General features: G+C 72.3%; 59 protein-coding genes (2 of these 59 cut by a window edge). 25 read left to right on the forward strand and 34 right to left on the reverse strand.

The window, feature by feature from the left end:
* A protein-coding gene (locus ACIA8R_RS29210; RefSeq protein WP_364088419.1) for a SpoIIE family protein phosphatase crosses the window boundary here: on the reverse strand, positions 1-7 show its beginning. It extends 1,241 nt beyond the left edge of the window; the window shows 7 of its 1,248 coding nt (coding positions 1-7); it begins with the start codon at positions 5-7; the stop codon falls past the left edge of the window.
* Positions 8-183: 176 nt separating this feature from the next.
* Between ACIA8R_RS29210 and ACIA8R_RS29215 the strand changes: the two genes are divergently transcribed.
* The 5 genes from ACIA8R_RS29215 to ACIA8R_RS29235 all read left to right on the forward strand — a co-directional run bounded on the left by ACIA8R_RS29215 (position 184) and on the right by ACIA8R_RS29235 (position 4,529).
* Positions 184-1,299 carry a M24 family metallopeptidase gene (locus ACIA8R_RS29215; RefSeq protein WP_397041371.1) on the forward strand — a complete coding sequence of 372 codons (1,116 nt, stop codon included), beginning with the start codon at positions 184-186 and terminating at the stop codon, positions 1,297-1,299.
* A gap of 5 nt (positions 1,300-1,304) precedes the next feature.
* A complete protein-coding gene (locus ACIA8R_RS29220) occupies positions 1,305-2,072 on the forward strand; it encodes a protein phosphatase 2C domain-containing protein (RefSeq protein ID WP_364088422.1) in 768 nt (255 codons plus the stop codon).
* A gap of 240 nt (positions 2,073-2,312) precedes the next feature.
* Positions 2,313-3,179 (forward strand): terpene synthase family protein, encoded by an 867-nt coding sequence (locus ACIA8R_RS29225; protein ID WP_397041372.1) that lies wholly within the window; start codon positions 2,313-2,315, stop codon positions 3,177-3,179.
* A 247-nt stretch (positions 3,180-3,426) separates the two neighbouring features.
* Positions 3,427-4,020: an ATP/GTP-binding protein gene (locus ACIA8R_RS29230; RefSeq protein ID WP_357704895.1), complete on the forward strand. Its 594-nt coding sequence runs from the start codon at positions 3,427-3,429 to the stop codon at positions 4,018-4,020.
* Between the two features lie 23 nt (positions 4,021-4,043).
* Positions 4,044-4,529, forward strand: coding sequence for an Lrp/AsnC family transcriptional regulator (locus ACIA8R_RS29235; protein WP_364088427.1), 486 nt, complete (start codon positions 4,044-4,046; stop codon positions 4,527-4,529).
* A gap of 13 nt (positions 4,530-4,542) precedes the next feature.
* Here the strand turns inward: ACIA8R_RS29235 and ACIA8R_RS29240 are convergent, their stop codons facing one another.
* Genes ACIA8R_RS29240 through ACIA8R_RS29265 form a run of 6 tightly spaced genes read right to left on the reverse strand, consistent with a single transcriptional unit; the run spans position 4,543 to position 11,223 of the window.
* Positions 4,543-5,517, reverse strand: a complete 975-nt coding sequence (locus tag ACIA8R_RS29240; RefSeq protein WP_397041373.1) for an N-acetylglucosamine kinase — start codon at positions 5,515-5,517, stop codon at positions 4,543-4,545.
* Positions 5,517-6,776 carry a 6-phospho-beta-glucosidase gene (locus ACIA8R_RS29245; protein ID WP_357704901.1) on the reverse strand — a complete coding sequence of 420 codons (1,260 nt, stop codon included), beginning with the start codon at positions 6,774-6,776 and terminating at the stop codon, positions 5,517-5,519. The genes ACIA8R_RS29240 and ACIA8R_RS29245 overlap by 1 nt, the downstream gene beginning before the upstream one ends.
* Positions 6,773-7,663 carry a carbohydrate ABC transporter permease gene (locus ACIA8R_RS29250; protein ID WP_357704903.1) on the reverse strand — a complete coding sequence of 297 codons (891 nt, stop codon included), beginning with the start codon at positions 7,661-7,663 and terminating at the stop codon, positions 6,773-6,775. Before ACIA8R_RS29250 ends, ACIA8R_RS29245 begins: the two co-directional genes overlap by 4 nt.
* Positions 7,660-8,628 carry a sugar ABC transporter permease gene (locus ACIA8R_RS29255; RefSeq protein WP_364088432.1) on the reverse strand — a complete coding sequence of 323 codons (969 nt, stop codon included), beginning with the start codon at positions 8,626-8,628 and terminating at the stop codon, positions 7,660-7,662. Before ACIA8R_RS29255 ends, ACIA8R_RS29250 begins: the two co-directional genes overlap by 4 nt.
* Positions 8,629-8,634: 6 nt before the next feature.
* Entirely contained in the window at positions 8,635-9,966 is a 1,332-nt protein-coding gene (locus ACIA8R_RS29260; RefSeq protein ID WP_397041374.1) for an ABC transporter substrate-binding protein, read from the reverse strand.
* Positions 9,967-10,026: 60 nt separating this feature from the next.
* Positions 10,027-11,223 (reverse strand): ROK family protein, encoded by a 1,197-nt coding sequence (locus tag ACIA8R_RS29265; RefSeq protein WP_397041375.1) that lies wholly within the window; start codon positions 11,221-11,223, stop codon positions 10,027-10,029.
* A gap of 341 nt (positions 11,224-11,564) precedes the next feature.
* Between ACIA8R_RS29265 and ACIA8R_RS29270 the strand changes: the two genes are divergently transcribed.
* From ACIA8R_RS29270 to ACIA8R_RS29285, 4 genes are all read left to right on the forward strand, one after another.
* Positions 11,565-13,730, forward strand: coding sequence for a HelD family protein (locus ACIA8R_RS29270; protein WP_397041376.1), 2,166 nt, complete (start codon positions 11,565-11,567; stop codon positions 13,728-13,730).
* A 528-nt stretch (positions 13,731-14,258) separates the two neighbouring features.
* Positions 14,259-16,073, forward strand: a complete 1,815-nt coding sequence (gene lnt / locus ACIA8R_RS29275; RefSeq protein WP_397041377.1) for an apolipoprotein N-acyltransferase — start codon at positions 14,259-14,261, stop codon at positions 16,071-16,073.
* Positions 16,070-16,816, forward strand: coding sequence for a polyprenol monophosphomannose synthase (locus tag ACIA8R_RS29280; RefSeq protein ID WP_357704917.1), 747 nt, complete (start codon positions 16,070-16,072; stop codon positions 16,814-16,816). Before lnt ends, ACIA8R_RS29280 begins: the two co-directional genes overlap by 4 nt.
* 84 nt (positions 16,817-16,900) lie before the next feature.
* Positions 16,901-17,383 (forward strand): FxsA family protein, encoded by a 483-nt coding sequence (locus ACIA8R_RS29285; RefSeq protein WP_357704919.1) that lies wholly within the window; start codon positions 16,901-16,903, stop codon positions 17,381-17,383.
* A 7-nt stretch (positions 17,384-17,390) separates the two neighbouring features.
* Here ACIA8R_RS29285 and ACIA8R_RS29290 read toward each other — a convergent pair whose 3' ends face one another.
* The 9 genes from ACIA8R_RS29290 to ACIA8R_RS29330 form a co-directional block, all read right to left on the reverse strand.
* Positions 17,391-18,404: a DUF2804 domain-containing protein gene (locus ACIA8R_RS29290; RefSeq protein ID WP_364088441.1), complete on the reverse strand. Its 1,014-nt coding sequence runs from the start codon at positions 18,402-18,404 to the stop codon at positions 17,391-17,393.
* 11 nt (positions 18,405-18,415) lie between these two features.
* Positions 18,416-19,819, reverse strand: a complete 1,404-nt coding sequence (locus tag ACIA8R_RS29295) for an NAD-dependent succinate-semialdehyde dehydrogenase (protein ID WP_364088446.1) — start codon at positions 19,817-19,819, stop codon at positions 18,416-18,418.
* Complete coding sequence (locus tag ACIA8R_RS29300; protein WP_125637421.1) at positions 19,812-20,477, reverse strand: GntR family transcriptional regulator; 666 nt, start codon at positions 20,475-20,477, stop codon at positions 19,812-19,814. The genes ACIA8R_RS29295 and ACIA8R_RS29300 overlap by 8 nt, the downstream gene beginning before the upstream one ends.
* Before the next feature lie 14 nt (positions 20,478-20,491).
* The gene (locus ACIA8R_RS29305) at positions 20,492-21,652 is read right to left on the reverse strand and encodes a mandelate racemase/muconate lactonizing enzyme family protein (protein ID WP_357704928.1); all 1,161 of its coding nucleotides are present in this window, start codon (positions 21,650-21,652) and stop codon (positions 20,492-20,494) included.
* Between the two features lie 7 nt (positions 21,653-21,659).
* On the reverse strand, positions 21,660-22,478 hold the full coding sequence (locus ACIA8R_RS29310) for a carbohydrate ABC transporter permease (protein WP_357704931.1): 819 nt from the start codon (positions 22,476-22,478) through the stop codon (positions 21,660-21,662).
* Positions 22,472-23,356, reverse strand: coding sequence for a sugar ABC transporter permease (locus ACIA8R_RS29315; protein WP_364088450.1), 885 nt, complete (start codon positions 23,354-23,356; stop codon positions 22,472-22,474). The genes ACIA8R_RS29310 and ACIA8R_RS29315 overlap by 7 nt, the downstream gene beginning before the upstream one ends.
* Positions 23,353-24,711, reverse strand: a complete 1,359-nt coding sequence (locus ACIA8R_RS29320; protein WP_364088452.1) for a sugar ABC transporter substrate-binding protein — start codon at positions 24,709-24,711, stop codon at positions 23,353-23,355. The genes ACIA8R_RS29315 and ACIA8R_RS29320 overlap by 4 nt, the downstream gene beginning before the upstream one ends.
* 30 nt (positions 24,712-24,741) lie before the next feature.
* Positions 24,742-25,866, reverse strand: a complete 1,125-nt coding sequence (locus ACIA8R_RS29325; RefSeq protein ID WP_397041378.1) for a zinc-binding dehydrogenase — start codon at positions 25,864-25,866, stop codon at positions 24,742-24,744.
* A 76-nt stretch (positions 25,867-25,942) separates the two neighbouring features.
* Positions 25,943-26,578: a TetR/AcrR family transcriptional regulator gene (locus ACIA8R_RS29330; RefSeq protein WP_364088803.1), complete on the reverse strand. Its 636-nt coding sequence runs from the start codon at positions 26,576-26,578 to the stop codon at positions 25,943-25,945.
* Positions 26,579-26,650: 72 nt separating this feature from the next.
* Here ACIA8R_RS29330 and ACIA8R_RS29335 point away from each other — a divergent pair, with 72 nt between their 5' ends.
* The 4 genes from ACIA8R_RS29335 to ACIA8R_RS29350 are packed head-to-tail and all read left to right on the forward strand — an operon-like array spanning position 26,651 to position 32,222.
* Positions 26,651-27,901, forward strand: coding sequence for an MFS transporter (locus ACIA8R_RS29335; protein WP_364088456.1), 1,251 nt, complete (start codon positions 26,651-26,653; stop codon positions 27,899-27,901).
* A gap of 37 nt (positions 27,902-27,938) precedes the next feature.
* Positions 27,939-29,549, forward strand: a complete 1,611-nt coding sequence (locus ACIA8R_RS29340; RefSeq protein WP_397041379.1) for a glycoside hydrolase family 13 protein — start codon at positions 27,939-27,941, stop codon at positions 29,547-29,549.
* Entirely contained in the window at positions 29,546-31,252 is a 1,707-nt protein-coding gene (locus tag ACIA8R_RS29345) for a glycoside hydrolase family 2 protein (RefSeq protein ID WP_397041380.1), read from the forward strand. The genes ACIA8R_RS29340 and ACIA8R_RS29345 overlap by 4 nt, the downstream gene beginning before the upstream one ends.
* Complete coding sequence (locus ACIA8R_RS29350) at positions 31,239-32,222, forward strand: DUF2804 domain-containing protein (RefSeq protein WP_397041381.1); 984 nt, start codon at positions 31,239-31,241, stop codon at positions 32,220-32,222. Before ACIA8R_RS29345 ends, ACIA8R_RS29350 begins: the two co-directional genes overlap by 14 nt.
* A 60-nt stretch (positions 32,223-32,282) precedes the next feature.
* Here ACIA8R_RS29350 and ACIA8R_RS29355 read toward each other — a convergent pair whose 3' ends face one another.
* From ACIA8R_RS29355 to ACIA8R_RS29365, 3 genes are all read right to left on the reverse strand, one after another.
* Positions 32,283-32,627, reverse strand: a complete 345-nt coding sequence (locus ACIA8R_RS29355; protein ID WP_043625492.1) for an RNA polymerase-binding protein RbpA — start codon at positions 32,625-32,627, stop codon at positions 32,283-32,285.
* Between the two features lie 153 nt (positions 32,628-32,780).
* Positions 32,781-33,395: a hypothetical protein gene (locus tag ACIA8R_RS29360; protein ID WP_397041382.1), complete on the reverse strand. Its 615-nt coding sequence runs from the start codon at positions 33,393-33,395 to the stop codon at positions 32,781-32,783.
* A 112-nt stretch (positions 33,396-33,507) separates the two neighbouring features.
* Positions 33,508-34,002, reverse strand: a complete 495-nt coding sequence (locus ACIA8R_RS29365) for a nuclear transport factor 2 family protein (protein WP_397041383.1) — start codon at positions 34,000-34,002, stop codon at positions 33,508-33,510.
* Positions 34,003-34,035: 33 nt separating this feature from the next.
* On the opposite strand from ACIA8R_RS29365, the gene ACIA8R_RS29370 reads away from it, so the two are divergent.
* Together ACIA8R_RS29370 and ACIA8R_RS29375 are read left to right on the forward strand one after the other, a co-directional pair.
* The gene (locus tag ACIA8R_RS29370; protein ID WP_357709670.1) at positions 34,036-34,515 is read left to right on the forward strand and encodes a helix-turn-helix domain-containing protein; all 480 of its coding nucleotides are present in this window, start codon (positions 34,036-34,038) and stop codon (positions 34,513-34,515) included.
* Between the two features lie 113 nt (positions 34,516-34,628).
* Positions 34,629-35,087: a hypothetical protein gene (locus ACIA8R_RS29375; protein WP_364088470.1), complete on the forward strand. Its 459-nt coding sequence runs from the start codon at positions 34,629-34,631 to the stop codon at positions 35,085-35,087.
* Between the two features lie 6 nt (positions 35,088-35,093).
* On the opposite strand, the gene ACIA8R_RS29380 is transcribed toward ACIA8R_RS29375, so the two are convergent.
* The 7 genes from ACIA8R_RS29380 to ACIA8R_RS29410 form a co-directional block, all read right to left on the reverse strand.
* The gene (locus ACIA8R_RS29380; RefSeq protein ID WP_397041384.1) at positions 35,094-36,527 is read right to left on the reverse strand and encodes an MFS transporter; all 1,434 of its coding nucleotides are present in this window, start codon (positions 36,525-36,527) and stop codon (positions 35,094-35,096) included.
* Between the two features lie 180 nt (positions 36,528-36,707).
* On the reverse strand, positions 36,708-37,547 hold the full coding sequence (locus tag ACIA8R_RS29385; protein ID WP_397041385.1) for a glycerophosphodiester phosphodiesterase: 840 nt from the start codon (positions 37,545-37,547) through the stop codon (positions 36,708-36,710).
* Positions 37,544-38,083 (reverse strand): TrmH family RNA methyltransferase, encoded by a 540-nt coding sequence (locus tag ACIA8R_RS29390; protein ID WP_357709681.1) that lies wholly within the window; start codon positions 38,081-38,083, stop codon positions 37,544-37,546. Before ACIA8R_RS29390 ends, ACIA8R_RS29385 begins: the two co-directional genes overlap by 4 nt.
* Entirely contained in the window at positions 38,080-38,670 is a 591-nt protein-coding gene (locus ACIA8R_RS29395) for a methyltransferase (RefSeq protein WP_364088477.1), read from the reverse strand. The genes ACIA8R_RS29390 and ACIA8R_RS29395 overlap by 4 nt, the downstream gene beginning before the upstream one ends.
* Positions 38,671-38,681: 11 nt before the next feature.
* A complete protein-coding gene (locus tag ACIA8R_RS29400; protein WP_397041386.1) occupies positions 38,682-39,629 on the reverse strand; it encodes a VWA domain-containing protein in 948 nt (315 codons plus the stop codon).
* Positions 39,626-40,558: a DUF58 domain-containing protein gene (locus tag ACIA8R_RS29405; RefSeq protein ID WP_357709690.1), complete on the reverse strand. Its 933-nt coding sequence runs from the start codon at positions 40,556-40,558 to the stop codon at positions 39,626-39,628. Before ACIA8R_RS29405 ends, ACIA8R_RS29400 begins: the two co-directional genes overlap by 4 nt.
* Positions 40,555-41,556, reverse strand: a complete 1,002-nt coding sequence (locus ACIA8R_RS29410; RefSeq protein WP_397041387.1) for an AAA family ATPase — start codon at positions 41,554-41,556, stop codon at positions 40,555-40,557. The genes ACIA8R_RS29405 and ACIA8R_RS29410 overlap by 4 nt, the downstream gene beginning before the upstream one ends.
* Positions 41,557-41,611: 55 nt before the next feature.
* On the opposite strand from ACIA8R_RS29410, the gene ACIA8R_RS29415 reads away from it, so the two are divergent.
* Positions 41,612-42,373, forward strand: coding sequence for a hypothetical protein (locus ACIA8R_RS29415; protein ID WP_364088482.1), 762 nt, complete (start codon positions 41,612-41,614; stop codon positions 42,371-42,373).
* A gap of 45 nt (positions 42,374-42,418) precedes the next feature.
* Entirely contained in the window at positions 42,419-43,297 is an 879-nt protein-coding gene (locus tag ACIA8R_RS29420; protein ID WP_397041388.1) for a DUF2268 domain-containing protein, read from the forward strand.
* On the opposite strand, the gene ACIA8R_RS29425 is transcribed toward ACIA8R_RS29420, so the two are convergent.
* The gene (locus ACIA8R_RS29425) at positions 43,267-43,905 is read right to left on the reverse strand and encodes a response regulator (RefSeq protein WP_397041389.1); all 639 of its coding nucleotides are present in this window, start codon (positions 43,903-43,905) and stop codon (positions 43,267-43,269) included. The genes ACIA8R_RS29420 and ACIA8R_RS29425 overlap by 31 nt on opposite strands.
* Before the next feature lie 117 nt (positions 43,906-44,022).
* A complete protein-coding gene (locus ACIA8R_RS29430; RefSeq protein WP_397041390.1) occupies positions 44,023-45,252 on the reverse strand; it encodes a sensor histidine kinase in 1,230 nt (409 codons plus the stop codon).
* 144 nt (positions 45,253-45,396) lie between these two features.
* On the opposite strand from ACIA8R_RS29430, the gene ACIA8R_RS29435 reads away from it, so the two are divergent.
* Together ACIA8R_RS29435 and ACIA8R_RS29440 are read left to right on the forward strand one after the other, a co-directional pair.
* A complete protein-coding gene (locus tag ACIA8R_RS29435) occupies positions 45,397-45,960 on the forward strand; it encodes an ATP-dependent Clp protease proteolytic subunit (RefSeq protein ID WP_357709708.1) in 564 nt (187 codons plus the stop codon).
* 2 nt (positions 45,961-45,962) lie between these two features.
* Positions 45,963-46,580 carry an ATP-dependent Clp protease proteolytic subunit gene (locus tag ACIA8R_RS29440; RefSeq protein ID WP_364088490.1) on the forward strand — a complete coding sequence of 206 codons (618 nt, stop codon included), beginning with the start codon at positions 45,963-45,965 and terminating at the stop codon, positions 46,578-46,580.
* A 163-nt stretch (positions 46,581-46,743) separates the two neighbouring features.
* Here the strand turns inward: ACIA8R_RS29440 and ACIA8R_RS29445 are convergent, their stop codons facing one another.
* Entirely contained in the window at positions 46,744-47,331 is a 588-nt protein-coding gene (locus tag ACIA8R_RS29445) for a TetR family transcriptional regulator (protein ID WP_364088492.1), read from the reverse strand.
* 78 nt (positions 47,332-47,409) lie between these two features.
* Here ACIA8R_RS29445 and ACIA8R_RS29450 point away from each other — a divergent pair, with 78 nt between their 5' ends.
* Both ACIA8R_RS29450 and ACIA8R_RS29455 read left to right on the forward strand, forming a co-directional pair.
* Entirely contained in the window at positions 47,410-48,447 is a 1,038-nt protein-coding gene (locus tag ACIA8R_RS29450) for an FAD-dependent monooxygenase (RefSeq protein WP_364088494.1), read from the forward strand.
* 177 nt (positions 48,448-48,624) lie between these two features.
* On the forward strand, positions 48,625-49,386 hold the full coding sequence (locus tag ACIA8R_RS29455; protein ID WP_364088496.1) for a TSUP family transporter: 762 nt from the start codon (positions 48,625-48,627) through the stop codon (positions 49,384-49,386).
* Between the two features lie 77 nt (positions 49,387-49,463).
* Here ACIA8R_RS29455 and ACIA8R_RS29460 read toward each other — a convergent pair whose 3' ends face one another.
* Together ACIA8R_RS29460 and ACIA8R_RS29465 are read right to left on the reverse strand one after the other, a co-directional pair.
* A complete protein-coding gene (locus ACIA8R_RS29460; RefSeq protein ID WP_364088498.1) occupies positions 49,464-50,597 on the reverse strand; it encodes an MFS transporter in 1,134 nt (377 codons plus the stop codon).
* The gene (locus tag ACIA8R_RS29465) at positions 50,594-51,346 is read right to left on the reverse strand and encodes a DeoR/GlpR family DNA-binding transcription regulator (protein ID WP_357709719.1); all 753 of its coding nucleotides are present in this window, start codon (positions 51,344-51,346) and stop codon (positions 50,594-50,596) included. The genes ACIA8R_RS29460 and ACIA8R_RS29465 overlap by 4 nt, the downstream gene beginning before the upstream one ends.
* A gap of 44 nt (positions 51,347-51,390) precedes the next feature.
* Here ACIA8R_RS29465 and ACIA8R_RS29470 point away from each other — a divergent pair, with 44 nt between their 5' ends.
* The 3 genes from ACIA8R_RS29470 to ACIA8R_RS29480 all read left to right on the forward strand — a co-directional run bounded on the left by ACIA8R_RS29470 (position 51,391) and on the right by ACIA8R_RS29480 (position 53,294).
* On the forward strand, positions 51,391-52,362 hold the full coding sequence (locus ACIA8R_RS29470) for a transcriptional regulator (RefSeq protein ID WP_357709721.1): 972 nt from the start codon (positions 51,391-51,393) through the stop codon (positions 52,360-52,362).
* Between the two features lie 67 nt (positions 52,363-52,429).
* Complete coding sequence (locus tag ACIA8R_RS29475; RefSeq protein WP_397041391.1) at positions 52,430-53,041, forward strand: LysE family translocator; 612 nt, start codon at positions 52,430-52,432, stop codon at positions 53,039-53,041.
* Between the two features lie 40 nt (positions 53,042-53,081).
* Positions 53,082-53,294 (forward strand): hypothetical protein, encoded by a 213-nt coding sequence (locus ACIA8R_RS29480; protein ID WP_352328267.1) that lies wholly within the window; start codon positions 53,082-53,084, stop codon positions 53,292-53,294.
* Here ACIA8R_RS29480 and ACIA8R_RS29485 read toward each other — a convergent pair whose 3' ends face one another.
* Entirely contained in the window at positions 53,295-53,720 is a 426-nt protein-coding gene (locus tag ACIA8R_RS29485; RefSeq protein WP_364088506.1) for an SRPBCC domain-containing protein, read from the reverse strand.
* Complete coding sequence (locus ACIA8R_RS29490; protein ID WP_364088806.1) at positions 53,717-54,052, reverse strand: metalloregulator ArsR/SmtB family transcription factor; 336 nt, start codon at positions 54,050-54,052, stop codon at positions 53,717-53,719. Before ACIA8R_RS29490 ends, ACIA8R_RS29485 begins: the two co-directional genes overlap by 4 nt.
* A gap of 65 nt (positions 54,053-54,117) precedes the next feature.
* Here ACIA8R_RS29490 and ACIA8R_RS29495 point away from each other — a divergent pair, with 65 nt between their 5' ends.
* On the forward strand, positions 54,118-54,459 hold the full coding sequence (locus tag ACIA8R_RS29495) for a VOC family protein (RefSeq protein ID WP_397041392.1): 342 nt from the start codon (positions 54,118-54,120) through the stop codon (positions 54,457-54,459).
* A 21-nt stretch (positions 54,460-54,480) separates the two neighbouring features.
* Here the strand turns inward: ACIA8R_RS29495 and ACIA8R_RS29500 are convergent, their stop codons facing one another.
* Positions 54,481-54,821 carry the 3' portion of a hypothetical protein gene (locus ACIA8R_RS29500; protein WP_397041393.1) on the reverse strand. The gene runs 538 nt beyond the window's last position, so only the last 341 of its 879 coding nucleotides appear in the window; its start codon lies off the right edge, out of view; it ends in the stop codon at positions 54,481-54,483.

Genomic DNA, 54,821 nt, shown 5'->3' on the forward strand with positions numbered 1-54,821 from the left:
CGACCATGGCCTCACTCTCAAAGTGCAGTGGAACTGGACAATTGACCCCACAATACGTGATCAACGTGCAACGGAGTGTAGCCATGGGCTCTCTTGTTGTGAGAAGTTTTCGCGGATTTTAGCCCTCGGCGGACAAGCGGCCTGCTGGAGTGAGGCCGCCGGCCGTCCGAGTAGATTTGGCTCGTGACGTCCTCAGACCTGTATCCCGTGTCCCGTCTTGCCGCCGCTCAGGAGGCCACCGCCAAGGCCGGTCTCGACGCCCTGCTGCTCACCCCCGGGCCCGACCTGCGCTATGTCAGCGGCTACGACGCCAAGCCGCTGGAGCGGCTGACCTGCCTCGTGGTGCCCGCCTCGGGGGAGGCGTACATGATGGTGCCCCGGCTGGAGCTGCCGGCCGCGCAGGCCTCGCCCGCCGCCCGGCTCGGGCTGGAGTTCGTGGCCTGGGACGAGACCGACGACCCCTACCGCATCGCCGCCTCCCGGCTGGGCCGGGTGGCCAAGGTGGGCCTGGCCGACCGCATGTGGGCGATGTCGTCGCTGCGCTTCCGCGAGGTGCTGCCGGAGGCCGAGCAGGTGCTGGCCGGCACGGTGCTGCGCGACCTGCGCATGCGCAAGTCCCCGGCCGAGGTGGCGGCCCTGCGCGCGGCGGGAGAGGCCATCGACGCGGTCCACCGGCAGGTGCCCGATCTGCTGCGCGCCGGCCGTACCGAGCGCGAGGTGGGCCGCGACATCGCCGAGGCGATCCTGGCCGCCGGCCACGCCACGGTCGACTTCGTCATCGTCGCCTCAGGGCCCAACGGCGCCAGCCCCCACCACGACGTGTCCGACCGGGTGATCCAGGCCGGCGAGCCGGTCGTGGTCGACATCGGCGGCCAGCTCCACAACGGCTACTGCTCCGACTCCACGCGCACCTACAGCGTGGGCGAGCCGCCCGCCGAGTTCGCCGCCTACTACGAGGTGCTGCGCCGGGCCCAGGACGCCGCCTGCGCCGCGGTGCGTCCGGGCGTGTCGTGCGAGTCGATCGACGCGGCGGCCCGCGACGTCATCGCCGAGGCGGGCTACGGCGACTACTTCATCCACCGCACCGGCCACGGCATCGGCATCGAGACGCACGAGGAGCCCTACATCGTCTCGGGCAACGACGAGCCGATGGAGGCCGGGTTCGCCTTCTCCGTCGAGCCCGGCATCTACCTGCCCGGCCGCCACGGCGCCCGGATCGAGGACATCGTCGTGTGCACCGAGACCGGCGGCGAGCGGCTGAACAACACGCCGCGCGAGCTGGTGATCGTCCAGCCGTAACGGTCGTGTTCACCGAGGTCAGGTACGCCACCCGGCCCGGGTCGGCGCACCCCAACGAGGACCTGGCGGTGGCCGGGCCCTCGTGGGCGGTCGTGCTCGACGGGGCCACGGCGGCGCCCGGGGCCGGCGGCGGGTGCGCCCACGACGTCGCGTGGCTGGTCGGGCGGCTCGGCGGGGCGCTGGCGGCCGGGCTGGCCGCCGACGGGCGCTCGTCGCTGGGCGAGATCCTGGCCGAGGCCATCTCCGTCACCATGGGCGCCCACTCCGGCACGTGCGACCTGGGCGACCCCGACTCGCCGTCCGCGACCGTGGCCATGCTGCGCTTCGGCGGGGGAGTGGTGGAGTACCTGGTGCTGGGTGACTCCCCGGTCGTCCTCGCGCGGGCCGGCGGCGGGGCCGAGGTCATCGGCGACGACCGGGTCGAGCGGCTTCCGGGCGGGCGGCCGTACTCGCCGGAGCTGGTGCGGCGCATGCGCAACGCCGAGGGCGGGTTCTGGGTGGCCTCCACCCGTCCCGAGGCCGCCGGGCAGGCGGTCAGCGGGGTCGTGGAGGCGTCTGGGCTGCTGGGGGCCGGGCTGTTCACCGACGGGGTGACCCGGCTCGTGGAGTGGTACGGGTGGAGCTGGGAGTCCGTGCTGGCCGAGCTGACCGGCGGGGGGCCGGGGGCGCTCATCGCGGCCGTGCGGGGGCTGGAGGTCGAGCGGGGAGCGGTGCGCGGCAAACGACACGACGACGCCACCGCCCTCTGGGCCGCCTTCCCGCCCACCCCCTGACTGCCCGCCCGTGACTGCCGGCCCCCCTGACCGCCTCCCACCTGTCTGCCGTGAGTTGGCGTCCCAGGAAGGGGGCGCGAGGGCAGGAGGGCGTTCGTGGGTATCGGTGGGGTGGGCGGGTGAGGGCGGGGACGCCTTGATCGGCCTTACGTGATCATGAAACAATTCTCCGGCAGGTGTATGCGTCCGGCCGTTGGGGGGCGTCGCCCATGAGCTGCGTACCGTGCGGGTGGCCCTAGGGTGCCCGGCGAGGAGCTGGACGAGGCGTTCAGGCTCGGCCGCACCTGCGCCCTGGCCGCCGAGTGCGGCAGGGATCTGCGGCGCTGCGCCCAGCTGTACGACGGCCTGTTCCCCGGCGCGGCCTTCGACGCCGAGTTCTACCAGGCCCTGACCCTGGCCACCGCCTTCAGCGCCCCCTGGGCCGGCGCGGGCGGGCTGAGGGCGGTCAACCGGAGCGCCCTGTGGGTGCTGGCCGTCGACCGCCTGGTGGACCATGCCGCCACCACCCGCGAGCAGGTCGACCGGCTGACGGGCGAGTGCCTGGCGGTCGCCGGCGGCGCGGTGCCGCGCTCGCCGGTCACCCGCTTCCTGGCCGACCTGCGTGACGAGCTGGCCACCGCCGAGGGGTTCGGCGTGGCCCAGGGGCTCTGGCGCGACCAGCTCGCCAGGACGCTGTCCGGGATGGCCAGGGCCTGGATGTGGCGGGACACGCGGGCGGTGCCCACGCTGGAGCGCTACCTCGACAACGCCGACAGCCGCGGCTCCTGCTTCGTGGACCTGTCCCACTGGATCTACACCGGCGACGGCTGGACCACGGGTCACCTGGACGAGCTGTGGGCGGTCAGCCGCCGGGTCCAGCGCTACCTGCACCTGCTCGGCGACCTCGCCTCCTACCGCAGGGACCTGAGCTGGGGGGACCTCAACGCGCTCGCGCTCGGGGTCGCCGGCGGCGAGGTCGCCGACGCGATGGCCGGCCTGGCCCGCGAGGCGAGCGGCCTGATCGAGACGCTGCGCGGATGCAGCCCGCGTACGGCCGCCTACCTGCGCCGACGGATCGGCTTCAATGCCGGCTTCACCGGTATTTCGGACTTCGACCCCGCTACCTAACGATCCCGTCGAATAAGCTGACAAGTCCCTTGACCGCCGCGCAAGGCGCAGGCGATTTATGGGACTAGCGGCGATAAATCGTGACATTTTGTTCCTTGTAAAAGTTTGTGCCTTGAGTGGAAAATGTGGCGTTGCTAGGGTGGCTCGATGCCAGGCACGTCGAACGGCCTTCACTACACGTCTTGACAGATGACACTGACCAAGCGCGAAGGCCGCACGTGCGCGGGACCTGTACGGGCGGTGCTGGATGGAATTCGGTCGCGTCGACCGTTGGCGGCTGCCGACCGCGATCAAGATCTTGATCGCCGGCGGATTCGGCGCGGGCAAGACCACCATGGTGGGCGCCGTCTCCGAGACCCGCCCGCTGCGCACGGAGGAGGCGCTCACCCACGTCGGCACGCACGTCGACGACCTGTCGGGCGTCGAGCGCAAGCTCACCACGACCGTCGCGATGGACTTCGGCCGCATCACCATCCGCGACGACTACATGCTCTACCTGTTCGGCACCCCGGGCCAGGAACGTTTCTGGTTCGTGTGGGACGAGCTGGCCATGGGCGCGCTGGGCGCCGTGGTGCTGGCCGACACCCGCCGCCTGGCCGACTGCTTCCCGGCGGTCGACTACTTCGAGAAGCGCGAGCAGCCGTTCATCATCGCGCTCAACTGCTTCGACGGCACCAGGCCCTTCACCGTCGGCGAGGTGCGCTCGGCCATCGGGCTGGAGCCGGACGTCCCCATCGTGCTGTGCGACGCCCGCAGGCGCGACTCCGGCCGCCAGGTGCTCATCACCCTGGTCGAGCACGCGATGAACCGAGGGGTCGCTCCCGTCGGGACCATGTCGTGACCATCACCGGCTACCTTTGACCGATGGAGGAGATCGACCGCCGGATCGTCACGCTGCTCGCCCACGACGGCCGCATGAGTTTCACCGACCTGGCCAGGGAGACCGGACTCTCCGTCTCCGCGGTCCACCAGCGCGTACGCCGCCTGGAGAAGCGCGGGGTCGTCCGCGGCTACGCCGCCGTCATCGACCACGACGCGATCGGGCTGTCGCTGACCGCGTTCGTCTCGATCAAGCCGATCGACCCCGCCGCGCCGGACGACGCCCCCGAGCGGCTGGCCCACCTGAGCGCCATCGAGGCCTGCCACAGCGTCGCCGGCGACGAGAGCTACATCCTCAAGGTGCGCGTGGCCTCCCCGGTGGCGCTGGAGGACCTGCTGCAGCAGATCCGCGCCTCGGCCAACGTCTCCACCCGCACCACCGTGGTCCTGAGCACGCCCTACGAGCACCGCGCCCCCGTCGTCGCCTCCGACGTCACCCCGGCCGAGCCCGACCAGAACGCCTCCGCCTGACCCGTCTGCCGCCTCAGCGGGTGACCGGGAGCTCGAAGTGGTCGCGCAGGCGTCTCAGCGCGAACTCCGGGGCGCCCAGGTGCTCCAGCCCCAGCAGCGCCGCCCCCGCCACCGGCGGCAGGTCCGCCACGACCAGCTCGGCCTGCGGCGCCCTGGCCGCGAACCCCGACTCCAGCAGCGGCGTCAGCAGCGGGTCCCGGGCCGTGAGCAGGCCGCCGCCGAGCACCACCTCGACCGGCGTCTCCAGCAGGCCGAGCCGTCGCAGGCACACCTCGGCCATCACGGTGACCTCCTCGGCCTGCCGTTCGACCAGCGACCGGGCGAGCGCGTCCCCGGCCGCGGCGAGGGCCAGCACGCCGGGGGCCAGCTCGTGCAGCCGTCCCTCGTCCACCCGTCCGAAGTGCAGGCCGAGCACCAGCTCCTCGACGGTCGCGGTGCCGAAGTGGGACGTGACCAGGTCCGTCAGGGCCGTCGGCGCGCCACGGCCGTCCTCGGCGCGCACGGCGTGCCACAGCGCGTCCTCGGCCACGCCCTGGCCGCCGCCCCAGTCGCCGCTGATGCGGCCGAGCGAGGGGAAGCGGGCGACCTGCCCGGTGGGGGAGACGCCGATCGCGTTGATGCCCGCGCCGCACACCACCGCCACCCCCCACGGGGCCGACGTGCCGGCCCGCAGCAGCGCGAAGGTGTCGTTGCGCACCACCACGTCGCCGAACCCGCGGGCGGTGAACTCGGCGGCCAGCGCCTCCTCCTCCACCGGGAAGTCGGCCCCGGCCAGGCAGGCCGAGACGTGGTCGAACGCCGTGACCGGCAGGCCGCAGCGGGCCGTCGCCTCGGCCACCACGTCCACGGCCGCCGCCACGCCCGCGCTCTGCGGCTCGAAGGGGCCCGCGCGGCCGGTCGCGACCACCTCGCCGTCGTCCGCGACCACCGCCACGTCGGTCTTGCTGTTGCCGCCGTCGACGGCCAGGATCAGGCGCGGGCGGGCCACTAGCCCACCGTCCAGGGCAGGTGCTCCCGGTTGGCCTCCAGCAGCAGGCCGGTCAGCTGCTCGGCGGCGTCGTCCTGGCCGATCAGCGGGTGCGCCAGCAGGGCGTCGCGCACGCGGTCGGCGCCGCCCCGGCGGGCCGCGTCCAGGGCCAGGGTCTCGTACGCCGACACGTGCGCGATCAGCCCCGCGTACAGGGGTTCGACGGGCGGCACCGGCAGCGGCGCGGCGCCGGACGCGGTGATCGCGGCGGGCACCTCGATGACCGCGTCGTCGTCCAGGAAGGGCAGGGTGCCCTGGTTGCGCACGTTGACGACCTGGGCGTCGCCCCGGTCGCCGAGCAGCGAGGCGATCAGCGCCACTGCCGACTCCGAGTAGAACGCGCCGCCCCGCTGGTCCAGCAGCTCCGGCTTGGTCACCACCGACGGGTCGCCGTACATCTCCAGCAGCCGCGTCTCCATCGCCGCCACCTCGGCCGCCCGCGACGGCTTGGCGCGCTGCTCGCGCACCACCGCGTCGTGGGCGTAGAAGTAGCGCAGGTAGTAGGACGGGATGACGCCCAGCCGCCGGATCAGCTCCACCCGCAGCCCGAGCGCCTCGGCGATCTCCTCGCCGGCCCGGTCGATGATCTCGGGCAGCACGTCCCGGCCGTCGAGATGGACCGAACGCTCCCAGCTCAGGTGGTTCAGCCCGACGTGGCCGAGCGAGAGGCGGCCGGGGTCGACGCCCAGTCCGGCGGCGAAGCGGCGCTGGAACCCGATGGCGACGTTGCACAGGCCGATGGCCCGGTGGCCGGCGTCCAGCAGCGCCCTGGTGACGATGCCGACCGGGTTGGTGAAGTCGATGATCCAGGCGTCGGGGGCCTCCCGGCGTACGGTCTCGGCCAGCTCCAGCACGACGGGGACCGTGCGCAGCGCCTTGGCCAGGCCGCCCGCGCCGGTCGTCTCCTGGCCCACGCAGCCGCACTCCAGCGGCAGCGTCTCGTCCACGTTCCTGGCCGCCTGCCCGCCCACCCGGAGCTGGAACAGCACGACCTGGGCCCCCGCGACCCCCTCGGCCACCGAGGAGGTGGCCAGCACGCGCGCCGGATGCCCGGCGTGCGCCAGCATGCGCCGCGACATCCCCGACACCAGCTCAAGACGGGACGGATCCGGATCGATGAGGGCGATCTCCGTCACAGGCAGCTCGTCACGCAGCCGCGCGAACCCGTCGATCAGCTCCGGCGTGTACGTTGAGCCGCCCCCGACCACGGCGAGTTTCAACCCTTCACTCCTGTCAAGGTCACGCCCTCGATGAACACTCTCTGGGCGAAGAAGAACACGATGATCACCGGCGCGGTCACCAGCAGGGTGGCGGCCATGGTGAGGTTCCACTGGACGCTGTGGAACGCCTTGAACGTGGCCAGGCCGAGCGAGAGCGTCCAGCCCTCCTGCTCGACGCCGGCGTACAGCAGCGGCCCGTAGTAGTCGTTCCAGCAGTAGAAGAACTGGAACAGGGCGACGGCGGCCACGGCCGGCCGGGCCATCGGCAGGATCACCCGGACCAGCGTCCTGAAGTCCGAGCACCCGTCCACCTTCGCCGCGTCGATGTACTCGCGCGGGATCGTGATCAGGAACTGGCGGAGCAGGAAGATCGAGAACGCGTCGCCGAACAACATCGGCAGGATCAGCGGCCACAGGCTGTCGGTCAGCCCCAGCCGGGCCCACACCAGGTAGATCGGCACCGCGATGACCTGCGGCGGCAGCATCATCGCGGTGATCACCAGGAGGAAGGCCGCCCGCCGCCCCCGGAAGCGGAAGCGGGCCAGGGCGTAGGCCACCGGGACGGAGGACAGCAGCGTGAACACCGTGCCGAGGCCGGCGTACAGCAGCGTGTTGATCCCCCAGCGCAGCAGCTTCGACTTCTCGAACACCACCACGAAGTTGTCGAAGTTCCACGTGCGCGGCCACAGGTCGCCGGTCAGCGCCTGCTCGTCGGTCATCAGCGCGGTCAGCGTCAGGAACACCACCGGCGCCAGGAACATCAGGGCCAGCACGATCGCCACCGCGTGCGTGGCGATCCACACCAGCGTGCGCCGCCGCCTGGCCCTGACCCCCTGCCGCCGCGCGGGCGCCGCGGGCGGGGCGGGGGCGGTCATGGTCGCGCTCATATCGCCTCCTCGGCCCGGCGGAACTGCCGCAGCAGGATCAACGTGAAGATCATGGACGTGGCGAACAGCAGCAGCGCCAGTACGCACGCGTAGCCCATCGTCCAGTCGCGGAAGCCGGACTGGAAGAGCCACTGCGGCAGGGTCAGCAGCGACTCGTCCGGGTAGCCGGGGGTGAAGGCCGAGCCGGGGGAGTCGGTCGCGCCCGAGGCCACCCGGGAGGCGATCATCGCCTGAGTGAAGTACTGCAGGGCGTAGATGACGTTGGTGACCAGGGCGAACATCAGCACCGGCGCGATCGTCGGCAGCGTCACGCTGCGGAACTGCCGCCAGGCCCCGGCGCCGTCGATGGCGGCGGCCTCGTACAGGTGCCTGGGGACGTCCAGCAGCGCCGCCATGAAGATCACGGCGAGCTGGCCGCAGCTCCACAGCGACAGCAGCGTCAGGCTCGGCTTGGACCAGGCCGGGTCGCCGAACCAGTCGGGGCCGTGGATCCCGAACAGGGCCAGGAACTTGTTCCACGGCCCGGTGGCCGGGTTCATCAGGAAGACGAACGTGATCGTCCCGGCCGCCAGCGGGACCAGCGACGGCAGGTAGAAGATCGTCCGCAGGACGCCGACTCCGGCCTTGAGCCTGACCACGAGCTGGGCCAGGGCCAGGGAGAACAGCACGGTGGCCGGCACCATGATCGCCACCAGCCACAGCGTGTTCTTCGCCGACATCGCCACCCGCGGGTCGTGCAGCAGGTACGCGTAGTTGTCCAGCCCGATGAACTCCGGCGTGCTGGTCATGTCGTAGCGGTAGAAGGAGAAGTACACCGTGGACAGCAGCGGATAGACGAAGAAGATGGACACTCCGGCGATCCACGGCGACAGCCACAGCAGGGCGCGCAGGCCCTCGCCGCGCCGCCACCTCGACGGCGCGGCGTGGGGGGCGGCATGGGGGGCGGCGTGGGGGGAGGAGACCATCGCCGATCAGCCCCCGGACAGCTTCAGCTTGTCGTCGATCTGCTTGTCCACGCCCTTGAGCCCGGCGTCCAGGTCGGTGACCGCGCCCTTCTCCCACTTGACGACGAAGGTCGCCAGCGCCTCCTGGTTGAAGACGCTGTTGACGCTCGGCGGCAGCGTCGAGGTCTTGGGGTGGGCGAAGACGTCGAGGAAGGTGGCGAAGTTCGCGTCCTTGGCCAGGTCGGGCGATTCCATCGCGGCCTTGGTCGTGGGCACGTTGCGCAGGGCGTTGGAGAGCGTCACCAGCGAGCTGGTGTCGGTGGTCAGGTACTTGACCAGCTCCCACGCCTGCTGGGGGTTCTTGGCGCCCTTGGGGACGCCGATGACGGTGCCGGCGGTGAAGCCGCTGCCGTACAGGTCGGGCTTGTCGTCGGCGACCGGCAGGGGAGCGGTGGCGTAGTCGAGCTTCTTGGCGTCGTTGGCGATCATGGCGTTGCGCCACTCGCCGTCCAGGACCATGGCGATCTTGCCCTTGTAGAACGGGTGGTCGGCGCTCCACTCGTCGCCCAGGCTCTTGCGGAACTTCTCCAGCTTGTCGTAGCCGTACCAGTCGATGAGGTCCTTCTGCCAGCGCAGCAGGGCCTTCCAGGCCGGGTCGGTGCCGATGGCCGAGGTGCCGTCGGCGTTGTACCAGGTGGCGCCGACCATGGGGGCCAGATGGCTGGGGCTGTTCTCGTAGTACTGCGTGCTGGGGACGAACCCGGCCACCTTGATGTCGCCGTTCGCGTCCCGGACGGTCAGCTTCTTGGCCAGGTCGGCCAGCTCGGTCAGCGTCCTGGGCGGCTGGTTGCCCTTCATCAGGGCCTTGTTGTAGTAGAGGCCGTACGCGTCGGCCAGCAGCGGCAGCGTGCACTGCCGGCCGCCGAAGCCCGTGTAGGAACGTGCCACCTCGGGCAGCACCGACAGGTCGATGCCGTCCTGCTTGATCACCGGGGTGAGGTCCTGGAACGATCCCGACCTGCACCATTGGGCGACGTTGTCCGTCGTGAACGAGGCCGCCACGTCCGGCGCGTTTCCGCCCCGGATGGCCTGCGTGATCTGGTCGTCCTGGACGCCCTTGGTGGCCTTGACGGTGATCTGCGGGAACTTGGCCTGGAACCCGGCGATGGCCTCCTCGAACGCCTTGACCTCGGCGTCGGTGGAGAATCCGTGCCAGAGCTGGATCGTGGCCGCAGGGAGGGCCGCGGAGGCCGAACCCGAGGGCCTGGGCTGGGAGCCGAGCGAGGGCCCGGCCTCCCTGCCGGCGGTGCAGGCGGTGAGCGCGAGGATCGCGACGGCCGCCAGGGGGACGAAGCGCACGGGGGGTGCCTCCTGCCGCTGGGGGGATCATGAAGTGAGGGTGGAACGGGAAGAGATGGCTCACGAAGGGACGGTCGAGCTGAAGACCTCGTCGCGCACGGTGTCCAGGGCCAGGTCGAGCGCGCCGGCCAGCACCGGGTTGCCCTCCACGTGCGACAGCCGCACGACCGGGCGCGGGATGGTCAGCGCGTGCAGCTCGTGCTCGACCAGCTCGCGCAGCGTCTCGCCGCCCGACAGCACGACGCCGCCGGTCAGCACGATCAGCCCGGGATCGATGACGGACGTGATGGCCGCCAGGCCCACCGCCAGGCGGGCGGCGATGTCACGCAGCCCCGCCTTGGCGTCGTCGGCCTTCTGCCCCGAGCCCTCCGCCACGCGGACCGCCTTGGCGATGGCCTGGCGGAAGTCGGTGCCGTGCACGCCGTAGGAGCGCAGCAGCCGCAGCACGGCCGGGCCGCCGGTCAGCGCCTGGTAGCCGTGGTTGGCGTAGCGGCCGGCCTCGCGGGCCGTCGGCGCGCCCGGCGTCGGCATGTAGCCGACCTCGCCCGCGCCGCCGGTCGCGCCCCTGTGCATGCGCCCGCCGAGCACGATGGCCGAGCCGATGCCCTCGTCGGCCCACAGCAGCACGAAGTTGGGGTGCCCGCGCGCCGCGCCGTGCGCCTGCTCGGCCAGGGCGACGAGGTTGACGTTGTTCTCCACGTCCACGGCCACGCCGAGACCCGCGCTGAGGGTGGGCACCAGGTCGTCGATCTGCCAGCCGGGCACGTCCTTGGCGGCGGCGTAGCCGAGCCGGCCGGTGGCCGGGTCGATCGCCGCCTGCACGCCGATCACGACCCTGCGCAGCTTGTCCGGCGGGTTCGCGCCGGCCAGCGCCGCACCCAGCCGGTCGACCAGCTCGCCGCCCGGCCGCCGGGGCGTCGGCAGCGTGTACGAGCCCACGACCGTGCCGGTGATGTCGGCGACGCGGGCCTCGATGCGGTCGGGGGTGACGTCGAGCGCGCCCACGTAGGCGGCCGCCGGGTTGATCCGGTAGACCTCGGCGGTACGGCCCGGCAGGCCCTCCCTGATGCCGTCCAGCACGACCAGCCCGGCCTCCTGCAGGCGCGACAGGAGCTGGGAGGCGGTGGGCTTGGACAGGCCCGTCAGGGCGCCCAGCTCCGGACGGGTCAGCGACCCGCGCTCAAGAAGCGCCCGCAGGGCCGCGCGGTCGTTGATCGCGCGCAGCAGGCTGGGCGTTCCCGGAACCGGACCGGTCATCAGGTGGACTCCTTCGTCGAAGTTAGGAAACTTTCCTAACTCCGGAACATAGGGAGTTCTCCCGTGCTGGTCAAGAGGGCGAAACCAAGCCGTGACCCGGGAAGGGGAAGGGAAGATGGGAGTGCCTCGACAGGCGTGCTAATGTCATCGTTTGTCGCAACAACAAGCAGAATGGCCCGGAGTGTCCCATTAACCACAATAATGGTCAGGCGGCAACTCGTCAAACGGAGCTCGCCAAGGAGCAGTCGTACGTCACCGGTCTCTACGACCGCCTCGACGAGCTGCGCGAGCGCACCCAGCGCCGGCTCAAGGAGGTGCTGGCCACGGGTGCCGTCGGCACGATGCAGAACAGATCCGAGCGCGACTCCTTCGCCGACATGTACGCCGGCCGCCTGGCCCGGCTCTGGGCGGTGGAGCGCGGCCTGGTTTTCGGCCGGCTCGACCACGTCGACGAGGGGCGCCTCTACATCGGCAAGCTCGGCCTCACCGACGACGAGCAGCGCCGCCTGCTCATCGACTGGCGGGCGCCGGTCGCGCAGCCGTTCTACCGCGCCACCCCCGCCGCGCCCATGGGCCTGACCAGACGCCGTCACCTGCAGACCAGGGAACGCAGCGTCATCGGCGTCGACGACGACCTGCTCGACCTCGACGCGCTCACCGACGACGACCGCGCCACCCTCAACGGCGAGGCCGCGCTGCTGGCCGCCCTCGACGAGCGCCGCACCGGCCGCATGCGCGACATCGTCGCCACCATCCAGGCCGAGCAGGACCGCGTCATCCGCGGCGACCTCAACGGCGTCCTGGTCGTGCAGGGCGGCCCCGGCACGGGCAAGACCGTGGTGGCCCTCCACCGGGCCGCCTACCTGCTCTACACCCACAGGGAGCGGCTGGAGCGCCGGGGCGTGCTCATCCTCGGCCCCAACCTCACCTTCCTGCGCTACATCGAGCAGGTCCTGCCCTCGCTCGGTGAGACAGACGTGCTGCTGTCCACTGTGGGGGAGCTGTACCCGGGCGTGACCGCCACCCGGCGCGACCGTCCGGAGGTGGCCGCGGTCAAGGGCGACGCGCGGATGGCCGGGGTGATCGAGCGCGCGGTGCGCGACCGGCAGAGGGTGCCGCGCAAGCCCATCGAGCTGACGGTGGGCCGGCTGACGCTCACCGTCGACCGCAACATGCTCGACGCCGCCAGGAACAAGGCCGTGCGCTCGCGCCGCCCGCACAACCAGGCGCGCGCGGTGTTCGTCAGATCGCTGCTGAACGCGCTGGCCAGGCAGCAGGCCCGCAAGATCGGCAAGGGGCTCGTCGACGACGACGAGCTGGCCGACCTGCGCGAGGAACTGCGCACCGAGCCGGTGGTCAAGGCGGCCCTGAACCGGCTGTGGCCGTACCTGACGCCCCAGCGGCTGCTGCTCGGCCTGTACGGGTCGCCCGACCGGCTGGAGGCGGCGGGGGGCGTCCTCAGCCCCGCGGAGAGGGCGTTGCTGCGCCGCGAGTCGGCCGAGTGGACCGACGCCGACGTCCCGCTCCTGGACGAGGCCGCCGAACTGCTCGGCGACATCGACGAGCATGTGCTCCGCGCCTCGGCGATGCAGGCCGAGGAGGAGCTGGCCGCGGCCCGCCAGGCCGAGGAGCACCAGCGCGAGGCCGAGCTGGCCTACGCCCGCGAGGTGCTGGAGCTGACCGGCCTGTCCGACGTCATGGAGGCCGAGCGCCTGGCCGAGCGCCAGCGCGGCGACGGCCCCTACCTCACCACCGCCGAACGCGCCGCCGCCGACCGCACCTGGGCCTACGGGCACGTGATCGTGGACGAGGCCCAGGAGCTGTCGCCGATGGCGTGGCGGGCGGTCATGCGGCGCTGCCCGACGCGGTCGATGACGATCGTCGGCGACATCGCCCAGACCGGCTCGGCGGCGGGGGCGCGGTCGTGGGCGCAGGTGCTGGACCCGTACGTGGCCGGGCGCTGGCGTCAGGAGCGGCTGACGGTCAACTACCGCACGCCCGTGGAGCTCATGGAGGTGGCCGCGCGGGTGCTGGCCACCATCGACCCTGCCCTGGAGGCGCCGGCGTCCGTGCGCGAGCTCGGCGCGCGGCCGTGGGCGGCGCCGCTGGCCGCGCTGGACGGGCTGGCCGGGGCGGAGGTCGAGCAGGGCGGCAAGGTCGCCGTGGTCGTGCCCGACGCGCTGCTGGACACCATCGGCGCGCGGCTGGTAGCGGCCGTGGACGGCGCCGCGGTGGTCACGCCCGGCGCCGGACGCGCCGCCGGTGCGGCCGCCCTGGACGCGCCCCTGGCGGTGATGGGCGTGGCCGACGCCAAGGGCCTGGAGTTCGACTCGGTGATCGTGGCCGAGCCGGACCTCATCGCCGCCCAGTCGCCACGCGGCCCGAGCGACCTGTACGTCGCTCTGACCCGGTCCACGCAGCGGCTGGGCGTCGTCCACGAAGGCCCGCTGTCGGAGGCTCTGTCGGGGCTGCCGGGCAGGCCCCCGACGTCGGCAAATGGGCTTTGACCCGCTTTAGGATGGCAGGCCGAACATGCCCCACCTGCGGAAACTTGATGTTCCCGCTGATCGGGACACGGTTGACATCTGAGGTGGAGTCGGTAGTTTGCTGCGCAGTCCAGCACGGGACTTGGCCGGTTGGCCGTCTCTGACATCGTCGGATCCTGCGTCCGTGACGGAGCGTGACTTCGTCCACACAGCCAGGTGCAGGGCCGTCGGTCCGTCGAGTCGGGGCACCCCGACCGGTTGGGGGGTTGGACCCGGGACGGGTCCGGGAGCCCAGTAGACAACGGAATTCCGCGCTCGCCGCCGACGAGACGGGTCCGGTCCGAAGGGTTTCCGGGCCCTCTTCCCGCTCTCGTGCGCTGGATCGCGGATCGCGCCGGGTGATCCCGTCCCGAACGGGATCACCCAGCCGGCCGCCCGACCGCCTGCGAGCGGCTGTTTTCGATCTCGGTGTGCGCCGCCGGCTTGAGCGCGGCCCCGGGGCGGTAGCGTTTTCGCAAGCAGGCGTGCGATTTTGCGAGGAGACCCGGCGTGGTTCAGGACAAGACGAGCCTTCCGCCCGTCCCCGGGCGCGAACCGGCTCCCGAGGCGAACGCCTCCGACACCGCTCCGGAAGACACCGCCCTGGACGACACCGCCCTGGACGACACCGCCCTGGACGACACCGCCCTGGACGACACCGCCCTGGACGACACCGCCCTGGACGACACCGCGCCGGAGAACACCGCGCCGGAGGGCGCCGCGCCGGAGGGCGCCGCGCCGGAGGGCGCCGCGCCGGAAGGGCCCGCTGACACCGGCCCCTCCGCGGACAAGGGCGTGCCCGCCAAGGGCGAGAGCCGGTGGGTCCTGGCCGCGCGGGTCGTGGCCGTGGTCGCCGGCGGGCTGCTGCTCTACACCGCCTTCCCGCCGCTCGACTGGTGGCTGTGCGCCCCCGTCGGCATCGGCCTGATCGTCGCCGCCCTCCACCGCGCCCGTCCCCGCCGGGCCGCGTGGCTGGGCTACCTGGGCGCCGCCGTGTTCCTGTTCCCCACCCTCGCCTGGGTGCGCACGATCGGCGACGACGTCTGGGTCATGCTGGTGGCCACCGAGAGCGTGTTCTACGCCGTGATGGCCGCCCTGGCGGCGCTGGTGTTCCGGCTGCGCCTGTGGCCGCTGTGGTTCGGCGCGCTGTGGGTGATGATGGAGTGGGCCCGCAGCCTGGTGCCCGTCGGCGGCTTCCCGTGGGCGCGGGTGGCCTTCAGCCAGGGCGAGTCCCTGTTCACCTCCTACGCCGCGCTGGGCGGCGCGCCGCTGGTGTCCTTCGCCGTCGCCCTGTGCGGCGCGCTGCTGGCCCACGCCGTCCTGGTGCGCCCCGAGGCCGCCCTGCGCAGGGCCGTCCCGGTGGCCCTGGCGCTGGCCGTGCCGCTGCTCACGCTCGTCCTGCCGAGGCCGGGCGACGAGGGGCGCTCGATCAACGTGGGCATCGTGCAGGGCAACGTCCCGGGGCGCGGCATGCACCCGCTCGGCGACGAGCCGGCCGTCGTCCTGCGCAACCACGCCGAGCAGACCAAGCGCCTGGCCGACGCCGTGCGCGCCGGCACCCTGCCCAGGCCCGACCTCGTCGTCCTGCCCGAGAACTCCACCGACATCGACCCCTACACCAGCGCCTTCGCCCGCCAGGTCATCGACGAGTCGGTCAGGTACGTCGGCGTCCCCACCCTGGTCGGCGCCGTCGTGGCCATCGGCGACGAGAACCGGGCCACGCGCAGCCTGGTGTGGGACCCGGTGACCGGTCCCGGCGCCTACTACGACAAGCAGCACCTGGTGCCGTTCGGGGAGTACACGCCGTTCAAGGAGATCGTGCTGGCGCTGTGGGAGCGGGCCAACCTGGTCGGCAGGCAGTCGGTCGCGGGCACGAAGCCGGGCGACCTGAAGCTCGGCCCGGTCACGATCGGCGCGGTCAACTGCTACGAGGTCGCCTACGACGACACCGTGCGCGGCACCGTGCGCGCCGGCGGCACCCCGCTGGTGGTGCAGACCAACAACGCCAGCTACGCGCTGTCCAACCTGCCGCCGCAGCAGCTCGCGATGTCCAAGCTGCGCGCCGTCGAGCACAACAGGGCCGTCGTGACCGCCGCCACGACTGGGATCTCCGCATATGTCACGCCTGACGGTAAAGTCTCCTGGCAGACCCGTGAACTTGTCCCCGACATGAACGTGGTCACGGTGCCCGTACGCACCCAGGAAACGATCGCCACAAAGGTGGGCGAGCTTCCTGAATGGGCATTGATGTTGATGGGAGCGGTGGCTGTCGGAGTCGCCGCACTGCGCGGCAGGCGAGGCGACCGAATGGGGAACGGCTCATGATGGAGACTCTCGGCCGGGTGCTCGTCGTCGTCCCGACCTACAACGAGCGCGACAACCTGCCCGCGATCGTCGAGCGCGTCCGCGCCGCCCTGCCGGACGCCCACGTGCTGGTGGCCGACGACAACAGCCCCGACGGCACCGGCGAGGTCGCCGACGGCCTGGCCGAGGCCGACGAGCACGTCCACGTGCTCCACCGGCCGGGCAAGCAGGGGCTGGGCGCGGCCTACATCGCCGGGTTCCGCTGGGGGCTGGGCGAGGGCTACGACGTGCTGGTCGAGATGGACGCCGACGGCTCCCACCAGCCCGAGGAGCTGCCCAAGCTGCTGCAGGCGCTGGCCGACGGCGCCGACCTGGCGATCGGCTCCCGCTACGTGCCCGGCGGCAAGGTGGTCAACTGGCCCCACCGGCGCGAGCTGCTGTCCAAGGGCGCCAACGTCTACACCCGCGTGATGCTCGGCCTGCCGGTGCGCGACGCCACCGCCGGATTCCGCGCCTACCGGGCCTCCACGCTGGAGAAGGTGGGCCTGTCCGGGGTCGAGTCGCAGGGCTACTGCTTCCAGGTCGACCTCACGCTCCGCACGTCCAGGCACGGGCTGCGGGTGGTGGAGGTGCCGATCACGTTCGTCGAGCGCACGGTCGGCAAGAGCAAGATGAACGGCAAGGTCATGTCCGAGGCGTTGTGGCGCATCGGCATGTGGGGCGTCACCGGCCTGCCCCGCCGCCTGCGCCGCACGCGCGGCTGACCGGCACCGGGATCCGCGTCCAGGAACGCGGGCGGCCCGCCGGACGTTGTTCCTGATGTACGTGTGCGCGGAATCGAGGAAACGATGCGGCTGCTGCTGTTCCTGGCCTTGCTGGGCGTCCCGGTGCTGGAGGTCTGGCTGCTGATCCAGGTCGGATCGATGATCGGCGGCTGGCCGACCGTGGGCCTGCTCGTCGCGGGCACCCTGCTGGGCGCCTGGCTGGTGCGCCGCGAGGGCCGCCGGGCCTGGCGGCGGCTGCAGGCGGCCCTGTCGGAGGGCCGGGTGCCCGACCGCGAGCTGGCCGACGGCGGCCTGGTGCTGGCCGGCGGCGTGCTGCTGATGATCCCGGGCTTCTTCACCGACCTCGTCGGCTTCGTCTTCGTGCTGCCGTTCACCCGGCCGCTGATGCGGCGGCTGTCGTCGTGGTTCTTCGACCGGCGGGTCAAGCGGATGGCGGCGGCCTCGCCGTACGCGAACCTGTTCCCGTCGTCGCCCGGCGTGGACCGGGCTCCGCAGGGCGGCAGGGTCGTGCACGGCGAGGTCATCCGCGACGACCAGGACGCCTGACCCTGCGCTACCAGCGCCGGTAGACCTCCTCGGCCCAGCCGTACAGGCCGTCGACCGTCACGCTCTCGCCGTCGTCGGCGACGACCGTGCCGCGGTAGTGGCCGAACGCCTGGGCCTCCTGGCTGCGCATGTAGAACGCGCGCCGCACGTCGGCCTCGCGCACGTGCTCGGGCACGAACTCCAGGTCGACGCGGTCGCCGACGATGTGCCAGGGCGCGCGCCAGTCGGAGGTGTCGTACCGCCAGACCAGCTCCTCGCTGATCTTGTGCAGGCGGCCGTCGAGGATGAGGCCGTTCTCCACGCTGCCGGTGCCGTCGGTCCACTTGCCGCCGATCTGCAGGGCGACGTCGCGGCCGCCGGGCCGTCCGGCGGCGGCGCCCCAGTTCCAGCGGATGTCGCCGGGCCAGCGCCCGCGCCCGAGGTCGAGCGTGGCGAGGGCGTCGGCGGGGTCGAACTCGTGGGTCACCCCGTTGACGCGGACGGTGCCCTCGGCGGGCCGGCCGACGTCCTTGACCGTGTACTGGAAGCGGCGACGGCTCCAGGGCACCACGACCGACAGGCTCTCGCGGCCCGGAACCCGCCGCACGAGCACGTCGGCGGTGATCTCGGCGGACTTCAGCCGCAGCCGGGTGCCGTCGGCGGTCTCGTCGACGCTGATGCGCACCGGCCCGGCGCCGATGCGCACGCTGCCCTCGCCGCCGCGCTCGGAGAAGGACACGCCCCTGGCCGGGACGAGCAGCCCCCGGCTGGAGACCTGTTCGCCGGTGCGCCGGTCGAGGAAGAACGCCGACTCGCCGGCCAGGTAGTCGAGGCTGCTGGCGCTGAAGGCGAACACGTGCCCGGGGCTGGTGACGCACCAGTAGTCCCAGCGCATGGTGCGGCCCCAGCCGCGGATGTTGGCGCGGTGGAGCGGGGTGCGGCTCCAGCCGACCGCGGCCGGGTTGAGCCGGCCGTCGGGCAGGCACAGGTCGACCCGGCGGGTGATCTCGCGCTCGGCGACCGCGCGCGGGCTCGTCTTCATCGTGCTCTCCGTCATCGTCCCAGCCCCACGCTGAGGTACTTGTACTCCAGGTAGTCGGCCACCCCGTGGTGGCCGCCCTCGCGTCCGTAGCCGCTGCTCTTGATGCCGCCGAAGGGCGCCTGCGGCGGCGCCAGCGGGCCGCCGTTCACGGTGACCATGCCGAACTGCAGCTCCTCGGCCACCCGCAGGGTCCTGGTCAGGTCGTTGGTCCACACGTACGCGGTCAGCCCGTACGGGGTGGCGTTGGCGCGTTCGACGACCTTGTCGCAGTCGTCGAACTCCAGCACCGGCGCGACCGGCCCGAACGTCTCCTCGCGGCAGACCAGCATGTCCTCGCTCACCCCGCCCAGCACGGTCGCCGGGTAGTACGTGCCCGCCCCCTCGGGACGGCTCCCGCCGGTCAGGACGGCCGCGCCGCGGGCGACGGCGTCCTCGACGTGCCTGGCGACCTTGGCCACGGCCGCCTCGTCGATGAGCGGGCCCAGCTCGGCCGCCCGCGCCTGGCGTACCAGCTCGGCGGTGAAGTCGGCGGCCAGCGAGGAGTGGACGAAGATGCGGTTGGGCGAGGTGCAGGCCTGCCCGGCGTTGAGGAACTTGCTGCGGGCCACCGCGCGGGCGGCGGCGACCGGGTCGGCGTCGGGGAAGACCAGCACGGGCGCGTGCCCGCCCAGCTCGACGCTGAGCCGCTTGACGTCGTGGGCGCTCTGCCTGATCAGCTCGCGGCCGACCTCGGTGGAGCCGGTGAAGGACACCTTGCGCACCCGCGGGTCGCCCATCACGGCCTGGCCGAACCCGGCCGGGCGGGACGTGGTGACCAGGTTGAACACGCCCGGCGGCAGCCCGGCCGCGACGAACGCCTCGGCCACCGCGATCGCCGAGAGCGGCGTCTGCTCGGCCGGCTTCAGCACGACCGTGCACCCGGCGGCCAGCGCCGGGCCGAGCTTGCGGGTGATCATCGAGACCGGGAAGTTCCACGGGGTGATGCCGGCCACCACGCCGACCGGCTCGGGCAGCAGCCAGATGCGGTTGCCCTCGTGCGCGCCGGGCACGGTCTCGCCGTACAGACGGCGGGTCTCCTCGGCGGCCCACAGCAGGTGGTCGGCGCCCGAGAGCACCTCGCCGGTCGCCTCGGCGAGCGGCTTGCCCTGCTCGGCCGTCATGATCGCGGCGATCTGATCGGCCCGCTCGGTCAGCTCGCGCGCGGCGGCCCGCATGAGGTCGGCGCGCTCGTGCGCGGGCATGGCCCGCCAGCCGGGCAGCGCGGCCGCGGCGGCGTCGATCGCCTGCGTGGCCAGCTCGGGACCGCAGTCGGCGACCTGCGCCAGCGGCTCGCCGGTGGCGGGCGAGCGGACGGTGAAGGTCTGGTCGGCCTCCTGCCATGCGGCTCCGACGAGAGCCTTGCGGATGTCAGCCATGTGTCTCCTGGATTCCTTCGATGAGCGCCTTCATGGCGGCCATCTCATGTGCGTGCTGCAGCTTGCCCGCCAGCGGGATGTCGCCCGCCACCAGGGCGTTCCTGATGGCGATGTGCTCGGCGTGCGACTTGGGCAGCCGCCAGGGCACCAGGCGGAAGCCGCGCTGGGCGGTCTCCGTACGGGACCACAGGCTCTGCAGCATGCGGTGGGTGAGCTTGCTGTGCTCGGTGTCGCACAGCAGGGAGTGGAAGCGCCGGTTGAGGCGGGCGAAGGCGGCGACGTCCTCGCGGGCGACGGCGGTCTCGCACTCGGCGAGCACCGCGTCGACCTCGGCCAGCCGCGCGCCCTCCAGCGGCACGCCGCCCAGCTCCAGCGCCAGCGCGGTGAGCGCGGCCCGGACGCTGTAGAGCTCGCGCACGTTGGCCACCGTGAGCTCGGCGACCACGGCGCCGACGTGCGGCCGCTCGACCAGCCAGTCCTCCGAGCACAGCTGCTTGATCGCCTCGCGGACGGGCGTCTCGCTGATGCCCACGGCCTCGGCCACCACCCGGGTGGTGATCTTCGTGCCGGGAGGCGCCTCGCCGCTCATGATCAGATGTTTGATGTGCTCCGCCGCCAGATCCGCCTTGGTGCGGAAGGGGGAACGCGATTCGGCCATGGTTGAGGAGCCCTTCAGACCCGCTGGACGGTGAGCGGCTCGATCGCCGCGTGGTCCAGCTCTACACCGATTCCGGGCCCCGTCGGAACGGCGACGAGACCGCGGGAGTCGGGCAGCAGCGGTTCGGTCAGCATGGCGTGGAACACCTCCGGGACGATCACCGGCGGATCGTAGGGGTACTCCAGCCAGTCGCAGTTCGGCAGGGAGGCGCAAAGCTGCAGGTTGCCCGCCACGCCCAGCCCGGTGGCCCAGGCGTGCGGGATGACCTTGCGCTGCCGGGCGGCTGCCATGGCGCCGAAGTCGCGCAGCGCGCCGATCTCCTCGCTCTCGTTCGCGTCGGGCTGAAAGATGTCGAAGCAACCATCCTCCAGCATGCGGACGAGCTGGCCGATGCCGCGGTTGTGCTCGCAGCCCGCGATCGGGATCGGCGAGGCCGCCGTCAGCTCGCACAGGGCGCGGTAGTCGTGCCGGGGCAGCGGCTCCTCCAGCCACGCCACACCGAGTCCGGCCAGTTCCCTGGCCGTGGTGAGGGCGCGCTCGAAGTCCCAGATCAGACGGGTGCCGTCGGGGGCGTAGCGCCACCGGGCGGCCGCCTGGTTGGCGTCCACCATGATCGCGACGTCGGGGCCGACCGCCTCGCGCACGGCGGCGACCTGCCGCACGTCCTCGGCGACGGTGGCCGCGTGCACCCGCAGCTTGATCCCCTGGAAGCCCCGCTCGACGGCGGCCAGGGCGTCCTCGGCCCGCTGGGCCGGGTCGCGGAGCTCGCCGAAGCTCGCGTACGCGCGGACAGCTCCCGAGTGTCCGCCCCAGAGCTTGTACAGCGGCTGCCCGCAGGCCTTGCCGACGGCGTCCCACACGGCGACGCCGACGACCCACGGCCGGGGGAAGACGTACTCGGCCACGTACCGCAGCCGGTTGGCGACGTGCGTGGTGTCGAAGGCGTCCAGGCCGACGAGCTGCGGGCGGATCCAGCCGTGGATCGCCTCCAGCAGCATCGGCCCGGTGCCGTGCCCCATGTCGCCGCCGGACACGCCGACGATGCCCTCGTCGGTCTCGACCTCGACGATGACCGCCGACATCGCCCGGTGCGCGCCCTCCGGAGCCCACGACGGCACGAACGGCCTGGGGTAGGGCAGTTCGATGACCCGCGCGCGGACGTCTGTGATCCTCATCGGCTCCTCACCCCTTGGTCGCGCCGTCCGCGAGACCCTTGATCAGGTACTTCTGCACCAGCAGCGCGAAGACCACCACGGGCAGCACGGTCAGCACGCCGACCGCGGCCAGCGGCCCCCACATCCCGCCCTTCTCGGTGTCGGCCGCGATCCCGGCGATGGCGACGGGGATGGTGACCGCCCGGTCGTTGGTGAGGATCAGCGCGAACAGCAGCTCCTCCCAGGCCAGGATGATGCAGAAGATCAACGTCGAGACCAGCCCGGTCAGGCTCGTCGGCACGATGATGCGGAAGAACGCGCCGAAGCGCGAGCAGCCGTCGATCATCGCCGCCTCCTCCAGCTCCTTGGGCAGCCCGCGGAAGAAGGCCCGCATCAGCCACACCACGTACGGCACCAGGAAGGTCACGTACGCCAGGATCACGGTGATGTACTGGTCGGTCAGCCCGAGCTTCCTGGCCACCAGGAACAGCGGCACCACCAGCGCGATCGGCGGCACCGCGCGGGAGGCCAGGATGAGGCCGCCCACCACGCCCGCGCCGCGCATCCGCAGCCGCGACAGCGCGTACCCGGCCATCGAGCCGGCGACCATGGAGATGGCCGAGGCGCCCGCCGCCACGATGACCGTGTTGATCATTCGGGGCAGGATGCGCGCCTGCTGGAAGTAGCTGACGTAGTTGTCGAGGGTGAACTCGCTCAGCCACCGCGGCGGCACCGTGAAGATGTCCCTGGGCAGCTTGAACGAGATCGAGACCATGTAGAGCACGGGGAACAGGAAGGCCAGCGTCACCAGGACGGCCCCGGTGACGGCCGCGTACCGTCTCACCATCGGTTCTCCAGACGCCGGGTCACACGGAACAGGACAAAGGTGATCAGCATGGTCAGGACCAGCACGATCGTCGCCATCGAGGAGGCCGAGCCGAACTCCAGGCTCCGGAACCCCTTCTCGTAGATGTAGAGGTTGATGACGTTGGTCGAGTTGCCCGGCCCGCCCCTGGTGGCCGCCAGCGCGATGTCGAACATCTTGACCGCGCCCAGCCAGCGCACCACGAACGCGGCGGCCATCACCGGCACCAGCAGCGGCAGCGTGATGCGCCGCAGGATCGCCCAGCGGCCGGCGCCGTCGGACCTGGCGGCCTCGTACACGTCGCCGGGCAGCGCCATGATCCCGGCCGAGGCGATGAGCACCACGAACGGCGTCCACCGCCAGGTGTCGATGACGATCAGGCTGACCATGGCCAGCGTCGGGTCGCCGATCCACTCCACCGGCCCGACGCCGACCAGGCCGAGGGTGTAGTTGACCACGCCCCACAGCGGGTCGAGCAACATCCGCCACACGCCGCCGGCGACCACCGGGGCCACCACCATCGGGATGAGGAACAGGGCGCGCAGCACGCCCCGCCCCCGCCAGGCGACGTTGAGCAGGAACGCGATGGCGAACCCGAGCACCATCTGCAGCGGCAGCGCGATCACCAGGTAGACCCCGGTGACCTTGAGCGAGTCCAGGAAGCCCGGATCGTGCAGCACGGCCTCGTAGTTGCGCCAGCCGACCCATCCGGACGGCTGGAAGGAGGCCAGGTCGAAGTCGGACACGCTGACCCAGGCCGTGTAGAGGATCGGGTAGAGCAGCATGCCCGCCAGTAGGAGCAGGGCGGGGGCGAGGAAGAGCCAGGCCGTGCCCGGCTCTCCCAGTCGGGCACGCCTCACTGGTTGTAGCCCTTGGACTTCAGCAGGTCGGTGATCTCCTTGGCGGCCTGGTCGATCGCCTGCTGCGCGGTGGCCTGACCGGACATGGCCCGGCTGGTCTGCAGCGCCAGGATCTGCTGCACGGCGTCGGACTCGGGCAGCCTGGGCCGCCACATCTCACCCTTGGAGACGACGTCGTAGCCGTCCTTGAGCGCCTTGTAGACCGGGCCGGCCCACTCCGCCGGCGGCGTGCCGTCGAGGCTGGAGTTGCGGGCGGGGAAGGTGCCGAACGCCTTGCCGGTGAACTGCTCGCCCTCCTTGGAGGTCACCCACTGCAGCCACGTCCAGGCGGCGGCCGGGTGCGTGGACTTCTTGGAGATGCCCGCCGTCCAGATGCCGCGGTGGGCGCCGGGCGCGGCCGACCCGGCGGGCAGGGTGGTGATGCCCACCTGCTCGGGGGTCAGGGTGGTGGTCTCCTTGTCCACGGCGGTGCCCTTGAAGACGCTGCCCCACATGAACATGGTGGCCGTCTTGCCCTGCCGGAAGGCCTCCAGCGGCTCGTTGAACTGGTACGTGCTGGCGCCGGGCGGGGCGTACTTGAGCAGGTCCACCTGCGTCTGCAGGGCCTTGACGCCGGCGGGGGTGCCGAAGGCGACCTTCGTCCCGTCGAGGATCTTGCCGCCGTCGGAGTTGAGCACGGTCTGCCACACCGTGGGGGTGAGCGGGTCCTTGGTGAAGTACGTGCCCACGGCCCAGGAGTCGGTCTTGCCGTCGCCGTCGGTGTCCTGGACGAGCTTGGGGGCGTCCTTGAAGTACTGCTCCCAGGTCGTCTGCGCGGTCGGCTCGGCCACCCCGGCCTTCTTGTACAGCGCCTTGTTGTAGAACATCAGCAGCAGGTTCGAGCGCACGGGCACGGCGTACTGCTTGCCCTCCCACTCCCCGGCGGCCAGCGGCGAGGCGTTGAAGTCGGCCCAGTCGTAGCCGGGATCGTTCCACTTGGCCAGCTCGGGGCCCTTGAGGTCGTACAGGGCGCCGGTCTTGGCGAGCTGCGGCAGCCAGGGGTCGTCGGCGAGCACCACGTCGTAGGTGGCGGTGGTGCCGGTCAGCTCCAGCATCGTCTTGGGGAGCTGGTCGTTGTAGGGCGCGCCGTCGACGGTGACCTTGATGTTGGGGTACTTCTTGGTGAACTCCGGCACGAGCTTGTCCTGCCACTGCTTGGCGAACGCGTCGTTGGCGATCACGCGGATCGACACCGGGGCCTGCGCCGTGCCGAGGCCGCCGCCGTCGGCCGCGACCTCCTCCGACGGCGAGCCGCAGGCGGCGACGCTGAGCGCGAGCACGGCCGCGGCCGTGACGAGCCGGGTGTTGTTCAACACTTGTGTCCTCCCGGAGGGGAATGGGGGATTTCAGGCGGAGGGGGCGACGGCGAGCTTGACGACGTCCCGGCCGTCCAGCGGGTGGCCCGAGCCCAGGGCTTCGAGCGCCTCGCGGAGCCGGCCGAGCGGCACGCGGTGGCTGACCACGCGCTCGAAGGGGCTGCCGCCGCGTTCCAGGATCGTCAGCGCCTGGTGGTAGCGGCGCTGCATGTCGGGGCCGGCGCCGTAGACGCCGGCGATCGTGAGGTCCCGCTTCAGCAGGTCGCTGTACGGGTTGAAGGGGACGGCGCCGCGGTCGGTGAAGTTGCCCAGCTCGGCCAGCACGCCGCCGTCGGCGACCAGGCCGAGCGCCTCGGTGAACGCCTCGGGCGAGCCCGCCGTGCCGATGACGGCGTCGGCGCCCTCGCGTCCCAGCGCGTCGAAGACCGCCCGGCGGCGCGCGGCGGGTTCCTCGCCGAGGCCGACGACGGCGTCCGCGCCGAGCAGCGCGGCCAGTTCCAGGCGGGCGCCGGGCGCGCCGACGGCGACCACCCTGGCCGCCCCGGCGGCGCGGGCGGCGACCACGGCCATCAGGCCGATCGCGCCGACGCCCTGGACCACGACGGTGGAGCCGATCCGGATCGCGGAACGTTCCACGCCGTGCAGGGCCACCGACAGCGGCTCCTGCAGCACGGCGACCTCGGCGGGCAGATCGGTCCGGTAGAACACCGTTCCCGCGTTGGAGGCGTACAGGTGGGTGGCGAAACCGCCGGTCAGGTACGGTGGCCGGTCGGCGGGGGAGGCGAACCCGTAGGACGGCCGCCGGTCCGGGCAGTTCCCCGGCCTGCGGCGCACCTGGCACTCGAAGCACCGGCCGCAGCTCAGCGACGGGAAGACGCCGACCCGGTCGCCGACGGCCACCGGCCGGCCGGCGTGGTCGGTCCCGACGCCGTCACCGAGCGCCGCCAGCCGGCCGACGATCTCGTGCCCGAGCAGCGCGGGGAACCGCACGCTGGCCAGCCGTCCCCGGTAGATGTGGGCGTCCGTGCCGCACATGCCGCACAGCTCCACCTCCAGGACGAACTGCCCCGGGCCGGGTTCCGGCAGGGCGTATTCGCGCACCTCCACCGCTCCCGCGACGTCGGTGACGATCGCCGCGCGTGCCGTCGCGTCCATGCACCGCCTCCTGCATTCTGCTTTCTATAGAATGTGGAAGACGGTAGTTCGTCCGGTTTTGAACGGTCAATCCTTGTTACCGGAATGTTTCTGAGGCCACGTCCACGAAGTAGGCCCGCAGCAGCGTGCGTCCCTGCTCGATCATGGCCGGATCGCCCTGCTGCGTCGCCGAGAACGTCAGGTACAGCACCGCCGCCGTGCACTGGATGGCCAGCCGCATCACCCGGTACGGATCGGGCAGCGGCGGCAGCCCCGCCTCCTCCAGCGCGAACTGGTAGAGCCGCTCGGCCAGCACGTCCCCGCTCTCCTGCACGCTCCCGGCGGGCAGGAACGACGCGCCGCCCGGCCGGGTGTCGGCGAAGTCGACCACGGTGAAGCCCGGCACGCTCCTGCGCATCGCCACCGTCTCGGCCAGCACCAGCTCGGCCGCCCGCGGCCAGGTCAGCGGCGGCTCCTCGGCGACCCGGGCGCGCAGCCGGGCCAGCAGGACCTCCAGGTTGCGCAGCGCCAGCTCGCGCAGCATGCCGGGCTTGCCGTCGAAGAACTGGTAGATGGTGCCGGCGGGTACCTTGGCGCTCCTGGCGACGTCGGAGATCGTGAGGGCGTCCAGGCCGACCTCGTCCAGCAGGCGGGCGCAGGCGTCGAGGATGCGTTCGACCCTGTCGATGCTGCGCCTTTGGACCGGCCGCCGCCGGATGCCCGGGTTCTCCACGGACAAGTCTTAACATAACGGCCTGTCATGTTCTAACGTGACATCCTCTCACGTTCCCCCGGGAGGACATGCATGGCCGAAATGCGCCTCGCGCCTGAGAAACGGGTCACCGCAGGCTGGATGTCCCTGCTGGCACTGGCCCAAATGGGGGTCATCATGGCGATGACCGTCGGAAACCAGATCCTGCTCCCCTCCCACGTGGCGCGCATCGACCCCCAGCACAAGGAGGCGTCCCTGGCGGTGGTGTTCGCCGTCGCCGCCGTGTGCACGATCGTGGCCAACCCGCTGTTCGGCGCCCTGTCCGACCGCACCCGCTCCCGGATGGGCCGGCGCCGCCCCTGGGTCGCGGGCGGCGCGCTGGTCTGCGCCGCGTCCCTGGTCTTCCTGTCCCGCCAGGACTCGCTGGCCGGGCTGGTCGTCGGCTGGGCGGTCGCCCAGCTCGCCTTCACCGCCGCGCTCGCCACCGCCATCGCCACCGTGCCCGACCTCGTGCCGATCCAGCAGCGGGGCAAGGCCTCGGCGCTGGCCGGCGTGGGCCAGCTCGCCGGGCCGCTGCTCGGCGGGGTCGTCGTCACCGTCGTGGCGACCGGCTCGCAGGCCGGGTTCGTGGCCATGGCGATCCTGATCCTGCTGCTGGTGCTGCCGTTCAGCCTGTTCACCAGGGAGCCCGCCACCGCGCCGGCCGACCTGCCCCCGTTCGACCTGCGCTCACTCCTGCGCGGCTTCCGCATCAGCCCGCGCAGGCATCCCGACTTCGCCTGGGCCTGGCTGAGCCGCTTCCTGATCACGCTCACCCTCGCCATGGCCATCGGCTACCTGCAGTACTACCTGCGCGACGGCGTCGGCTACGAGGCGCTTTTCCCCGGCTCCACCGTCGAGCAGGGCGTCGTGGTGCTGGTGGCGGTCTTCACGCTGAGCAGTGTCGTGCCCACGCTGCTGGCGGGCTGGCTGTCGGACCGGTCCGGCAACCGCCGGCCGGCCGTCTTCATCGGCGGCCTCACGATGGCCGCCTCCGGGCTCGTGCTGGCGTTCCTGACGAGCTGGCCTGCCGCGCTGGCCGCCAGCGTCCTGCTCGGCGCGGGCTACGGCATGTTCGCCGCCGTGGACCAGGCCATGGTCACCCAGCTCCTGCCCGCCGACGCCGACCGCGGCAAGGACCTGGGCATCGTCAGCCTGGCCAACTCCGCCTCCAGCACCCTCGGGCCGGTGATCGCCGCGCCCCTCGTCACCTCCGCGGGCGGCTACCCGCTCATGTACGCCGTCGCGGCGGCCTTCGCCGCGCTCGGCGCCTGCCTCATCTGGAGAATCCGCAGTGTCCGATAAATCCGCAGCAACCGACAACGCAGCATCTGAGAGGGCCGTGTCCGCCGCCTTCGACGGCGACGCCTGGTGGCGCGACGCCGTCGTCTACCAGATCTACCCCCGCAGCTTCGCCGACGCCGACGGCGACGGCCAGGGCGACCTGCCCGGCGCGCTGGCCCGCCTGGACCACCTGGCCGACCTGGGCGTGGACGCCGTCTGGCTGAGCCCGTTCTACCCCTCGCCGCTGGCCGACGGCGGCTACGACGTCGCCGACTACACCGACGTGGACCCCCGCTACGGCACCCTGGCCGACTTCGACGCCTACGTCGCCGCCGCCACGGCCAGGAACATCAAGGTCGTCGTCGACATCGTGCCCAACCACTGCTCCTCGGCCCACCCGCGCTTCCGGCAGGCGCTGGCGGCCGGCCCCGGCAGCCCCGAACGCGAGTGGTTCGTCTTCCGCGACGAGCCCAACAACTGGCAGTCCATGTTCGGCGGCCCCGCCTGGACCCAGGCGCCCGACGGCCAGTGGTACCTGCACCTGTTCGACTCCGCCCAGCCCGACTGGAACTGGCGGCACCCCGGCGTGACCGCCATGTTCGAGAACGTGCTGCGGTTCTGGCTGGACCGCGGCGTGTCCGGCTTCCGCATCGACGTGGCCGCCATGCTGTTCAAGCAGGACGGCCTGCCGGACGTCGTCCCCGGCAGCCAGGGCGCCCCGCTGGCGCCCGGACAGTCGGCGGTGCCGTACGAGCACCAGCCCGAGCTGCTGGAGCTGTACCGGTCCTGGCGCAAGATCCTGGCCTCCTACCCGGGCCCGCGCGGCACGGTGGCCGAGATCTGGTTCGGCGATCCCGCCCAGGCCCGGCCCTATCTCACCGGCGACGGCCTGGCCCAGCTGTTCAACTTCCGGCTGATGCCCCTGCCGTGGTCGGCCGGCGAGTTCCGCGCGGTCATCGAGGAGTCCCACCTGCTGGCCCGCGAGACGGGCGGCTCGATCCCCTGGGTGCTGGGCAACCACGACGTGCCGCGCATGGCGACCAGGTTCGGCATCGACCAGGAGCTGGTCCGCGCGCCCACCGCCGACGTGCTGCTCGGCAGGATCGCCGTCGACCGCGAGCTCGGCCTCAGGCGCGCCCGCGCCGCCGCGCTGCTGCTGCTCGCCCTGCCCGGCGGCGCCTACCTCTACCAGGGCGACGAGCTGGGCCTGCCCGAGTACCTGGACATCCCGGACGAGGCGCGGCAGGACCCGATGTTCGAGCGCACCGGCCGCGCCTTCATCGGCCGGGACGGCTGCCGCGTGCCGCTGCCCTGGTCGGGCACGTCCGCGCCGTACGGGTTCGGCACGGGCGGCACCTGGCTGCCCCAGCCGGCCGACTGGGCCCCCCTCACCGTCGCCGCCCAGCGGGACGACCCCGCCTCCACGCTCGCCCTCTACCGCAGCGCGATCGCCCTGCGCCGCGAGCACCCCGCGCTCGGCGACGGCGACCTGACCTGGCTCGACGCCCCGCCCGGCGTGCTGGCCCTCACCCGCGAGCCCGGCTTCACCCTCGTGGTCAACTTCGGCCCCGACGCGGTGCCGCTGCCCCCGCACCACGACGTCCTGCTGGCCAGCGGCCCCCTGGACGGCGGCACGCTGCCCGCCGACACGGCGGTGTGGCTCTCGTGACCGCCGACCCGATCCCGCTGCCGGAGTACCCGCGCCCCCAGCTCGTCCGCGACAGCTACGTCAACCTCAACGGCCGCTGGCGGTACGCGATCAACGACGGCTCGCGGCCGGAGACCCACGACGGCGACATCCTCGTGCCGTACTCGCCGGAGGCGCCGCTGTCGGGGGTGGGCCGGCAGCTGCGGCCGGGGGAGACGCTGTGGTACCGCCGCTCGTTCGAGGCGCCTCCCGGGCCCGCCGGCGGCCGGGTGATCCTGCATTTCGGCGCGGTGGACCAGACCTGCCGGGTGTGGGTCAACGACGTCGAGGTCGGCGGCCACAGCGGCGGCTACCTGCCCTTCTCCTTCGACGTCACCGACGCCCTGACCGAGGGCGCCAACACCCTCGACGTGGCCGTGCGGGACGACACCGACACCGGGTGGCAGTCGCGCGGCAAGCAGCGGCTGCGCCGCGGCGGCATCTGGTACACCGCCCAGTCGGGCATCTGGCAGACGGTCTGGGCCGAGCGCGTGCCCGCCCTGCACGTGGAACGGCTCACGCTGACGCCCGTGCTCGCCGAGGAGTGCGTCGAGGTGACCGTGCACGCCGCGAGCGGCGAGGCCGAGGTGGAGATCCTCGCCGGCGGGCAGGTGGCGGCGCGCGCCACCGTCCCGGCAGGGCGGCCGGTGCGCGTCCCGCTGCCCGGCGGCCGTCCGTGGAGCCCCGAGGACCCCTTCCTGTACGACGTGACCGTCTCGCTCGGCGACGACCGCGTCCGCGGCTACGTCGGCATGCGCTCCTTCTCCGTCGGCCCCGACGCCGAGGGCGTGCCCAGGCTGCTGCTGAACGGCCGGCCGTACTTCCACGCCGGCATCCTCGACCAGGGCTACTGGCCGGACGGCCTGTACACGCCGCCCTCGGACGAGGCCATGGTCGACGACATCGTCATGATGAAACGGCTCGGCTTCACCATGCTGCGCAAGCACATCAAGATCGAGCCGCTGCGCTGGTACCACCACTGCGACCGGCTCGGCATGCTCGTCTGGCAGGACCTGGTCAACGGCGGCGAGAGCTACCGGCCGCTGGTCGTCACCACCCCGGCGCTGCTGCCGCTGCGCCTGGACGACCGCCGCCACCACCGCTTCGGCCGGGCCGACGCCGAAGGTCGGGCCGCGTTCGAGGCCGAGCTGCGCGAGACCGTCGAGCACCTGCGCAACGTGGTGAGCCTGGCGGTCTGGGTGCCGTTCAACGAGGGCTGGGGCCAGTTCGACGCCGCCCGGATCGCCGCCGAGCTGGCCCGCCTCGACCCCACCCGCACGATCGACCACGCCAGCGGCTGGCACGACCAGCGCGCGGGCGACCTGCTCAGCCTGCACGTGTACTTCCGCCGCTTCCGCCCGCCCCGCCCGGACGGCCGCGTCCTGGTGCTGTCGGAGTACGGTGGCTACAGCCTGCCCGTCGAGGGGCACACCTGGGGCGAGAAGGAGTTCGGCTACCGGCGTCACCGCACGGCCGAGGAGCTGGGCGCGGCGTTCGTCCGGCTGCACGAGGAGCAGATCGTCCCGGCCATCGCCAAGGGCCTGAGCGCCACCGTCTACACCCAGCTCTCCGACGTCGAGGACGAGCTGAACGGCCTGCTCACCTACGACAGGGCCGAGCTCAAGCTGCCCGCCGACCTCGTCCGCTCCGTCACCAGGAGGCTCGCCTTCCATGACCACCCATGAACGGGAGATCACCGCTCCGACCGACCTGTGCCTGCCCGACGGGCGGCTGAACCCCGCCGCGGTCGGCTGGACCCGCACGCCGCTGCACCGGGCCGTCCTGCGCGGCTGGGGACGCCGTAAGCGCTGGGAGTACTGGGGCGTCGTCACCCCCTCCCACATCATCGGCCTGGTCGCCTCCTCGCTGGACTACGCCGGGGTGCACGGCCTCTACGTGCTCGACCGGGCCACCGGCGTGGAGTTCGCCAAGGACGTGGTGGTGCCGCTGGCCCGCGGCGCGGTCTTCCCCGACCGCAGCGGCGCCGGGACGGTGTCCGTGCGCGGCGCCGGGCTGGCGATCGACATCCGGCAGGACCCGGCAGGCACCGCGATCCGCGCCGCCGCCCCCGACGTGCGCCTCGACCTGGAGGTGCCGCTGCCGGAAGGGCACGAGTCGCTCGGCGTCGTGGTGCCCTGGGGGCCCGACCGGTTCCAGTACACGGTCAAGGACGTCGGCCGCCCGGCGCGCGGCCGGCTGCGGCTCGGGACGAAGGAGTTCGCCATCGACGACGCGGACTCCTTCGCCGTGCTCGACCACGGCCGGGGGAAGTGGCCGTACGCGGTCACCTGGAACTGGGCGGCCGGTAGCGGGCCCGGCAGGGCCGTCCAGCTCGGCGGCAAGTGGACCGACGGCACCGGCGTCACCGAGAACGCCCTGTTCACCGGCGGCCGGCTGCACAAGATCGGTGACGAGCTGGAGTGGACCTACGACCGCGGCGACTGGCTGCGCCCGTGGCGGATCACCGGCCCGCGGGTCGAGGTGGAGTTCCGGCCCTTCCACGAGAAGGTGGCCCGTACCCAGCTCGTCGTGGTGGGCAGCGAGACCCACCAGTGCTTCGGCCACTTCTCCGGCCGCGTCCAGGACGACGACGGCGTGTGGGTGGACCTCGACGGCCTGACCGGCTGGGCCGAGGAGGCCCGCAACCGCTGGTAGCCGTCGCGGGCACAGCAAAACCCCCGGGCGTCGCCCGGGGGTTTTCACCGTGAGAAGTGGTCAGGCGCTCTTGCGTCGCTGGGCGCGCAAGACCGCGAGTCTCTCGTTGAGCACCTCTTCCAGGTCCTCGATGGACCGCCGCTCCAGCAGCATGTCCCAGTGGGTCCGTGGGGGCTTGGTCTTCTTCGACTCCGGCTGCTCACCGTCGACCCGCACCGCGGTCGCGCCGCACATGCGGCACTCCCAGGTCGCGGGGATCTCGGCCTCGGCGGCAAGCGGAACCTCGAAGCGATGGCCCTTAGGACAGGTGTAGGACACCTCCTGGCGTGGGGCCAGATCCGTGTTACGGTCGTTCTCGTAGCTGGTTGCCCCGAGCCGGGTGCCACGAAGCGCGCGCTCGCCCATGTCTAAATGCCTCCTACAGGGCCCCCATACGTGGGGGGTCTGTCTCCCACGGTGTCTAACGCTTGGTACCGTGATGGGATTCCCACCCGCGGGGTGATCCAATCGCGCTTGGGGCCTCGGGTATTCGAGCCCGCTCTTACGGGGGCCGCGTCCTCAGGCCGCGGAGGCCGTCCGCGGGGCTCTGAGCAGGCTCGCCGCCAGCCACAACCCGCCGATCATGATGAGCGCGCCGTGCGCGATCCGCAGCGGGTACGGGCTGAAGAACTGCGGGATGAACAGCGCCAGGCCCAGCGCGAGCGCCGTCCCGGCCTCCTTGGGCAGGGTTCCCGAGCGCCACACGGCCACGGCCGCCATCACCCCGCCGGCGCCCATCAGCGCCAGCCCGGCGGCGAACATGGTGATCGCGAGCGGGTTGTAGCGGAACAGGGTGGCCAGCTCCATCAGCGCGGGCGCGCCGTCGCGCAGGGAACGTTCGGCTATGACATGCAGGCCGAAGTCCTCGGCGCCGTAGTAGGGGAGCGTCAGGCCGGCGCCGGTCCAGGTCACCGCGGCCGCGCGCAGGGACAGGCGGTCGCCGAGCACCTTGTGCAGCCCGAGAGCGCCCAGGCCGAGCAGCACGAACCCGAGCATCGCGGCCAGGTGGCCGGCGACCCACTCGGGCGAGGCCATGGCGGCGGCGTCGTCGGTGGACGGCCGCACCACCGGATACACGAACAGCAGGACGCCGGTGAGGGCGAAGGCGGCGGAGGTGAGGCGGGGGGAGGTCATCAATGCTCCTTGAGGAGGGCGTTGCTCTTTGATGAGAGCAATGCTCTCGTGACGGGGTCCCCGCGTCAAGAGCACTGCTCTCTGTTCAGAGCGTCGCCTACCTCCGTGCATGTCAGGCCAGGAGCGGCACCAGCGTCCGGTCGCCGAGGCGGGTCATCGCCGCCAGCGGCGCAGAGGCCGCCCCCACCAGCAGCGGAAGGCCGGGCTTGCCCTTGTCCCTGGCGAGGCGGGGGCCCAGGGCGGCCATCAGCGCGGTCAGTCCGGGCAGGGGCCTGATCCACATCGTGATCTCCCGGACCAGGCCGTCCTCGTCCAGTTCGAGCTGGGCGACCTCGTTCAGCGGCTGGCGGCCGACCCGGGCGGTCGCGGTGAGCATGCGGGTGCGGGTGTCTCCGAGGTCGCTCTGGTAGCGCAGGTCCGACAGCACGTCGAAGACGGCCTCGAACAGCGTCCCCACCTGCTTCAGTCCGTTGAATCCGGCCCGGTAGCTCAGTGGGGAGTGGAACACCACGTCGTCGGCGAGCGTGGCCTTGAGCGCTTCGACGTCATGTGCCTCGCCGGCCTGGCGGTAGGCGGCGGCGGGTGAGTCCTGAATGTGAACTGTCATGGGTTCACTTTATCCACCCACTATCGTGGGTGCATGAACAGGTTCGGTGAGATGCACTGCTCCATCGCCCAGGCCGTCGGCGTCATCGGCGAGCCCTGGACGCCGCTGATCCTGCGCGACCTGTTCCTGGGCCTGCGCAGGTTCGACGACCTCGCCGAGGACCTGGGCATCTCGCGCAACCTGCTGGCCCGCCGGCTCGACCATCTCGTCGCCACGGGGGTCGTGGAGAAGCGGCCCTACCAGGAGCGTCCGGTGCGGCACGAGTACCTGCTGACCGAGGCCGGCCGTGACGTCGTGCCCGCGCTGCTGACCCTCATGGCCTGGGGCGACCGCTGGTCCACCCCGCCCGGCGGGCCGCCCGCGCTGCTGGTCCACTCCTGCGGGCGGGAGTTCACGCCGGTCGTCACCTGCCCCCACTGCGGCGGCGAGGCCACCGCCGAGACCGTGCTGCCGCTGCCCGGCCCGGGAGCCGCCCGGGGGCCGGGCACCATGGTCCTGGCCGCCGATCTGTGACGTCCCGTGTTTGACGCGCGACCCTTCGTGAGAGGACTCTCATCGCCCGCTCACGGCCGCCCCACGGCGGCCCCGCAGGCTGAGGGGACCGCGACGTCGATCAGGAGGCGTAGATGGATCTCATGCCACGGTGGCCGGCGTTGGCCGCCGCGCTCGCGTTCGTCCTCGGCGGGGGAGGGATGGTCCTTCCCGCCCAGGCGGCGGCCGGGCCTTCCGCGGCCCTCGTCCTGGCCGCCGCCTACGACGACGAGGGCGACGATGACAGTGACAGTGACGATGACGATGACGAGGCCGCCCCTCGGTCCGGGCGGGGCGAACCGGTCAGGAGGCAGGCGCACGCCCCACGGGGCGACGACGACGTCGAGGGCATCCCCGGCCTGGAGGCGCGCGACCCCCGGCCCCACGACCCTGTCAGCGGCCCGGCGGAGGCCCCCAGGCAGGCCGAGATCCGGCTGGAGAGCGGCACCACGACCGGCGGCGGGCACGTCGGCCCGATGGTGCTGCTGGCCATCCTCGGCACCGGCGCCCTGGTGGGCACCTCGTACTGGCTCTCGCGCCGCTACGGCCCCTGACGGGGGTCAGATCCGGGAGGGGACCTCGTTGCCTGCCGCCCTGATGGCCTTGGGCAGGTTCGTCAGGGCGAGCAGCACGAAGCCCGCCACGAAGAATATGATCATGGACACGATGGCGATCCGGTAGCTGTTGGTGACCTGCAACGCGATCGTCACGGTCAGCGACCCGATGAACGCCGACCCCTTGTCGCTGATCTGCAGCAGGCTGAAGTACTCCGCCTCCCGCCCCTTCGGGATCACCTGCGAGAACAGCGACCGCGACAACGCCTGCGTGCCGCCCAGCACGATCGCGATGGCGAAGGCCATCAGGTAGAACTGCAGCGCCTGCCCCTCGCCGACGAACATCGCCACCACCACGATCGCCGTCCACACCACCAGGCTGGCCAGCACCGTGCGCTTGGTGCCGAAGCCGCGCGCCAGCCACCCCAGCAGCAGCGCCCCGAAGAACGCCACGAACTGCACCATCAGGATCGCCGTGATCTGCACGGTCTTGTCCAGCTTGAGCGCCTCGGAGGCGAACGCCGCGCTGTTGCCGATGACCGTCTGCACGCCGTCGTTGTAGACCAGGTAGGCCACCAGGAACAGCAGCGTCAGCGGGTAACGCCGCAGCTCGGCCAGCGTACGGCCGAGCTGGCGGAAGCTGCCGCCCACCGAGCGCAGCGCCGTGGTCTCGTGCGCCGCCACCGGACGGTTGCGCAGCCGCAGCAGCGGGATGACCGTGAAGGTGGCCCACCACAGCCCGGCCGACATCATGCTGATGCGCACCGCCATGCCCTCGCTCAGCCCGAGGCTGTCGTGCTGCAGGAACAGCGCCAGGTTGAGCAGGAGCAGCAGCCCACCGCCGAGGTAGCCGATCGCCCAGCCGCGCGAGGAGACCCCGTCGCGCTCCTCGGGGGTGGAGATCTGCGGCAGGAAGGAGTCGTAGACCACCACCGAGGAGCCGTAGGCCAGGTTGGCCACCACGAACAGCACGCCGCCCAGCAGGTAGCGGTCGCCCTCGACGAAGTACAGGCACATGGCGGCCAGCGCGCCGACGTAGGCGAACCCGCCGAGCAGCTCCCGCTTGCGGCCGGTGTGGTCGGCCAGCGCGCCCACGATGGGCAGGAACACGATCTGCAGGAAGACCGCCACCGTCAGCGTCAGCCCGAAGAAGGCCGCGGGCCTGATGTCGGCGCCGAGCACGTCGACGTACCCCAGGCCGGGGTGGCGCAGGACCAGCGTGTCGAACTGGGACACGCACGTGTCGGAGGCCAGCGCCGGGAAGTCCTTGGCGCAGGCGGCGGTCTTGGCGACCGGGATCAGGTACGGGCCCAGGAAGACCGAGATGACCGTGGTGTAGAAGGCCGAGTTGGCCCAGTCGTAGAAGTACCAACCGCGCTGTTCGCGACGGCGGGCCGCGGGGGAGTCGTCGAGCTCCGCGGGGGATGCGGTGGAGGCCATGGTGTCGTGTCGCTCCTCTGCGGCCGGGCGGCCGGCGGGCCTCGCGCTGCCCGGCAACGGGGGGTGGGGTCAAGCCTGACGAAGTGGCTGTCTTCGCAGGTCGTGGGACACATCCACGTGTCGTGCCCATGACCTTACAGTGATCACCTCATGAGAGGAAGGTCACGACCGCCGGGCCGCTCAGGCCGCCATGCCGCGCGGGTGCCACAGGCCCCTGCGGTCGAGGACGTCGCGCAGGCCGGTGACGTTGTCGGTCATGATGCCGTCGACGCCGAGGTCGAGCAGGTGCTCCATGCGGACGGTGTCGTTGATCGTCCACACGTGCACCTGCATGCCGATGGCGTGGGCGGTGCGGACCAGGCGGCGGGTGGTGACGCGCAGGCCGCGGAAGCCGACCGGCACCTGCGCGCACGGGATGCCGGAGCGCGACAGGCGGGCCAGCAGGCGGCCGTAGCCGGAGGTGGTGGCGGCGGCCCGCAGCGCGGCCACGCCACGCGGGCCGAGCGCCGAGCACACCTCCCGGCCCAGCGCGGCCCTGGCCATGACCAGGCGCTCGTCGGAGAAGGAGGTCAGGCAGACGCGGTCGTAGGCGTTGGTGCGGCGGATCACCTCGGCCAGCGGCGCGATGGCCGCGGCCTCCTTGACGTCGATGTTGAAGCGCACCTGCGGCCAGGTGCCGAGCAGGTCCTCCAGCAGCGGGATCTCGTGCACGCCGGCGATGCGGGCCTGCCGGACCTCCCGGTAGGGCAGCTCGGAGATGCGGCCCCGCCGGTCGGTCACCCGGTCGAGGGTGTGGTCGTGGAAGGCCAGCAGCACGCCGTCGGCGGTGGCGTGCGCGTCGGTCTCCAGGTAGTCGTAGCCGAGCGCGACCGCGCGTTCGAAGGCCGCGAAGGAGTTCTCGGCGCCCTCCAGCGCGCCTCCGCGGTGGGCGAAGGCCAGCGGGCCCGGATGGTCGAGAAAGGCGAAACGACGGCTGAGCACGACCGGGGTGTCCCTTCCGGAGCTGGATGGTTCGGTCACGGTTCGGGAAGATTCTCCCACTCCTGGCGGCGGGCCTCGGCCAGCGCGATGGCCGCGGCGACCGACACGTTGAACGAGCCGACCCGCCCGACCTGCGGGATGTAGCAGACGCCGTCGACGGCCTCCAGCAGGGCGGGGGAGCAGCCGTGGTCCTCGCTGCCGACCACCAGGCACACGTCGCGGGCCAGGTCGGCGCGGTGCAGCGGCAGGGCCTCGCCGGTCAGCTCGATGGCCAGCACGGTGTAGCCGTCCTCCTTGGCGGCCTTGACCGCGTCGGTGGCCGGGACCGGCTCGTGCCAGGTGACCAGGCGTTCGGTGCCGAGCGCCGTCTTGCCCGCCTTGGGGTTGGTGGGGGGCGTGGCGTTGCCCGCCAGCCAGATCTGGTCGACGCCGAACGCCGCGGCGCTGCGGAAGATCGAGCCGACGTTGAACGGGCCCGTCACCGACTCAAGGATCAGCGCGAGCCGGTTGTCGGTGTTCCTGCGCCAGGTGCGGTTGAGCCGCTTGACGTCGGTGGGGCGCAGCTGCCTTCTCATCGGGCCACCTTCAATATGCGGTAGGCGGCTCGGGAGGCCTCTCGGGAGGCCTGCCAGCCCTGCTCGCCGAGCCAGCGCTGCAGGGAGTCCGAGCCGAGGTGTTTCTGGACGACCAGGTAGGCGACGCCGTCGGGCGTCAGCCGGGTGAGCCACCTGGTGAGCATCTCGTGCAGAGCCGGCTTGCCAATCCGGATGGCGGGATTGGACCAGATGGCCCGAAATTTCACGTCATCCGGCACTTCATCGATATGAACTGGTCTTACTTTGTAAAGGCGGGCGGCCTGGGCGTTCCGCTCGGTCAGCTCCAGGCTGCGCCGGTTCACGTCGACGGCCCACACCGTCGCCTCAGGGGCCCGCGAGGCCATCGTCAACGCGATGGGCCCGTAGCCGCAGCCCAGGTCGAGCAGGTCGCCCTCCTGCGGCGGCGGCGGGACGGACTCCAGCAGCGCGCGCGTGCCGACGTCGACCCGGTCGGGTGAGAACACGCCCCTGTCGGTCTCCAGCCGCAGATGCAGGTCGGGCAGGACCAGGTCGACCGTGCCCGGCCTGCTCGCGGTCTCGGGTTGTTCGGAGAAGTAGTGGGCCACGTGGGAAAACGTTACGGGATGCGCGTGCCGAACAAGACCGCGGCGCCGGCCACCAGCAGCCCGATCACGATCGCGGCCACGATGAACCACTGGGTGATCTCCTGGCTGACCAGCTTGAACCCGAGCGAGGTGCCGATCTGCTCGTAGACGTCGCGCAGTTCGCTGCCGGACTCGGCGGTGTAGGCGCGGCCGCTGGTGCCGTCGGACAGCGACTGCAACGTCTGCTTGTTGACCGGGACGTTCACGGGCCTGCCGTCGATGTCGACAGTGCCCTCCTGGGTGCCGTACGCGATGGTGGAGACCGGGACGCGGGCCTGCTGGGCGGCGTCGATGGCCTCGTTCACCGACCGGCCGGAGGTGTTGTCGCCGTCGGACAGCAGCACGATCGCGGCGGGCGGCGGGTCGGTGGCGGCCTGCTGGTCGAAGGAGCGCACCGAGTCGAGGGAGTTGAAGACGGCCTCGCCGATCGCGGTGCCGGGGCGGGTGGTCAGGTTGCCGATGGCGGTGACGACGGCCTGGTGGTCGGTGGTGGGGGAGATGACGACGTTGGCCGAGCGGGCGAAGGAGACCACGCCGACGTTGAAGCGGTCGGGCAGCTCCCGGGCGAACGCCTGGGCGGCGGCCTTGGCGGCGCTGATCCGGTTGGGCTGGACGTCGCCGGCGTCCATGGACAGGGAGACGTCGAGGGCGATCATGATGGTGGCCCGGTCGCGGGGGACGCGTACCTGGTCGGCGGGCTTGGCGGCGCCGACGACCAGCAGCGACATCATGCCGAGGAACAGCGCGGGGGGCACGTGCCGGCGCCAGCTGGGCCCGGCGGGGGCCACGAGGTCGAGCAGTGCCAGGTTGGTGAAGCGCACGGTGTAGCGGCGGCGGGCGAACTGCGCCACGACGTATCCGGCCACCAGCAGCGCCACCAGCACGAGCAGCCACAACCAGCCGGGGGCGAGAAACGTCATACGGGTCTCCGGTGGGCGAGGTGGCTCATGCGGCGCTGGCGCAGGACGAACTGCGCCACGTCGAACACCCAGTCCCTGTCGGTCCGCAGCACCAGGTGGGCGATCCCGGCGCGGCGTAGGGCCAGCCGGGTGCCCTCACGCTGGAGGGCGGCGGCTTCTGCATATGCTTGCCGGACTTTGGGAGAAAGGTGCACTTCACGTACGTTCCCGGTCTCGGGATCGGTGAACGCCACCCGGCCGACGTCCGGCAGCTCCAGCTCGCGGGGGTCGATGACCTCCACGGCCAGCACCTGGTGGCGGGAGGCCAGCCGCCTGATCGGGCGCTCCCAGGGGCGTTCGGCGTCGGGGTCGAGCTCGGGCCGGGCGTCGAGGAAGTCGGAGACGACCAGGCGCAGGCCCCTGCGACGCCGGGTGGCCGCCAGCACGTCGATGCCCTCGGCCAGGTCGGGGGCGTCCGGCACGACCCGGCCGCGCGGGGCGTCCATGAGGGAGTTGAGCAGGCCGTACAGGGCCGGGCGGCCGGTGCGGGCGGGCATGCGGTGGATGTACTCCTCGTGCAGCACCAGCGCGCCGAACCGGTCGCCCATGCGGCTGGCCAGGAAGCCGATCGCGCCGACGGCGGCCACGACCAGGTCGCGCTTGTCGGTGTCTGCGGTGCCGAAGTCCATGCTGGCCGACAGGTCGGCCAGCGCCCACGTCTCCAGCTCCCGGTCGGCGATCAGGTCGCGGACGTGGGGGACGGTCGTGCGGGCGGTGACGGCCCAGTCCATGCGGCGCACGTCGTCCTCGCCGGGCACGTACAGGCGGCTGTCGCCGGCCTCGCTGCCGGTGCCGGGCAGCAGGCCCTGGTGGGCGCCGTGCAGCAGGCCGTCGAGCCGCCGGGTGACGGTCAGCTCCAGCCGCCGCAGCGCCTGCTCGGCGGTGTTCAACGGTTCTGGTTCCAGACGACGAGGGGCGGCGGCACGGCGTGCAGGATCTGCTTGACCACCTGCTCGGGATCGACGCCGTCGGCCAGCGCGTCGAAGGTCAGCATGAGCCGGTGGGACATGACGTCGACCGCCACGTCGCGCACGTCGTCGGGCAGCAGGTAGTCGCGGCCGCGCAGCAGGGCCAGCGCGCGCCCGGCCGAGACCAGGCCGAGCGTGGCGCGGGGGCTGACGCCGATCTCGATGGTCTCGGTCAGGTCGCCCAGCCCGTAGTCGGCGGGCGCGCGGGTGGACATGACCAGGCGCACCACGTAGTCGGCCACGAGCTGGTGCACCGAGACCTGCTCGGCGGCCTGCTGCAGGGCCAGCAGCCGGCCGGGGTCGAGCACGCGGTCGGCCACGGGCGGCGTGACGCTCATGCGGTGGAGGATCTCCAGCTCCTCGTGCGCGCTGGGATGGGGCACCCGGACGCGGAACAGGAAGCGGTCGCGCTGCACCTCGGGCAGCGGGTAGACGCCCTCGGACTCGATCGGGTTCTGGGTGGCCAGCACGATGAACGGCCGGGGCAGCGGATGGGTGACGCCGGCCAGCGTGACCTGGCGCTCGGCCATCACCTCCAGCAGCGCGGACTGGACCTTGGCCGGGGCGCGGTTGATCTCGTCGGCCAGCAGGAAGTTGACGAACACCGGGCCGAGCTCGACGTCGAACTTCTCGTTGGAGGGGTGGAAGACGCGGGTGCCGACGATGTCGCTCGGCACGAGGTCGGGGGTGAACTGGATCCGGGCGAACGTGCCGCCCACGACGGTGGCCAGGGTGGAGGCGGCGAGGGTCTTGGCGACGCCCGGCACGCCTTCGAGCAGGCAGTGACCGCGGGCGAGCAGGGCCACGAGCAGCCGCTCGACCATGTGCTCCTGTCCCACGATGACACGCCGGACCTCGTCGAGACTTTGACGCAGCAGTGCCACGTCGTTTCCGCCTGGCAACTCTTCGGCGACGCTCATGACGCCATTCCACCAAACGCGCCGCGAACGTGCACGACGCCACGTCTGTGCTTTCATGGCAAACGTGGCAAGTCCCCTGCAGTACGGTGATCCGCCCCGGCTGGGGCGCTACGTCGTGCAGGCCCGCCTGCACACGGCTCCGGCCGGGTTCGTCTACCTGGGCCAGGGGCCCGACGGGCGCGCGGTGTCGCTGGCCGTGCTCACGCGGGGCGCGGCCCTGGACGCCGCCGCGCGCGACCGGTTCATGACCGCGATCAAGGAGGCGTCGGGGCGTTCGGGCGGGCGCGGGTGGCTGGGGCTCGGCCGGGCGCGCGCGTCGGTGCTCGACGGGACGCCCGAGGTGCTCGACGTGCACGACGGGCCGGCGCCGTGGGTGGCGGTGCCGTACGCGCCGGGGCAGCCGGGGGCCGAACGCTTCCTGGACCCGGTCATGGTGGGCGGGACGTTCATCGGGCAGGCGCACGGGCCGGACTTCGTGCCGTACTGGCTGACCGACCGCGCGCCCGCGCTGCCGGGGCCGCTGCTGCGGCGGCTGCCGCTGACCGAGACGCGCCGGCGGGTGCTGCTGGCCGCGCTGGCGCTGGCGCTGCTGCTGGTGCTGGTCACGACGATCCTGCTGTTGCTGCTGTTCGGCAGGCGCGACAGCGAGCAGATGCCCCGGCAGCTCCCGCCGACGGTGTTCGTGCCCACGCCGCCGCCCACTCCCGCCACGACGGTGCCGGAGCCCTCGCCGTCGCAGTCCTCCTCGCCGACGCGTACCGGTCCCGGCACGCCGGGGCGGTCGCCGGGTGACGAACTGGGCGAGTCGCCGCTCTGACATGCGGTTGAGCCTGACGTTACGTGAGGCTTTAGCGTCCGCGTCATGGAGTTCATCGTTCACGACACCCTCACGGCCATGGCCGACCTGCTCGCCCGGCCGCTCGCCGACCGGCCCGAGGCGCTGCGGGAGATGCTGGCGCCGATCCGGCCGGCGATCCCGATGCCCGGCGACATCGTCGACATCCACCACCAGGGCGGCGGCTTCCGCGTCGACGCCGACGACCCCCGCTATCTGCCCGCCGTACGGGCGATGATCGAGGCCGACGTGCTCGGCCAGGTGCGCCGGGAGCTGGAACGCGCCTCCCACGCGCTGAAGGAGGCCAGGCAGGCCTCTTCGCTGCAGGTGATGTTCGTGCTCGGCGACCCGGGCAACGAGCACCTGATGAAGGTCAGCGGCGGCTACTACGGGATGGGCGGCTCGCCCGGCTGGCTCTACCTGCTGGGCTGGCCGTCGGAGGAGGTCATCGGCAGGATCGCGCACTGCGCGGTGCACGAGTTCCACCACAACGTGCGTTACGCCAACGTCGAGTGGGACCCCGGGTCGGTGACCGTGGGCGAGCACGTGGTGGCCGAGGGGCTGGCCGAGGCGTTCGTCCGGGAGCTGTCGGGGCCGCAGGCCATGGGCCCCTGGTCGCGGATGGTGACCGGGGCGGAGCTGGAGCGCGCCCACGAGCTGATCATGGAGGCGTTCGACGTGCGGGGCATGGGGAACACGCCGGCGTACGTGCTGGGCGACAGCGCCATGCGGCTCTTCGGCCAGCAGCCCCGCGGCATTCCCGACATGGCCGGTTACGCGGTGGGGCTGCGGCTGGTGGACCGGGCCCTGGCCGAGACCGGGCTGAGCGCCGCCGAGGCCACCCTGCTGCCGGCCGCGCGGCTGCTGGGCCGTTCTCAGCCGGGGGAGACGAATCCGGACTCGTAGGCGGCGATCACGGCCTGGGTGCGGTCGCGCGCGCCCAGCTTGGCCAGCACGTTGCCGACGTGCGTCTTGACGGTCTCCTGGCTGACGACCAGCTCGGCGGCGATCTCGGTGTTGGACATGCCCTTGGTCATCAGCCGCAGCACGTCGCCCTCGCGGCCGGTGAGCCGGTCGATGCCCGGCACGTGGCCGCGCGGGCGGCGGCCGGCCAGGGTGCGGATCGCGGCCGGGAACAGCAGCGACTCGCCGGCCGCCACCAGCCTGATCGCCTGGATCAGGTCGTCCGGCCTGGTGCGTTTGAGCAGGAAGCCGCTGGCGCCGGCGCGCAGGGCGTCGTAGACGTGGTCGTCGTTCTCGAACGTGGTCACGACCACGACCTTGGGCGGGTCGTCGAGCTCCAGCAGCCGGCGGGTGGCCTGGATGCCGTCCACGGCGGGCATGCGGACGTCCATCAGCACGACGTCGGGGCGCTCGCGGCGCACGACCGGCAGGACCGCGGCGCCGTCCCCGGCCTCGCCGACCACCGCCAGGCCGGGCTCGGCGTCGATGATGACGCGCAGACCGGCGCGGATGAGGTCCTCGTCGTCGGCGATCACGACCTTGAGTGTCATGCGCACGACCTTAGAGGTGGCCGGCCCGGCCGGGGGTTGCGGGTGTCACGGGCTCGATCCTGGCGGGAGGGGACCGGCGGGGTTTCTCGTGTCAGGAGATCGGCTGCGGTGCGGGTGTCACGGGCTCGGCCGTAGCGGGAGGCGGACCGACACCGTCCAGCCGCCTTCGTCGGGGCCGGTGCACAGGTCGCCGCGGAGCAGGCGCACGCGTTCGCGCATGCCGTCCACGCCCCGGCCACCGCCCTGAGGGCGGCGCCCGCCGCGTCCCGAGCCGGGGTTGCTGACCTCCAGCCGCAGGTCGTCCCCCTGCACGGCGGCGGCCAGCCGCACCGGGCCGCCGCCGTGCCTGATCGCGTTGGTGAGCGCCTCCTGCACGATGCGGTACGCCTCCCTGGAGACCACGGCCGGCACCCCGGACAGGTCGCCCACCTCCTGCCGCACGTCGGCGCCGGAGGCGGCCACCAGCGCGCCGAGGTCGGCCAGCGTCGCCTGCGGCGCCCGCCGCGCCTCCACCTCCTGGTCGTCCTCATGGTGGCTTTCGCGGCGGTCCTCGCGCAGGACGCCGAGCACGTGGTCGAGGTCCTCCAGCGCGGCGCGCGCCGACTGCTCGATGGCCGCCAGGGCGGTCCTGGCGGTGGCCGGGTCGCGGTCGAGCACGCGTCCGGCCGCGGCGGCCTGCAGGGTGACGACGCTGAGCGCGTGCCCGACCGAGTCGTGCAGCTCGCGGGCCAGCCGGTTGCGTTCGGCCAGCGTACGGGCGTGCTCCTCGGCGGCGGCGAGCCGTTCGGCGGGGGTGGGGCCGAGCAGCGGGGGAGCCAGGGCGGCCAGCAACGCGCCCGCGCCCGCCGCGCCCGCCACCAGCAGCGCCAGCGCCGCCACGCCCGCCGCCGCCCACAGCAGGGACGGCCACCCCGGCTCGGCCGTCAGACCCAGCACCGGCATCGGCTCCCCGACGAACGGCAACGCCAGCGTGAACGCCGTGAACGGCACCACGGCCAGCGTGAACCCGCTCACCACGCCGCCGACCGCCAGATGCAACGTGAACCACGCCGCGGTGCGCCGCCGCTCCTGCCAGGACCTGCGGGCCTGCCGCGGCGGCGTCTCCACGCGCGCCCCGAGCAGCCCCTGGGCGGCGTTCACCTCCAGGCCGCGCACCGGCAGGAACAGCCCGGTCACCGCCACCACCGGCAGCACCGCGACGAACACCCCGATCTGGATCGGCATCAGCAGGTCGGCCGACACCCCGCTCCACACCCCGGCGACCAGCACCCCGGCCATCATGTACGGCATCAGCAGCGCGCCGCCCAGGATGAGGCATGCCCATCGGCGGGGGAGGTTCCTTCTCACATCCGGGATTGTATGTCGATGCTTTTTCGCGCTGGGAGTAATGCGCCGTGAGTGAAATGCGCCCCCAGCGAAAAAGGGCCGGAATTCGCCGTCGCCGGGTCTAGCGTTTTTCCCGGAATTAGTTTCGACAGAAAGGCGACGTCAATGACGGAGACCCAGCGCGCGGCCTGGCCTGAACAGCTCAGTCAGCGCCTGCTGAAGGAACGCATCGTGGTTCTCGGCCAGGAGGTCGACGACGAGATTTGCAACCGGCTCTGCGGCGAGCTGCTTTTGCTGGCGGCCGAAGACCCCAAGCGGGACATAACCCTGTACATCAATTCTCCGGGCGGCTCGGTGACGGCCGGCATGGCGCTCTACGACATGATGCAGTTCGTCCCGTGCGACGTGGCGACGGTGGCGATGGGCTTCGCCGCCTCCATGGGCCAGCTGCTGCTGACCGCGGGCGCGCCGGGCAAGCGCTACGCCCTGCCCAACGCCCGCGTCGTCATGCACCAGCCGCTGGGCGGCATCGGCGGCTCGGCCAGCGACATCCAGATCCAGGCCGACAACATGCTCTACACCAAGCGCAGGATGGCCGAGATCATCGCCCACCACACGGGCCAGCCGCTGGAGCGCATCCAGGCCGACTCCGACCGCGACCGGTGGTTCACCGCCAAGGAGGCGCTGGAGTACGGGTTCGTCGACCACATCGCCGAAGGGATGAACTGACCATGAGCGGTCGTTACGTGCTGCCCTCCTTCACCGAGCGCACCTCGTACGGGGTGCGGGAGATGAACCCGTACAACAAGCTGTTCGAGGACCGGGTGGTGTTCATCGGGGCCCCGATCGACGACACGGTGGCCAATGACGTGATGGCCCAGCTCCTCACGCTGGAGTCGCTCGATCCCGATCAGGACATCAACATGTACATCAACTCGCCGGGCGGGTCGTTCACGGCGATGACGGCCATCTACGACACGATGCAGTTCGTCCGGCCGGAGATCCACACGGTCTGCATCGGCGAGGCGTCGTCGGCGGCGGCCGTCCTGCTGGCGGCGGGCACGCCGGGCAAGCGGGCTGCCCTGCCGCACGCGCGCGTCCTGCTCCACCAGCCGGCCACCGAGGGCGGCCGGGGGCAGTCGAGCGACCTGGAGATCCACGCCAGGGAGATCATGCGGATGCGCGACCAGCAGGAGGAGATCCTGGCCCGCCACACCGGGCGCGGGGTGCTGGAGATCAGGAAGGACATCGAGCGCGACCGCATCTTCACCGCGGAGCAGGCGCGCAGCTACCGGCTGATCGACGACATCTACGCCTCCAGGAAGCGCTCCCTGGTGCCCGCCCGCTGATCGCGGGGGCTCTGCCGGCGGGCTGCCCGCCCTTGCCGCCTCTGCCGTACGGCACGGGTGTCAAGGGCGCGCGGCCCGCCGGTCTTCGTCCGCGCGAGGTGAGCCGGACCTCGGGGGCCGCTCAGTCACGCGGTCCGCCGGAAGCCGGGCGTGCCCTCGTCGCTCATGCCTGCGGTGGGTAGACGGTGTGGACGAGGTCGCGCAGGAAGGCGTCGAGGTTGTCGAGGCCGTAGTCGGCCAGTGTTTCGGGGGGTTGGGTGAGCAGGTAGATCAGGGCCGTGTTCAGGGCCATCGTCACCGTCGCGGCGCTGCGCCGGGTCGCCGGCAGGCCGGCCGCCTCGTGGGTGCGCAGATGCAGGGCCAGGTCGGCCCGGGTGAGCCCGGCCAGCGTCTCGCGCAGCTCCGGCCTGCGCGCGGCCTCGGCGTGCAGCTCGACGTAGGCCAGGACCCTCGACCTGTTGGCCGTGACCGCCTGGTCGACCAGGCGCCGCAGGAACGCGGCCAGCCCGTCGCGCCCCCGGATCTCCAGCGCCGGCGCCGCCTGGAGATCGGCCCAGTAGCGCTCGACACAACGTTCGGCGGCGGCCCGCAGCAGGGCGTCGCGGCTGGCGAAGTAGTTCTTGGCCGTGCCCTCCGGCAGGCCCGCCTCGCGGTCGAGCGCCCGGTGGGTCAGGCCCCTGCCGCCCTCCCGGGCCAGCACCTCGATCGCCGCGTCGCGAAGCTGGTCGCGCCGGTCCCGGTTCTCCGCCATGGCCGCCATCCTTCCAGCTTGCCGAACCACCACAGCAGTGGTACCACAGTTGTGGTGAAACGAGAAGGAGGCGCAGCCATGAGGGGAACCGCGGTGATCGTCGGTGCCGGGATCGGAGGGCTGGCGACGGCCGTCGGCCTGCGGCGGGCCGGCTGGGAGGTGAGCGTGCTCGAACGCTGGCCGGAGATCCGTCCGGAGGGCACGGCGCTCGGCATACGGCCGGTCGCCCAGGCCGCCCTCGACCGGCTCGGTCTGGGCGGGGAGTTGCGGCGCCGTACCGTGCCCTACCGTTCGGCACAGATCCGCAGGCCGGACGGGCGCCGACTGACCGACCTGCCCCTGGAGCGCATCGAACGCAAGGGCGGCGCGCCCGTCCTGATGTTGTCCCGGGTCTCGCTGATGGAGATGCTGCTCGACGCCGTGGGCGGTTCGACGGTCGAGACCGGCGCGGACATCACCGTCCCCGAGGCCCTGCGCAGCCGGTACGACCTGGTCGTGGGCGCGGACGGGCTGCGCAGCACGGTTCGCGAGGCGTTCTTCGGCGCCGCCGCCCGTCCGCGCTACTCCGGGATCGTGGCCTGGCGCGGTGTCGCCGGGTTCGAGCCGCCGGTCTACGGCGAGACGTGGGGCGCCGGACAGGTGTTCGGCATCACGCCCCAGGAGCCCGGCTCGACCAACTGGTACGCCGCCGTCGCCACCCCGGAAGGGCATCGCGAGTCTCTGGAGGAACTGCGGGCCCGCTTCTCCGGCTGGCACTCCGGTGTCGTCCGCGTCCTGGCCGAGGCCGACGACGGGAGCGTGCTGCGGCACGAGATATACGACCTGTCGCCGCGCCTGCGGTCGTTCGTCAGCGGGAACGCGGTTCTGGTGGGCGACGCCGCGCACGCCATGACGCCCTCGCTCGGGCAGGGCGCCTGCCAGGCCCTCCTGGACGCCGCCGCCCTCACCTCCTGCCTGGGGGAGGCTCGCGACCTGGGCTCCGCGCTGCGCCGGTACGACGGGCTGCGCAGGAGACCGGCGCAACGGGTGGTCGCCATGTCCCGCCTGATGACCCGCGTGGCCGGCCACCACCTCCAGGGACCCCGCAACCTCCTCCTCCGCCTCCTGGCCACCTGACCTCCTCGCCGCCGACCTCGTTCGGCTCCGGGGCGGTTGTCCGGCTGCGGCTGTCGCGGCCCTGTCCCGCTGTCGTCCCGCTGCCGTTGTGGCATGGCGATCGGGTGGGGGTGCGGTGGTGGGTGGGGGAGGGGTTGTAGTCTTCTGGGCGTTTCTTGGGGGAAATAGGGGGTTGGCGTGCCGCTGGAGCAGGTTGTGGTTTTGCTGGCGGCGGCGGCCGGCGCCGGGTGGGTGGACGCCGTCGTCGGCGGTGGCGGACTGGTGCAACTGCCGGCGTTGCTGATGACCGGCATGCCGCCCGTCCAGGCCATGGCGACCAACAAGTTCTCCTCGGTGTTCGGCACGGCCTCCGCAGCGGTGGCGTACGCGCGTTCCACCAAGATCGACCGTCAGGTGGCGTTGCCGGGGGCGGCGCTGGCCGCGGTGAGCGCCGGGCTGGGCGCGTGGGCGGCCGCGGCGATCTCGGCCGACGTGTTGCGCCCGGTCGTGATGGTGGTGCTGCTCGGCGTGGCGGCGTTCGTCACGTTGCGACCTTCGATGGGCGCGCTGCCCCAGCCGCATCTGCGGACGAACGCCCGGGTGGTGACGGCCGTGGCCGTGGCGGGCGTGGGCATCGCCTTCTACGACGGCATCATGGGGCCGGGCACCGGCACGTTCCTCATCATCGCCTTCACCACCATCCTCGGCCTGGACTTCGTCTCCGCCTCCGCCTCAGCGAAGATCATCAACGTGGGGACGAACCTCGGGGCGCTGGCGGTGTTCGGGCTGCAGGGGCACGTGCAGTGGGCGCTCGGGCTCGGCATGGCGCTGTGCAACGTGGCGGGCGCCCAGCTCGGCGCCAGGATGGCGATCAGGCGCGGCACGGCGTTCGTCCGGGTCGTGCTGTTGTGCGTGGTGGTGGCCATGGTGGTCAGGCTAGGCTGGCAGCAGTTCGGCTGACCCCCGCCACCCCGCCACACCGCCACCGCAAGAGGCGGCCAGGGATCAGGCGGCCGGTGCGTGAACACGCAGCGCGGTCAGGCGGGCTCGGGGGTGCGCAGGGCGGGGGCCGTGATCGCGACGAACGCCGCCATCAGCGCCGGTACGGCCAGCGCCCGCGGCAACCCGGCGAGCTGGGCCACCCCTCCGATGATCACCGGCCCCGACAGGAACCCCAGGTAACCGATGGACGCCACCCGCGCCAGCGCCCGTCCCGCGAAGGCCGGGTCCCGGTGCCCCGCGGCCGAGAACACCTGCGGCACGATGCACGACAACCCCGCCCCGAAGCAGCCGAACCCGACCACCCCGGCCACCGGCCCCCCGCCGAGCAGCGCCAGCCCGAGCCCCGCCGCCGCCAGCAGCCCGCAGCACCGCACCAGCGCCACAGGCCCGAACCGGGCGGCCAGCCGATCCCCCGCCAGCCGTCCCGCGGTCATCATGATCGAGAACGCGGCGTATCCGGCGGCGGCGAACCCCGCCGAGGAGGCCAGGTTCTCGCGCAGGTAGACCGAGCTCCAGTCGGCCGCCGCCCCCTCGCCCACCAGGCAGCAGAAGGCCAGCACGCCGAGGAACAGGATGCCCTTGGGCCGGCCTGACCCCGTGCCGCCGGCCGGAAGGGGAGCGGGCACCGACCGAAGCGCCCACCGCCACGCCCACACCGCCAGCACGACGATCACCGCCCCCACGCATCCGAACGTCACCGACGGCGGCAGCCCGGCCTGCGCGAACGCCCCGCCCGTCGTGGCCCCGACGAACCCGCCGATGCTGTAGACGGCGTGGAAGGACGACATGACCGGCCGCCCGTAGGCGCGTTCCACCTCGACGGCGTTGGCGTTCATGGACACGTCCAGGATGCCGTGGACGACGCCGAAGACCAGCAGCGCGGCGGCCAGCAGGCCCAGGTTCGGGGCGTGGGCGGGCGGGACCAGCACCACGCCCTGGAGCAGGGCGGCCGGGATCATGACGCGGCTGCTGCCGTAGCGGTCCACCAGGCGGCCGACGGTCGTCATGCCCGCGACGGCGCCCGCGGCGATGGCCAGCAGCGCCAGGCTGAGCCGTCCCGCGTCGAGGCCGAGGCCCTCCTTGATGGCGGGGATGCGGGCCGTCCAGGTGCCGATGGCCATGCCGGCCAGGAAGAACAGCAGGTAGACGGCCGTCCGTTCGCGTCTCACCGGGCCTCCTTGACGCTCACCCCGGCCGCGACGAGCGCGTCACGCTGCTCGGGCGGCACACCCTCGTCGGTCACCACGACGTCCAGGCGGGAGATCGGGCAGACCGCGCCGAAGGCCGTACGGGAGAACTTGCCCGAGTCGCAGGCCACGATCACCCGCCGGGCGGCGGCGATGGCCGCCCGCTTGACCGCGACCTCGGGAAGGTCGTGCGCGGTCAGGCCGTGCTCGGCCGACAGCCCGCAGCAGCCGATCACCGCGGTGTCGAAGCGCAGCGCCGCGATGGAGCTCTCGGCGAGCGGGCCCATGACGTTCAGCTCGCCCTTGCGGACCTCGCCGCCGGGCAGGACCAGGCGCACCCGCGGCGCGGCGGCCAGCAGCGAGACCGCCTGCAACGCCAGCGGCAGCACGGTCAGCCGCCGTCCGGTCAGGGCGCGGGCCACCTCCAGCACGGTGGTGCCGCCGTCCAGCACGACCGCCTCCCCGTCGGCGATCAGGGCCGCGACCTGGAGGCCGATCCGCCTCTTGGCCTCCACCGCCTCCCGCTCGCGCACCCCGAACGGCGGCTCCTCGCCGCGCAGCAGCAGGGACAGCGCCCCGCCCCTGACCCGGCGGACCACGCCCTGCTGGGCCAGCTCGTCCAGGTCGCGCCGGATCGTCATCTCCGACACGCCGTGTTCCTCGGCCAGCTCGGCCACCGAGACGCTGTCGTGGGCGCGCAGGGCGTTCATGATGGCTGTCAAACGTTCCACGTGTTCATACAAACACGGATAATGTGCGCAATACAATGACGGATATGCGCGCCAGCCGTCTGCTCTCCCTCCTCCTGCTGCTGCAGGCGCGCGGCCGCATGACCGCGCCCGAGCTGGCCGCCGAACTGGAGGTGTCGATCCGCACGGTCTACCGCGACGTGGAGGCCCTGTCGGCGGCCGGCGTCCCGGTGTACGCCGACCGCGGACCGGCGGGCGGCTACCAGCTCCTGGACGGCTACCGCACCCGCCTCACCGGGCTGACGGCCGAGGAGGCGTCCTCGCTGTTCCTGGCCGGGCTGCCGGGGCCCGCCGCCGAGCTGGGACTGGGCGAGGTCGCGGCCGCCGCAGAGCTGAAGCTGCTGGCCGCGCTGCCGCCCGAGCCGCGCTCGCACGCCTCCCGGATGCGCGAGCGTTTCCTGCTGGACGTGCCCGGCTGGTACCGCTCGGCCGACGACGTGCCGCACCTGAGCGACGTGGCCGACGGGGTGTGGGAGCGGCGACCGCTGCGCATGACCTACCGCCGGTGGGGCCAGCAGGTGGTCGACCGGGTGATCCACCCGTACGGGCTGGTGCTCAAGGGCGGCTCGTGGTACCTCGTCGCCGCGCCGCCCGACGGCTCCCCGCGCACCTACAGGGTCTCGCGCATCCTGACCGTCGAGCAGCTTCCCGGCCGGTTCCTCAGGCCGGAAGACTTCGACCTGGCGGCGTTCTGGCGGGCGTACGCCAAGGAGTTCCGCGAGCGCATGTACACCGCCGAGGCCGTCATCAGGCTGGCTCCGGGCCGGGAGGACCTGCTGGCGTACACGATGGGGTCCGACGTCGTCGCCGCGGCGCTGGCCGCGGCGGGCGGGCCCGACCCCGAGGGGTGGCGGGTGCTCACCGTGCCGGTCGAGTCGCTCACGCACGCCCGCTGGCTGCTGCTGCGCATGGGCGCCGACGTCGAGGTGCTGGAGCCGGCCGAGCTGCGGGTGCTGATGGCCGAGGCGGTGGCCGGCCTCGGCAAGCTGTACGGATGACGCCCTCCGCAAGCTCTCCCGATAAATCAGCGGAAAGCCCGGCGTCTTCTCTGTCAACATGCCGACCATGTACCTTCTGGCTTTCGTCGGCGCTTGCTTCCTGGTGGCCATGGTCCCCGGCGTGAGCACCGCCATCATCCTGCGTCAGACGCTCCGCTCCGGCCGCGGCTCCGGCCTGGCGGCCACCCTGGGCAACGAGACCGGCATCCTGCTGTGGGCGCTGGCCGCCGCGTTCGGCCTGTCGGCGCTGCTGGTGGCCTCGCAGGTCGCCTACGACGTCATGCGCGTGACGGGCGCCGTCGTGCTGGTCGTCATGGGCGTCCAGGCGCTGTGGCAGGCGCGCAAGGGGTCGCCGCCGGCGGAGGGCGAGGCGGTGGCCGGGCTGCGCGGGTCGTACCTGTCGGGGCTGGGCACCTGCCTGGCCAACCCCAAGGCCGCGGTGTTCGCGATGTCGTTCCTGCCGCAGTTCGTGCCGTCCGGGCAGAACGTGCCCCTGACGCTGGTGACCCTCGCCGTCGTGTGGGTGCTGGTGGACACCGTCTGGTACGGCCTGCTCATCTGGACGGTCGCCAAGGCCAGGGACTTCCTCGGCCGCCCGGCCGTCAGGCGCCGCCTGGAGCAGATCTCCGGCGTCGTGCTCATCGGCCTGGGCGTGCGCCTGGTCCTGGACGCACGATGACCCACTGAGCGGACGGGAGATCGTGGACTACCTTTAGGGCATGACCAACGACCTGGCGTCCCTGATGAGGCAGGCGCAGGACGACGACCCGCTGCTCGCCCTGCACGCCACCACCGCCCTGCGGCGCGAGATCGAGCGCCTGGAGGCCGTCCAGGTTCGGCGGGCCCGGGTGGCGGGCCTGCCCTGGGCGCAGATCGCCGACGCGATCGGCGTCAGCAAGCAGGCCGTGCACAAGAAGTACGGCCGGCGCTGATCACCCCCGCGGCCACCGTGCGGCGAACCAGCCCAGCACGAGGTTCCAGGAGTAGCCGCGGCGGATGCGCCCGGCCACCTCGGGCGGCAGGGTGTCCAGGCCGCGGTGTTCGAGCAGCACCTCGGTGCCGTCCTCGACCGCGGTGAAGGCCACCTCGATCTCCATCCGGCCGCCCGGGTTGAGCAGGTCGGCCCAGACCAGGCGGCGGGGCGGCTCCCAGCGCACGATCCGGCCCATGTCCGCGTGGCCGCCGTCGTCCCACAGCTCGCGCAGGTAGCCGTCCTGGAAGCGGATGGCCACCGCGCGGTCGGGGTCGACCCAGCTGTGGCGGCCGCGCACGTACCACTGGTCGATCTCGTCGGTGAACATGCGGAACGCGGTCGCCGGATCGACCGGCACGACGACCGCCGCCCGTACGGCGTTCACCGGTTGCGCTCCACATGGTCCTTGAACGAGCCGAGCTGCTCGGCCCAGAACGCCTGCACCTGGTCCAGCCACGCCTGCAGGGCCGCGAACGGCTCCTGGCGCAGGGTGTAGAGCCGCAGCCGGGCGTCGGTTCCGCCCGCCTCCGCCTGGACCAGGCCGCCTGCCCGCAGGACGCGCAGGTGCCTGCTGAGCGCGGGGGCGCTCATCTGCACGGCCTGGGCCAGCTCGCCGGCCGGGCGCGGGCCCTCGCGCAGCAGGTCGATCACCTTGCGTCTGGTCGGGTCGGCGAGGGCGGCCAGCGTGGCGTCCAGGTCGTTAACGTTATTGTTAATCTTTGCCTCCTTCCGTTAAGGTGTTGATCCTTAACGGTAGAGGCAATTATTGCGAGGGGGCGTACATGAGTGTCCAGCTGGGCTACTACACCCTGTCCGTACGGGATCTGGAGCGGGCGGCGGCCTTCTACGGGCCGCTGTTCGGCTGGGGGTTCAGGCGCGAGCACGAGCGCTACCTGCACGTCACCAACACCTCCGTGCCCATGGGCCTGAATGCCTTCGGCCCGTCCTCGCAGCCCAACCTCTACTACCACGTCGAGGACATCGACGCCGCGGTGGAGCGGGTGCGCGAGCTCGGCGGCACGACCGGCGAGGTCTACGACAGCAAGTCCGGACGCGGCTGCACCTGCACCGACGACCAGGGCACCGAGATCAGCCTGTGGCAGCCCGCGCCAGGCTTCGAGTGAGACCCCCGCGCGCTCACGGGATCAGTCGGGGGCCTTGACCGTGGTGATGCCGAGCGTGCTGGTCATGGGCAGCAGGCCGGCCCCGAACACCGCGCCCAGCAGCGGCGCGCACAGGTCGGCCAGCCGCTGCGCGCGTTCCTCGCCGAGTTGCTGCCAGGGCTGCGCGGCCAGTTCGTCGGTCAGGCGTTCGACCTGGTCGCGCAGTGCCCGGCCGCGCTCGGTGGCCTGACCGGCGGCGTCCAGCAGGCCGCGCGCGGCCAGCCGTTCGGCGGCCTCGGCCCACTCCTGGCCGCTCCAGCCGCGTCCGGCGAAGTTCTCCGGCGGCGCGGCCCCGATGGCGGCGAAGGACACCAGCGACTCGC

It is taken from the genome of Nonomuraea sp. NPDC051191, assembly GCF_044455665.1.
GTDB lineage: Bacteria > Actinomycetota > Actinomycetes > Streptosporangiales > Streptosporangiaceae > Nonomuraea.

Bases quoted from the DNA above. Each gene is read 5' to 3' on its own strand.
- ACIA8R_RS29230 (WP_357704895.1), top strand. From the start codon at position 3,427: ATGGAATTCGGTCGCGTCGACCGTTGGCGGCTGCCGACCGCGATCAAG.
- ACIA8R_RS29235 (WP_364088427.1), top strand. From the start codon at position 4,044: ATGGAGGAGATCGACCGCCGGATCGTCACGCTGCTCGCCCACGACGGC.
- ACIA8R_RS29250 (WP_357704903.1), bottom strand. From the start codon at position 7,663: ATGAGCGCGACCATGACCGCCCCCGCCCCGCCCGCGGCGCCCGCGCGG.
- ACIA8R_RS29255 (WP_364088432.1), bottom strand. From the start codon at position 8,628: ATGGTCTCCTCCCCCCACGCCGCCCCCCATGCCGCCCCCCACGCCGCG.
- ACIA8R_RS29265 (WP_397041375.1), bottom strand. From the start codon at position 11,223: ATGACCGGTCCGGTTCCGGGAACGCCCAGCCTGCTGCGCGCGATCAAC.
- ACIA8R_RS29270 (WP_397041376.1), top strand. From the start codon at position 11,565: ATGCAGAACAGATCCGAGCGCGACTCCTTCGCCGACATGTACGCCGGC.
- ACIA8R_RS29280 (WP_357704917.1), top strand. From the start codon at position 16,070: ATGATGGAGACTCTCGGCCGGGTGCTCGTCGTCGTCCCGACCTACAAC.
- ACIA8R_RS29285 (WP_357704919.1), top strand. From the start codon at position 16,901: ATGCGGCTGCTGCTGTTCCTGGCCTTGCTGGGCGTCCCGGTGCTGGAG.
- ACIA8R_RS29290 (WP_364088441.1), bottom strand. From the start codon at position 18,404: ATGAAGACGAGCCCGCGCGCGGTCGCCGAGCGCGAGATCACCCGCCGG.
- ACIA8R_RS29295 (WP_364088446.1), bottom strand. From the start codon at position 19,819: ATGGCTGACATCCGCAAGGCTCTCGTCGGAGCCGCATGGCAGGAGGCC.
- ACIA8R_RS29300 (WP_125637421.1), bottom strand. From the start codon at position 20,477: ATGGCCGAATCGCGTTCCCCCTTCCGCACCAAGGCGGATCTGGCGGCG.
- ACIA8R_RS29305 (WP_357704928.1), bottom strand. From the start codon at position 21,652: ATGAGGATCACAGACGTCCGCGCGCGGGTCATCGAACTGCCCTACCCC.
- ACIA8R_RS29310 (WP_357704931.1), bottom strand. From the start codon at position 22,478: ATGGTGAGACGGTACGCGGCCGTCACCGGGGCCGTCCTGGTGACGCTG.
- ACIA8R_RS29325 (WP_397041378.1), bottom strand. From the start codon at position 25,866: ATGGACGCGACGGCACGCGCGGCGATCGTCACCGACGTCGCGGGAGCG.
- ACIA8R_RS29335 (WP_364088456.1), top strand. From the start codon at position 26,651: ATGGCCGAAATGCGCCTCGCGCCTGAGAAACGGGTCACCGCAGGCTGG.
- ACIA8R_RS29350 (WP_397041381.1), top strand. From the start codon at position 31,239: ATGACCACCCATGAACGGGAGATCACCGCTCCGACCGACCTGTGCCTG.
- ACIA8R_RS29355 (WP_043625492.1), bottom strand. From the start codon at position 32,627: ATGGGCGAGCGCGCGCTTCGTGGCACCCGGCTCGGGGCAACCAGCTAC.
- ACIA8R_RS29360 (WP_397041382.1), bottom strand. From the start codon at position 33,395: ATGACCTCCCCCCGCCTCACCTCCGCCGCCTTCGCCCTCACCGGCGTC.
- ACIA8R_RS29365 (WP_397041383.1), bottom strand. From the start codon at position 34,002: ATGACAGTTCACATTCAGGACTCACCCGCCGCCGCCTACCGCCAGGCC.
- ACIA8R_RS29370 (WP_357709670.1), top strand. From the start codon at position 34,036: ATGAACAGGTTCGGTGAGATGCACTGCTCCATCGCCCAGGCCGTCGGC.
- ACIA8R_RS29375 (WP_364088470.1), top strand. From the start codon at position 34,629: ATGGATCTCATGCCACGGTGGCCGGCGTTGGCCGCCGCGCTCGCGTTC.
- ACIA8R_RS29380 (WP_397041384.1), bottom strand. From the start codon at position 36,527: ATGGCCTCCACCGCATCCCCCGCGGAGCTCGACGACTCCCCCGCGGCC.
- ACIA8R_RS29390 (WP_357709681.1), bottom strand. From the start codon at position 38,083: ATGAGAAGGCAGCTGCGCCCCACCGACGTCAAGCGGCTCAACCGCACC.
- ACIA8R_RS29400 (WP_397041386.1), bottom strand. From the start codon at position 39,629: ATGACGTTTCTCGCCCCCGGCTGGTTGTGGCTGCTCGTGCTGGTGGCG.
- ACIA8R_RS29410 (WP_397041387.1), bottom strand. From the start codon at position 41,556: ATGAGCGTCGCCGAAGAGTTGCCAGGCGGAAACGACGTGGCACTGCTG.
- ACIA8R_RS29415 (WP_364088482.1), top strand. From the start codon at position 41,612: ATGGCAAACGTGGCAAGTCCCCTGCAGTACGGTGATCCGCCCCGGCTG.
- ACIA8R_RS29420 (WP_397041388.1), top strand. From the start codon at position 42,419: ATGGAGTTCATCGTTCACGACACCCTCACGGCCATGGCCGACCTGCTC.
- ACIA8R_RS29425 (WP_397041389.1), bottom strand. From the start codon at position 43,905: ATGACACTCAAGGTCGTGATCGCCGACGACGAGGACCTCATCCGCGCC.
- ACIA8R_RS29435 (WP_357709708.1), top strand. From the start codon at position 45,397: ATGACGGAGACCCAGCGCGCGGCCTGGCCTGAACAGCTCAGTCAGCGC.
- ACIA8R_RS29440 (WP_364088490.1), top strand. From the start codon at position 45,963: ATGAGCGGTCGTTACGTGCTGCCCTCCTTCACCGAGCGCACCTCGTAC.
- ACIA8R_RS29445 (WP_364088492.1), bottom strand. From the start codon at position 47,331: ATGGCGGAGAACCGGGACCGGCGCGACCAGCTTCGCGACGCGGCGATC.
- ACIA8R_RS29450 (WP_364088494.1), top strand. From the start codon at position 47,410: ATGAGGGGAACCGCGGTGATCGTCGGTGCCGGGATCGGAGGGCTGGCG.
- ACIA8R_RS29470 (WP_357709721.1), top strand. From the start codon at position 51,391: ATGCGCGCCAGCCGTCTGCTCTCCCTCCTCCTGCTGCTGCAGGCGCGC.
- ACIA8R_RS29475 (WP_397041391.1), top strand. From the start codon at position 52,430: ATGTACCTTCTGGCTTTCGTCGGCGCTTGCTTCCTGGTGGCCATGGTC.
- ACIA8R_RS29480 (WP_352328267.1), top strand. From the start codon at position 53,082: ATGACCAACGACCTGGCGTCCCTGATGAGGCAGGCGCAGGACGACGAC.
- ACIA8R_RS29495 (WP_397041392.1), top strand. From the start codon at position 54,118: ATGAGTGTCCAGCTGGGCTACTACACCCTGTCCGTACGGGATCTGGAG.